This is a genomic window from Ancrocorticia sp. (assembly GCF_052089425.1).
Taxonomy (GTDB): domain Bacteria; phylum Actinomycetota; class Actinomycetes; order Actinomycetales; family Actinomycetaceae; genus Ancrocorticia.
The window spans coordinates 1-57671 of sequence record NZ_JBQCZW010000003.1 but is presented as its reverse complement, the minus strand read 5'-3'; the positions used below and the strand labels follow the sequence as shown (position 1 = coordinate 57671).

52 protein-coding genes and 1 tRNA gene (1 of these 53 running past the window's edge) are annotated in these 57671 nt (G+C 57.5%); 15 read left to right on the top strand and 38 right to left on the bottom strand.

Features of this window, described 5'->3' with window-relative positions; all coding sequences use genetic code 11:
- The 7 genes from ACTHV6_RS02020 to nrdF form a co-directional block, all read right to left on the bottom strand.
- Positions 1 to 337, bottom strand: the beginning of a protein-coding gene (locus ACTHV6_RS02020; protein ID WP_441385589.1) for a VOC family protein. The gene continues 506 nt to the left of window position 1, outside the view; the window shows 337 of its 843 coding nt (coding positions 1-337); the start codon lies at positions 335 to 337; its stop codon lies beyond the left edge, outside the window.
- A gap of 380 nt (positions 338 to 717) precedes the next feature.
- Positions 718 to 1497 (bottom strand): helix-turn-helix transcriptional regulator, encoded by a 780-nt coding sequence (locus ACTHV6_RS02015; protein WP_441385588.1) that lies wholly within the window; start codon positions 1495 to 1497, stop codon positions 718 to 720.
- A gap of 414 nt (positions 1498 to 1911) precedes the next feature.
- Positions 1912 to 2244, bottom strand: a complete 333-nt coding sequence (locus ACTHV6_RS02010; RefSeq protein ID WP_441385587.1) for a helix-turn-helix domain-containing protein — start codon at positions 2242 to 2244, stop codon at positions 1912 to 1914.
- A 68-nt stretch (positions 2245 to 2312) separates the two neighbouring features.
- Positions 2313 to 2606 carry a ribbon-helix-helix protein, CopG family gene (locus tag ACTHV6_RS02005; protein WP_441385586.1) on the bottom strand — a complete coding sequence of 98 codons (294 nt, stop codon included), beginning with the start codon at positions 2604 to 2606 and terminating at the stop codon, positions 2313 to 2315.
- A 742-nt stretch (positions 2607 to 3348) separates the two neighbouring features.
- Positions 3349 to 4263, bottom strand: coding sequence for a nucleotidyl transferase AbiEii/AbiGii toxin family protein (locus tag ACTHV6_RS02000; protein ID WP_441385585.1), 915 nt, complete (start codon positions 4261 to 4263; stop codon positions 3349 to 3351).
- Positions 4247 to 5308 carry a type IV toxin-antitoxin system AbiEi family antitoxin domain-containing protein gene (locus ACTHV6_RS01995; RefSeq protein WP_441385584.1) on the bottom strand — a complete coding sequence of 354 codons (1062 nt, stop codon included), beginning with the start codon at positions 5306 to 5308 and terminating at the stop codon, positions 4247 to 4249. The genes ACTHV6_RS02000 and ACTHV6_RS01995 overlap by 17 nt, the downstream gene beginning before the upstream one ends.
- 186 nt (positions 5309 to 5494) lie before the next feature.
- Positions 5495 to 6472, bottom strand: a complete 978-nt coding sequence (gene nrdF, locus ACTHV6_RS01990) for a class 1b ribonucleoside-diphosphate reductase subunit beta (protein WP_441385683.1) — start codon at positions 6470 to 6472, stop codon at positions 5495 to 5497.
- 274 nt (positions 6473 to 6746) lie between these two features.
- Here nrdF and ACTHV6_RS01985 point away from each other — a divergent pair, with 274 nt between their 5' ends.
- The 3 genes from ACTHV6_RS01985 (at position 6747) to ACTHV6_RS01975 (ending at position 9975) form a co-directional block, all read left to right on the top strand.
- A complete protein-coding gene (locus tag ACTHV6_RS01985) occupies positions 6747 to 7946 on the top strand; it encodes a DUF418 domain-containing protein (protein WP_441385583.1) in 1200 nt (399 codons plus the stop codon).
- A 65-nt stretch (positions 7947 to 8011) separates the two neighbouring features.
- Positions 8012 to 9490, top strand: a complete 1479-nt coding sequence (locus ACTHV6_RS01980; RefSeq protein WP_441385582.1) for an ATP-binding protein — start codon at positions 8012 to 8014, stop codon at positions 9488 to 9490.
- Positions 9487 to 9975 (top strand): response regulator, encoded by a 489-nt coding sequence (locus ACTHV6_RS01975; protein WP_441385581.1) that lies wholly within the window; start codon positions 9487 to 9489, stop codon positions 9973 to 9975. Before ACTHV6_RS01980 ends, ACTHV6_RS01975 begins: the two co-directional genes overlap by 4 nt.
- Before the next feature lie 18 nt (positions 9976 to 9993).
- On the opposite strand, the gene ACTHV6_RS01970 is transcribed toward ACTHV6_RS01975, so the two are convergent.
- The 7 genes from ACTHV6_RS01970 to ACTHV6_RS01940 all read right to left on the bottom strand — a co-directional run bounded on the left by ACTHV6_RS01970 (position 9994) and on the right by ACTHV6_RS01940 (position 17520).
- Positions 9994 to 10380: an RNA-binding S4 domain-containing protein gene (locus tag ACTHV6_RS01970; protein ID WP_441385580.1), complete on the bottom strand. Its 387-nt coding sequence runs from the start codon at positions 10378 to 10380 to the stop codon at positions 9994 to 9996.
- A gap of 93 nt (positions 10381 to 10473) precedes the next feature.
- The gene (locus tag ACTHV6_RS01965) at positions 10474 to 12129 is read right to left on the bottom strand and encodes a hypothetical protein (protein ID WP_441385579.1); all 1656 of its coding nucleotides are present in this window, start codon (positions 12127 to 12129) and stop codon (positions 10474 to 10476) included.
- A 63-nt stretch (positions 12130 to 12192) separates the two neighbouring features.
- A complete protein-coding gene (nrdE, locus tag ACTHV6_RS01960; protein ID WP_441385578.1) occupies positions 12193 to 14346 on the bottom strand; it encodes a class 1b ribonucleoside-diphosphate reductase subunit alpha in 2154 nt (717 codons plus the stop codon).
- Positions 14328 to 14732 (bottom strand): class Ib ribonucleoside-diphosphate reductase assembly flavoprotein NrdI, encoded by a 405-nt coding sequence (nrdI, locus tag ACTHV6_RS01955; protein WP_441385577.1) that lies wholly within the window; start codon positions 14730 to 14732, stop codon positions 14328 to 14330. Before nrdI ends, nrdE begins: the two co-directional genes overlap by 19 nt.
- Before the next feature lie 98 nt (positions 14733 to 14830).
- A complete protein-coding gene (gene nrdH, locus ACTHV6_RS01950; protein WP_441385576.1) occupies positions 14831 to 15079 on the bottom strand; it encodes a glutaredoxin-like protein NrdH in 249 nt (82 codons plus the stop codon).
- A gap of 582 nt (positions 15080 to 15661) precedes the next feature.
- Complete coding sequence (locus ACTHV6_RS01945) at positions 15662 to 17167, bottom strand: L-serine ammonia-lyase (RefSeq protein ID WP_441385575.1); 1506 nt, start codon at positions 17165 to 17167, stop codon at positions 15662 to 15664.
- Between the two features lie 50 nt (positions 17168 to 17217).
- Complete coding sequence (locus ACTHV6_RS01940) at positions 17218 to 17520, bottom strand: MTH1187 family thiamine-binding protein (RefSeq protein WP_441385574.1); 303 nt, start codon at positions 17518 to 17520, stop codon at positions 17218 to 17220.
- 186 nt (positions 17521 to 17706) lie between these two features.
- On the opposite strand from ACTHV6_RS01940, the gene ACTHV6_RS01935 reads away from it, so the two are divergent.
- Positions 17707 to 18126 (top strand): Fur family transcriptional regulator, encoded by a 420-nt coding sequence (locus tag ACTHV6_RS01935; RefSeq protein ID WP_441385573.1) that lies wholly within the window; start codon positions 17707 to 17709, stop codon positions 18124 to 18126.
- A gap of 429 nt (positions 18127 to 18555) precedes the next feature.
- Here ACTHV6_RS01935 and ACTHV6_RS01930 read toward each other — a convergent pair whose 3' ends face one another.
- Positions 18556 to 18687 carry a hypothetical protein gene (locus tag ACTHV6_RS01930; RefSeq protein WP_441385685.1) on the bottom strand — a complete coding sequence of 44 codons (132 nt, stop codon included), beginning with the start codon at positions 18685 to 18687 and terminating at the stop codon, positions 18556 to 18558.
- Between ACTHV6_RS01930 and ACTHV6_RS01925 the strand changes: the two genes are divergently transcribed.
- Together ACTHV6_RS01925 and mtnN are read left to right on the top strand one after the other, a co-directional pair.
- Positions 18663 to 19127 (top strand): S-ribosylhomocysteine lyase, encoded by a 465-nt coding sequence (locus ACTHV6_RS01925; RefSeq protein ID WP_441385572.1) that lies wholly within the window; start codon positions 18663 to 18665, stop codon positions 19125 to 19127. The two genes, ACTHV6_RS01930 and ACTHV6_RS01925, sit on opposite strands and share 25 nt — an antisense overlap.
- Positions 19124 to 20434 carry a 5'-methylthioadenosine/S-adenosylhomocysteine nucleosidase gene (gene mtnN, locus ACTHV6_RS01920; protein WP_441385571.1) on the top strand — a complete coding sequence of 437 codons (1311 nt, stop codon included), beginning with the start codon at positions 19124 to 19126 and terminating at the stop codon, positions 20432 to 20434. Before ACTHV6_RS01925 ends, mtnN begins: the two co-directional genes overlap by 4 nt.
- Before the next feature lie 8 nt (positions 20435 to 20442).
- Here mtnN and ACTHV6_RS01915 read toward each other — a convergent pair whose 3' ends face one another.
- Together ACTHV6_RS01915 and ACTHV6_RS01910 are read right to left on the bottom strand one after the other, a co-directional pair.
- Positions 20443 to 22596 carry a S9 family peptidase gene (locus ACTHV6_RS01915; protein ID WP_441385570.1) on the bottom strand — a complete coding sequence of 718 codons (2154 nt, stop codon included), beginning with the start codon at positions 22594 to 22596 and terminating at the stop codon, positions 20443 to 20445.
- Positions 22597 to 22605: 9 nt separating this feature from the next.
- Complete coding sequence (locus ACTHV6_RS01910) at positions 22606 to 23397, bottom strand: ribonuclease H family protein (protein ID WP_441385569.1); 792 nt, start codon at positions 23395 to 23397, stop codon at positions 22606 to 22608.
- A 176-nt stretch (positions 23398 to 23573) separates the two neighbouring features.
- Between ACTHV6_RS01910 and ACTHV6_RS01905 the strand changes: the two genes are divergently transcribed.
- Positions 23574 to 24494: a macro domain-containing protein gene (locus ACTHV6_RS01905; RefSeq protein ID WP_441385568.1), complete on the top strand. Its 921-nt coding sequence runs from the start codon at positions 23574 to 23576 to the stop codon at positions 24492 to 24494.
- Positions 24495 to 24658: 164 nt separating this feature from the next.
- Here ACTHV6_RS01905 and ACTHV6_RS01900 read toward each other — a convergent pair whose 3' ends face one another.
- The 5 genes from ACTHV6_RS01900 to ACTHV6_RS01880 form a co-directional block, all read right to left on the bottom strand.
- Positions 24659 to 25759 (bottom strand): acyltransferase family protein, encoded by a 1101-nt coding sequence (locus ACTHV6_RS01900; protein WP_441385567.1) that lies wholly within the window; start codon positions 25757 to 25759, stop codon positions 24659 to 24661.
- 208 nt (positions 25760 to 25967) lie between these two features.
- Positions 25968 to 27713, bottom strand: coding sequence for an ABC transporter ATP-binding protein (locus ACTHV6_RS01895; RefSeq protein WP_441385566.1), 1746 nt, complete (start codon positions 27711 to 27713; stop codon positions 25968 to 25970).
- Entirely contained in the window at positions 27710 to 29608 is a 1899-nt protein-coding gene (locus ACTHV6_RS01890; protein WP_441385565.1) for an ABC transporter ATP-binding protein, read from the bottom strand. Before ACTHV6_RS01890 ends, ACTHV6_RS01895 begins: the two co-directional genes overlap by 4 nt.
- 418 nt (positions 29609 to 30026) lie before the next feature.
- Positions 30027 to 30110, bottom strand: a tRNA-Leu gene (locus ACTHV6_RS01885).
- A gap of 255 nt (positions 30111 to 30365) precedes the next feature.
- Positions 30366 to 30968 (bottom strand): hypothetical protein, encoded by a 603-nt coding sequence (locus tag ACTHV6_RS01880; protein WP_441385564.1) that lies wholly within the window; start codon positions 30966 to 30968, stop codon positions 30366 to 30368.
- Between the two features lie 678 nt (positions 30969 to 31646).
- Here ACTHV6_RS01880 and ACTHV6_RS01875 point away from each other — a divergent pair.
- The 6 genes from ACTHV6_RS01875 to pknB are packed head-to-tail and all read left to right on the top strand — an operon-like array spanning position 31647 to position 38908.
- A complete protein-coding gene (locus tag ACTHV6_RS01875) occupies positions 31647 to 32342 on the top strand; it encodes an FhaA domain-containing protein (RefSeq protein ID WP_441385563.1) in 696 nt (231 codons plus the stop codon).
- Positions 32339 to 32824 (top strand): FHA domain-containing protein FhaB/FipA, encoded by a 486-nt coding sequence (locus ACTHV6_RS01870; RefSeq protein ID WP_441385562.1) that lies wholly within the window; start codon positions 32339 to 32341, stop codon positions 32822 to 32824. The genes ACTHV6_RS01875 and ACTHV6_RS01870 overlap by 4 nt, the downstream gene beginning before the upstream one ends.
- Positions 32821 to 34125 (top strand): PP2C family protein-serine/threonine phosphatase, encoded by a 1305-nt coding sequence (locus tag ACTHV6_RS01865; protein WP_441385561.1) that lies wholly within the window; start codon positions 32821 to 32823, stop codon positions 34123 to 34125. Before ACTHV6_RS01870 ends, ACTHV6_RS01865 begins: the two co-directional genes overlap by 4 nt.
- Positions 34122 to 35576 (top strand): FtsW/RodA/SpoVE family cell cycle protein, encoded by a 1455-nt coding sequence (locus tag ACTHV6_RS01860; RefSeq protein WP_441385560.1) that lies wholly within the window; start codon positions 34122 to 34124, stop codon positions 35574 to 35576. The genes ACTHV6_RS01865 and ACTHV6_RS01860 overlap by 4 nt, the downstream gene beginning before the upstream one ends.
- Positions 35573 to 37018: a peptidoglycan D,D-transpeptidase FtsI family protein gene (locus ACTHV6_RS01855; protein ID WP_441385559.1), complete on the top strand. Its 1446-nt coding sequence runs from the start codon at positions 35573 to 35575 to the stop codon at positions 37016 to 37018. The genes ACTHV6_RS01860 and ACTHV6_RS01855 overlap by 4 nt, the downstream gene beginning before the upstream one ends.
- A 57-nt stretch (positions 37019 to 37075) precedes the next feature.
- Entirely contained in the window at positions 37076 to 38908 is a 1833-nt protein-coding gene (gene pknB / locus ACTHV6_RS01850) for a Stk1 family PASTA domain-containing Ser/Thr kinase (RefSeq protein ID WP_441385558.1), read from the top strand.
- A 98-nt stretch (positions 38909 to 39006) separates the two neighbouring features.
- Here pknB and ACTHV6_RS01845 read toward each other — a convergent pair whose 3' ends face one another.
- From ACTHV6_RS01845 to ACTHV6_RS01835, 3 genes are read right to left on the bottom strand one after another with little or no spacing between them, the layout of a single operon-like run.
- Positions 39007 to 39630, bottom strand: coding sequence for an anthranilate synthase component II (locus ACTHV6_RS01845; RefSeq protein WP_441385557.1), 624 nt, complete (start codon positions 39628 to 39630; stop codon positions 39007 to 39009).
- A 5-nt stretch (positions 39631 to 39635) separates the two neighbouring features.
- Positions 39636 to 39791, bottom strand: a complete 156-nt coding sequence (locus tag ACTHV6_RS01840) for a hypothetical protein (protein ID WP_441385556.1) — start codon at positions 39789 to 39791, stop codon at positions 39636 to 39638.
- An 8-nt stretch (positions 39792 to 39799) separates the two neighbouring features.
- A complete protein-coding gene (locus ACTHV6_RS01835) occupies positions 39800 to 40621 on the bottom strand; it encodes a class E sortase (RefSeq protein WP_441385555.1) in 822 nt (273 codons plus the stop codon).
- A 169-nt stretch (positions 40622 to 40790) separates the two neighbouring features.
- Here ACTHV6_RS01835 and ACTHV6_RS01830 point away from each other — a divergent pair, with 169 nt between their 5' ends.
- On the top strand, positions 40791 to 41078 hold the full coding sequence (locus ACTHV6_RS01830; protein WP_441385554.1) for a cell division protein CrgA: 288 nt from the start codon (positions 40791 to 40793) through the stop codon (positions 41076 to 41078).
- Between the two features lie 9 nt (positions 41079 to 41087).
- On the opposite strand, the gene wecB is transcribed toward ACTHV6_RS01830, so the two are convergent.
- The 13 genes from wecB to ACTHV6_RS01765 all read right to left on the bottom strand — a co-directional run bounded on the left by wecB (position 41088) and on the right by ACTHV6_RS01765 (position 56240).
- The gene (gene wecB, locus ACTHV6_RS01825) at positions 41088 to 42218 is read right to left on the bottom strand and encodes a non-hydrolyzing UDP-N-acetylglucosamine 2-epimerase (RefSeq protein ID WP_441385553.1); all 1131 of its coding nucleotides are present in this window, start codon (positions 42216 to 42218) and stop codon (positions 41088 to 41090) included.
- Between the two features lie 24 nt (positions 42219 to 42242).
- A complete protein-coding gene (locus ACTHV6_RS01820) occupies positions 42243 to 43598 on the bottom strand; it encodes a polysaccharide biosynthesis tyrosine autokinase (RefSeq protein WP_441385552.1) in 1356 nt (451 codons plus the stop codon).
- Positions 43599 to 43698: 100 nt separating this feature from the next.
- Complete coding sequence (locus tag ACTHV6_RS01815; protein WP_441385551.1) at positions 43699 to 45111, bottom strand: lipopolysaccharide biosynthesis protein; 1413 nt, start codon at positions 45109 to 45111, stop codon at positions 43699 to 43701.
- Positions 45101 to 46354: an O-antigen ligase family protein gene (locus ACTHV6_RS01810; protein WP_441385550.1), complete on the bottom strand. Its 1254-nt coding sequence runs from the start codon at positions 46352 to 46354 to the stop codon at positions 45101 to 45103. Before ACTHV6_RS01810 ends, ACTHV6_RS01815 begins: the two co-directional genes overlap by 11 nt.
- On the bottom strand, positions 46311 to 47447 hold the full coding sequence (locus ACTHV6_RS01805) for a glycosyltransferase (RefSeq protein WP_441385549.1): 1137 nt from the start codon (positions 47445 to 47447) through the stop codon (positions 46311 to 46313). The genes ACTHV6_RS01810 and ACTHV6_RS01805 overlap by 44 nt, the downstream gene beginning before the upstream one ends.
- Positions 47448 to 47455: 8 nt before the next feature.
- Positions 47456 to 48664 (bottom strand): nucleotide sugar dehydrogenase, encoded by a 1209-nt coding sequence (locus ACTHV6_RS01800; RefSeq protein ID WP_441385548.1) that lies wholly within the window; start codon positions 48662 to 48664, stop codon positions 47456 to 47458.
- Between the two features lie 13 nt (positions 48665 to 48677).
- Positions 48678 to 49874, bottom strand: a complete 1197-nt coding sequence (locus tag ACTHV6_RS01795) for a polysaccharide pyruvyl transferase family protein (RefSeq protein WP_441385682.1) — start codon at positions 49872 to 49874, stop codon at positions 48678 to 48680.
- Positions 49875 to 49921: 47 nt separating this feature from the next.
- Positions 49922 to 50536 carry a glycosyltransferase family 4 protein gene (locus tag ACTHV6_RS01790; protein WP_441385547.1) on the bottom strand — a complete coding sequence of 205 codons (615 nt, stop codon included), beginning with the start codon at positions 50534 to 50536 and terminating at the stop codon, positions 49922 to 49924.
- Between the two features lie 416 nt (positions 50537 to 50952).
- On the bottom strand, positions 50953 to 52383 hold the full coding sequence (locus ACTHV6_RS01785) for a heparinase II/III domain-containing protein (RefSeq protein WP_441385681.1): 1431 nt from the start codon (positions 52381 to 52383) through the stop codon (positions 50953 to 50955).
- A gap of 322 nt (positions 52384 to 52705) precedes the next feature.
- Positions 52706 to 53824: a glycosyltransferase family 4 protein gene (locus ACTHV6_RS01780; RefSeq protein WP_441385680.1), complete on the bottom strand. Its 1119-nt coding sequence runs from the start codon at positions 53822 to 53824 to the stop codon at positions 52706 to 52708.
- 61 nt (positions 53825 to 53885) lie between these two features.
- Complete coding sequence (locus ACTHV6_RS01775; RefSeq protein WP_441385546.1) at positions 53886 to 54593, bottom strand: sugar transferase; 708 nt, start codon at positions 54591 to 54593, stop codon at positions 53886 to 53888.
- A gap of 410 nt (positions 54594 to 55003) precedes the next feature.
- Entirely contained in the window at positions 55004 to 55708 is a 705-nt protein-coding gene (locus ACTHV6_RS01770) for a rhomboid family intramembrane serine protease (protein WP_441385545.1), read from the bottom strand.
- 10 nt (positions 55709 to 55718) lie between these two features.
- On the bottom strand, positions 55719 to 56240 hold the full coding sequence (locus tag ACTHV6_RS01765; protein ID WP_441385544.1) for a peptidylprolyl isomerase: 522 nt from the start codon (positions 56238 to 56240) through the stop codon (positions 55719 to 55721).
- 311 nt (positions 56241 to 56551) lie between these two features.
- On the opposite strand from ACTHV6_RS01765, the gene ACTHV6_RS01760 reads away from it, so the two are divergent.
- Complete coding sequence (locus ACTHV6_RS01760; protein WP_441385543.1) at positions 56552 to 57493, top strand: hypothetical protein; 942 nt, start codon at positions 56552 to 56554, stop codon at positions 57491 to 57493.
- The last annotated feature ends 178 nt before the right edge of the window (positions 57494 to 57671 follow it).

Sequence of the window (57671 nt, the reverse complement as noted above, 5' to 3'; positions counted from 1 at the left end):
TGATTGCCATGAGCCCGGATTCGGGGATTTCCATGGGCTCGGAGTAGACGGTGGCGCCGTGGGCCTTGGCCAGCTCCACGCGCGCGGCGATGTCATCAACGGCCAGAAACACATCCCACCGATCCGTTATCGGGTTCCCATCCGGGCCATTCATGCCAGCCATATCCATGAAGCCGGCGATGATGTTGCCGTCCTTGAGGACCATCTCATAGTGGCCCACTTCCGCGCCCTGATCCACGAAGTTCCACCCGAACAGCTCGTGGTAGAAATCGCGGCTCGCCGCCGCCTTGTTGGTCCCAAGGTCAAGCCATGTTGGCGTTCCTGTTGGTTGGGGCATGATCCGCTCCTTTCCTTGGCCGGTCGCCGGCACCTTTCGTGTAGGGCCTTCGCCGGATGTGCCTTGAATCTATCGCCTAACGTGGGTGTGGACTAGTCCGATTGTGCGGTGTTGGGTCCCTCTTTTTTCGACGACGAAGCCTCCTTCGCCAACATCGCGGAATTATAACTCCGCATGTTGTAGTAGCCGTGCAAATACGGATAGCTACTACAGTATGCGGTTCTGTAGCGGGGCTAAGGGTTCGGCGTGAGATGCTGATGGGGTGCTCACTTCCGCATGTTGTAGTTGCCGTGCGTATACGGGGGTCTTCCACCTTATACGGAGCTATACAGAGCTATGCGGACGCAGCCTCACCCGCCAGCGCCCACGATTCGTTTCGGCTAGCCGCGCAAGCTAGCCAATGCGGACAACAACGGGACTCCGTGCATATCGGCCGGCGTGAACCGGAGGGTGATGCCGGGCGGTAACTCGTGCTTGTGTGGCGTCAGGGTTAGTGGCACCTGATAACCTGCGACCAACGGGCGGCTGGGTGCCAACTGATCAACTGGATCCGCGTCCGCATGCATGGATACCGCTAAGAGCCACGGATTTCCTATGGAAAGTGGCAGGGAGACCGGGCCGTCTCCGCTCAGCAGAACCCCCGCCGCAGGTAAGCCGACGGGGACCGGGCGGGCATACCAGCCAATCCACGTTTGGCGGGGCATCCGCAGGCGCGAATCAGCGTTTGTACCGAAGTCCAGCCGCACCTGAAGGCTTGGCTGGCGCGGGTCACCTACCTCAAACGGAACCACCGGCCGCTCCGCGACACTTTCGGCAAGGCGGCGCAGCTCTGCGGGAGCCGTACCCACTGCGTCGCGGAATCTGCGGGTGAAGGTGGACAGAGAGGAGAAACCGACCTCCGCGCACACGTCCACCACAGGCTCGTCGGAGGTGAGGAGCAGGCGCTTCGCTTCGGCGAAACGCAAGGCCGCCAGATACTCCATGGGAGGCAGGCCTGTGGCGCCAGAGAATAACCGCGAGAAGTGAAAACGGCTGTATCCCACGTGATCTGCGAGGTCTGCAATGGTGAGTGCTGCGCCGAGGTTCTCTCGCATCAATCCCGCCGCGCTCGCGACGAAGTCAGGGGTTTGTCCCTCAACCAGCGTCTCGCGGCGCGCCATGATCTACAACCTCGCAGCCAATCTCTTAGGTGTTAGCTTCTTCAGATTTCCCCGTACTCTAACAGTGCGAGGCAAAGCGTGGACAGAACAGCGAAACTCATCAGGGCTCTCAGCACCCGATCTTTTTGCATCGCGAACACATTGCCGGCGATGCTAGAAGGCAGCAGCGGTCGCGAAAGCTTGGCCCTACGCCGATCTCATTCAAAAATGTGAGGTCTCATCATCACTTTCTTTCTTCAAAACAGGCCCGAAGTTTAGATACACGTCGCCTGTTAAAGAAGGATGAGGAAAGCCCACACTATGGCTTGGCGCGCGAACCGTATGATGTTGCCGTTTACGGCGTGCTGACCTGCATCCATTCGGTCCACGTGTCCTGATCGATAAAACCAGCCTCACGCTCTACTTTCGATGCCATCAGCGTGCCGGGATTGCTTGATCGTCGAGGTACGCATCCAATTCCATGAAGTGCAGTAACTGCTGCCGCATGGGAACCGTGCTTGACCCGTTAGCCGCACGGGCCGCGCACTCCATACGCTCAGCTACTGCGCTGCCCGTAAGCTGTGCAACCGTACAGGCCGTCGCTTCGGCGATGAGGATAATTTCGGGCAGCTTGGCAATTCGCTCGCCGTTCAGGATGCGACTCAACGTTGCCTGAGAAATGCCCGTTGCATCGGCAAGCGCATCTTGGGACAGACCCGCCGCCGACCGTGCGTTCTGAATAGCCGAGATCATTTCATTTTCGGTCATCGCTGGTCAGGGCCTCCCACTGCACTCGATCGAGTCTTACCGCATAACTACATATTGGGTGCTCGTGCTCAAGCTGACGCATCGGCCCATTCCTTGAGTGCCGCGCGAATGGCGTCAGAACGGGTTCGGTGCTCTCGCTCTGCCCGGTCCATCACGGCCGAAAGCTCTGATTCAGTCAACCGAACCGTCACAGCGCGCGTCGGCTCATCCGCACGGGTCGGCCTACCTGGAGATCGGAAAGTTGCACCGGGAAATCCCTCTTCGGCGTTCTTTACAAGGCGTGCGATCACTTCCTCGGTGATTTCTACGCCACCGATCGTTCCATACGAACCGTTGACCGGCCTCACAGTCTCATCACTCATCTCGCCCTCCTCTGCATCTTTAATACCACTGATTTGCGAGCCGGCATCGCGTGAATCACGAGGAACCTAGCGCCGTTTCCGAAGCGCAATGCGGCTAGCTCCCACGGCCTACCGGCATTGTCGAACGTGAGGCGCATGTACCGTGGTGGCTCGTCATCGTCGATGATAGTTTCATCAACACCGCTACTCCACATGTGGATCACTTCATCTACGCTCAACCCGCGCTTCAGCGCCGATTCGTGGACTTGCACGCGCATCAACGAGGACCCCCGATGTATTTATGTACACAATACTACCTAAGTTTCGTGTACTTAATGAGAATTACCCTGAAGCCAGATTCTTACACACACTTTCGCTACCCAGATAAAGATATCCACATTGATTGTCGGGCTAATGCGGACCGGGAAGTGTTGATGTTTCGTGTCCACATGAGGCAGGTGCTATGCGGATATCAACGCCTGACGGCGCATACGGTGCCAGAGCTGCAGAACATTCTCAGACAGAACTCCCAAAGCTGCACTCAAACTGCATATAGCCGGAGCCATATATATTCGGGGCCCGGCTCCATATACAGTGCTGAAACTTCGGGTTAGCTGTGATTGAGCCACGCCGTCGCAGAGCTCGCAAAGGTGAGCAAGCAGCGGTAGGTCGGCATAATCTCATCGACTGGCTGCACATTTTTCAGCCTAATCGCTAGACCACGTTGGCAGCATGGGAACTCAAAGAGGGGCACCCACAACAATCAGTGCCATTGCAGCAGATCCTTCGACCACGTCTTTCCTTCAGATTCATGGTTTAGAGCGGGTTCGATTAGCCGGGCGGCGAGTCCTGCGGCCGCCCCAACAGTTTGATACCCGGAGCAGTGGGGCACTGACCTGCTCAGCTTTTCGTAGCCGGAGCCCCAATTTGTCGGGACCACGAACCGCTCAAAAGGTTCCATCTTGCGGCGATTACGTTCCGTGTTGATTGCAAGATTCAGGGCCGTGCCATCAATATCCTGCGTAACGGCGAAGATAACGATATCGACCAGGTCCTTTTCACGACTGGAGGGACGTCCGTCATACTCAGCCATCGTGGCGCACACCTTGTCGGCTATTTGATCAACCACCGGGTATAGACGGTATGGATTGCTGATGAGTCTAGGAAGGTCGAGAGCCGTCGTGGGAACGGATGTCTGGATCTCATCCGTCACATCTGCGCCGATCACGAGGTCGATCCGCACGGTACTCTTCTTAGTGGCTCCGATATAGGTATCGAAAGAAACTCGATACCCGGCCGTATAGGGTTGGGCATTAGCTGCGCTTGCTGGTTCATGGCTCACATATTCGAAGCGGAAGTGATCACCTAAGTCAATCGAAGCCAGCCGCTTCAGATCCTCTAGCGCCCTGTCGATACCGAAACCTTGACGGTAAAGGTCGATGTCTCGAGTGGAACGTGTGGACGGAATGCGAGCAAGGATGCTCGCGCCTCCTTTAAGCACCCACTCTGAAGACTCTCCTTCTGAGAAGATACGGCTCAGGAAACGATTGAAGTACTCCAACTGAATACGTTTGTTCGTGTCAAGAGAGGAGTCAGCCTTCGCGGCCGACTTTGCAGCTTGCTTGATCGCGTCCTCGACGCCGCGAGCCGTTGGATATGGCTCAGGCTTGATCATCATCGTCCGCCTCACTTGCAATAGGGACCGCGTTGCGTTCGATAGGGACCGCGTCGCGCGCGACTGCGGAGCCAAAAGAATTGGCCAAGGCCTTAGCCCACTGCTGCGAGAGGTTCGTGAGAGCAGGCGTGTTTATTAGTTCTTCAGTAGCTTTACCGAAACTAGGTGCAGCACTGTCAGCCACGATCTTTGAAACAATCTCCCCGAGTTGAGGCAGTAGTGCATCGCGGAATGCCTGCCCACTCAGATCCGATACTTCCGACGTAAGCGACTCGAGACTTGGTATCTGCGATTTCAGGACTGACACGTCAATCTTCGGCATCGCATGCTTCAGATAGCTAGCGAAAACTCTCGAGCCTAGCGCTGGATAACCCGAGATCCTGCGTGCAACGGCATCAAGATCCAGCCCTGCAACTTCAAGGAGTCGGTCCAGTACTGCAATACCGTCATGCCGCCTGAAGCCATGGCGCTCGGCCAGCGGACTAAACAGTTCTCGCAGGCGCTTGAAATCCAGAGACTGCTTCTTCACCGCCGCACCCAGAGCATCGGCGACAAGGCTGAGATCCCCAACATCCTCGAGCAGATCGGCCAGAGTCCGTTCGAGTGTCATCGCCGGGATTCCCTCAACCAGAGTGATATCCCTGTCTTCAAGGCGGCGCAGCCGGTATCGAATCTCAACTCGTTGAGTTTGACGGCGCTTAGCGGAGACAAACTCATGGCGGCTCGCCCACAGGTCTCCGATGCCATGAAGCAGGGCTGCTGACGAACTCGCAACGACAACACCATCCGACAGATTCCTGAGCCGATCTTCCGCCAGAAGCTTCGGTTCGGTGCTGAGCCAGGCGGCTCGAAGGTCTTCAAACTCATCGCCTGGCGCACCCGCATCCCGGTACACACCGTTCGCAAGCCGCTCCAGATGTCCGGATTCACTCAGTCGCGACAGATTCAGGCGGGTGACTCCAAGCGCACTGGCTTGCGCCGTTGTCACCATGCCCCATTGCGAGGCTGTAACATCAGCGAGCTTTCGAAGAGCCTCATCCGATTTCACACTTGAATTGTATCGCTATGGTTGAAACAATCCAAGCTTTATGCGAAATATATCTACCTTGAACACAGGCCACCAAACCGCCCCGGCGCTGCGATCACACCGACGCGGTTACAGCCCGAACCCCAAAACCCCTCCGAGTTCGTCTATGTAAGAACCCCTCCCGCGAGAGAGGCCGCCGCCGTCGTCCTAAAAAGCCCAATCGTCATCGGTGGTGGCCTCGGCCGTGCCGATGACGTACGAGGATCCGGACCCGGAGAAGAAATCGTGATTCTCATCGGCGTTGGGGGAAAGCGCGGCCAGAATCGCCGGGTTCACTGCTGTCTGATCCGGCCCGAACAACGCCTCATAGCCAAGGTTCATCAGAGCCTTGTTGGCGTTGTAACGCAGGAACATCTTGACATCCTCGGTCAGTCCCATGCCGTCGTAGAGCGATTCGGTGTAACCCTCCTCGTTGTCATAGAGGTCCATGAGCAGAGAGTAGGTGTAGTCCTGAAGCTCAGCGCGGCGCTCCGGCGATGCCTTGGCCACGGCAAGCTGGTACTTGTAGCCGATGTAGTAGCCGTGGACGGCCTCGTCGCGGATGATGAGGCGGATGAGATCCGCAGTGTTCGTCAGCTTGGCGTGGGCGGACCAGTACATGGGCGCGTAGAAGCCCGAGTAGAAGAGGAAGGACTCCAGCATAGTGGAGGCAACCTTGCGCTTTTCGGGATCATCGCCACGGTAGTAGTCCAGCACGATCTCCGCCTTGGTCTGAAGGAACTCGTTTTCCTCGGACCAACGGAAGGTCTTATCGATCTCCTCGGTGGAGATCAGCGTGGAGAAGATGGAGGAGTAAGACTTCGCGTGCACTGACTCCATGAACGCGATGTTCGTGTACACGGCTTCCTCGTGCGGCGTCACGGCATCTGGGATGAGCGAGACGGCGCCTACAGTCCCCTGCACGGTGTCCAGCAGTGTGAGCCCGGTGAACACGCGGGTGGTCATCTCCTGCTCGTGCGGCTTCAACGTGTTCCATGACTGGATATCGTTGGAAAGCGGGATCTTCTCAGGAAGCCAGAAGTTGCCGGTCAGCCGGTCCCAGACCTCAAGATCCTTATCATCGTCCAAACGATTCCAGTTGATGGCCTGAACTCGATCAACAAGCTTGAGCTTTGGGGGCGTCATCATTCTCCTTAGTCGCAGGTTCGTCCATTCTCTCACCTCCCGCACGATCCGAGTAGACGCACCACCGTGAAGTCCGCCGCGAATTGAGCCGCGAACTTTGGAACGTGGGAACGCGAGTACCCGAGTACCCGAGTACCCGGGAACAGGCGAACACGACTACTCAGAACCGCGAGTACGCGCGATCCCCCTGACGGCGCGAACACCGGAACGCCCCGCCGCCCACTGACCGATCACGCCTAGCGGCCACCCGCCGCCGTCCTCTACGTTGGCCTCTATGACACAAGGACCGGACAGCCCCACCACACCCCGCTACCGCGGCCGCATCGGAGGCGTGGATATCGCGCGGGCGCTGGCGATCTTCGGGATGTTTTATGCGCACGTGGGCCCAAATCACGATGGCGCACAAGGGATCGAGGGCATCCTTCTGGCGCTCCCGGACGGCCGCTCGTCCATCCTCTTCGCAGTGCTCGCAGGCCTCTCGATATCGATCCTGACGGGCCGAAACGTGCCATATGCAGGCGAGGACATGCGCCGGGCCCGCCTTCGAATCTTCGCGCGCGCAGCGGTCCTTCTGGTGGTCGCGGGCCTTCTTTCCGTCCTCGGCACACCGATCGCGATCATTCTGGGGTTCTACGCGGCATGGTTCGTGGCGGCGCTGCCTTTCGCAAAGCTCGGCGCGAAGCCACTGTTCATCATCGCGGGCGTGTGGGCGATCGTTGGGCCCACGCTGCTGCCGATCATCACCTGGGTCATGGACGGCCTGTACCTGTGGCCCTCGGGCGATGCCAACAGCTTCGTCATCGATACGTTCGTGACCGACACGTACCCGGGGCTGACCTACATGGCCTACGTGATTGCCGGAATGGGCATCGGCCGCCTCGACATCACGGCGCGCCGGGTCCGCACGTGGCTGCTGGGCACCGGCTGCGCACTCGCCCTAGTTGGATACGGCGCCAGCGCGCTCCTCACCACCGCGCTCGTCACTCCCGAGGATGCTGACATGTATTCCGATTACTCAGATTCCTCATCGAGTTCGGTGATTTTTGACGACGACGGCGGCTCATCTTCCATTGAGGACTGGAGCGAACCCGCTCCCTTCCAGTGGGAAGGCTCTAAGGCCCCAGCTGCTGAGGCGTGGGTTGTTGCCGAACCGCATACAAACACGCCGTTCGAGGCAATAGGATCGGGCGGCTTCGCCATTGCCACCCTTGGGCTGTGCTTACTTGGGGGGCGCCTTGCATCCAACGTGCTCTATCCTCTGGCGGCAGTTGGCTCTATCTCCCTGACCGCCTATTCCTTCCACGTCGTGCTCGTTGCTTTCCACCCGGAATGGGTAGGCGGGGACAGCTGGGGACCATTACTTTCGCTGATTCTCCTGACCGTCATCCTTGCCTTCGTATGGAAACACTTCTTTACGCGCGGCCCTCTCGAATGGGTGATGTGGAAGGTTTCGATCAAGGCAGCGGGCGATTAAATCGGCTCAAATGTGCACCTCAGCGTGTGAACCTGAGAGACTAGGTGTCAACACAGGGAGGTGCCGTGGCTACTAATCCACATCTGGGCATTTTTGACACATCCGTCAAAAGCAAGGAAATCGTTCAGCAGATCGTTGCTGGCGTGGACGATTCACTCGGCCCACAGCCACGTCTCACCCTTCCCGCAGGCACCACGCTGACGGTTCGGGGAGAACCCGTGGCTCACGTGACGCTGGTCCTGAAGGGCAGGGTGGCTCTGGTGCAGGAATCAAGCGCTGGCACGGTGGTGATGCATGAGGGATCCACGGGCCGTTTGATCGGCCTCATGTCCATGACGGAGGGTGGCAACGCCCAGAACACCGCCCGCACAACCACCGATATCACCTGCGTACAAATCACGTTCGATCAACTGAAGAAGGTGATCGATGAGCGGCCCACCATTTCCCTGCTCGCCACCACGTTGATCGTCAGATCACTGGACATGCGCCTGCGGCGCGCGGAAGAACTCCACCTCGAGCATGCCCGGCTCTCCGCGGATCTAGCCAAAGAACGCTCGGAACTCGCCACCGCGCTGACCAATCTGGAAGAGGCGCGCACCGAACTTGTTGCCCAGGAACGCCTCGTCTCGCTCGGCTCGCTTGCGGCCGGCATTGCCCACGAACTCAACAACCCTTTGGCGGCAATCGATCGCTTGGCCGAATACCTGTACACGGATGTCATGACGCTGCTCGGTTCTGTACCTGACAAGGACTGGGCGCATCAGGCCACCAGCACCATCGAGAACGCCATTGAGGCAACCTCGCTTTCCACCCGCGAGGAGCGGGCTCTCAGGAAGGAGATGACGGCGGCAATCGGCGATCCCGTTCTCGCTCAGCAGTTGGTGCTTGTAGGAATTCAGGATGTGGATCTTGCGCGCACACTTGTCCGGCGTTCCGGCATTGGCCGGGACGAGGTGGAGAACGCGGCTTCCATCGGCACCCACCTGCGCAACCTGCGCTCGGCCTCCAAGAAGATCACTGGCCTCGTGGCCTCTCTGCGTTCCTATGCGCGGCCCGATGGTGATCCGATTATGGGAGTGAACCTCCACGAAAACATTGATGACGCGGTTCGCCTCCTCTCACATAAACTCCGTGACATCACGGTGACCCGCGATTATGGTGACGTTCCCACGCTTGAGTGCCATTCGGGCCAACTCGCTCAGGTGTGGACCAACGTGTTGTCCAACGCCTGCGATGCGTTAACTGATACCGCCAATCCCGAGATCACGATTCAGACGTCCTCGCCCCACGAGGGGTGGGTCCGTGTCAGGATCATCGACAGTGGCCCCGGTATCCCGCCAGACGTTTTGGAGCACATCTTTGAACCACGCTTCACCACCAAATCCGGTCAAGTACGATTCGGTATGGGAATTGGCATGGGGATTTCTCTCTCGATCGTGGGGAAGCATCACGGGACCATGCGGGTCAGCTCCCAAACGAAAGAAGATACGGGTACCAAAGTCACCATCGATCTTCCTGCCACTCAACCCAAGGAGACACAGTGAAGTTAGCCATCCTAGTTCTCGAGGACGAACCAGAGGTTCGCGATGCCCTCATGCATGACCTGTCCGCCTTCATGCCTACTGCGCGGATCGAACCCGCAGAGGATGTTGAGGATGCGTGGGAGGTTATCCGAGAGATTCAGACCGATGGAGATCGCCTCGCACTTGCGTTGTGTGACCATCGCCTACCTGGCACCACTGGCGTTGACTTCCTCGTGGAGATGGCGCGCATGCCTCACACCACCCTGACACGCAAGGTGCTTGTGACTGGGCAGGCAGATTTAGAGGACACCGTGCGGGCTATCAACAAGGCGCAGCTGGATCGCTACATTGCCAAGCCGTGGAACGCGGATGAGCTGTTGAGCGTGACCCGCACTCAGCTCACCGATTACGTAGAGGCCTGCGGCCTCAACCCAATCGACTACATGAAGATTCTGGACAGTGAGCGAGCACTCGACCTCGTGCAAGGGGCCAGCCACGCGGACTAGGCCTCCACGAAAACCACCTCAGTCCTCGCGATGGCCGAAGTTGGGATCGTAGCCGAGCAGCCGATCCAGTTCGCGCCGCTCCTTCTTGGTGGGGCGCCCAGTTCCCGGCTCTCTGCGCATCACAGGCGGTAGGTTGACGCGCGGGCGCTCGGGCGTCAGATCCTCGTAGCACGTAGCAGCAACCGGTGCCCCCACGCGCTTCTTCAACAGCTTGGTCACGCGAAGAATGCGGTCAAATCCCTGAACCCGGTAGCGGACCTCATCGCCAACCTTCACTGGACTAGCCGGTTTGACGGGTTCGTCATTGATCCGCACATGCCCGGCCTTGCACTCTCCCGTGGCCAATGAACGCGTCTTGCACTGGCGTACGCTCCACAGCCACACGTCAATTCGCACCGAATCCATGTGTCCATCCTAAAGGTGTCAACGCGAACGGGTGAACGCGCAGCCCCGCTTTGACGGGCTAAGCATGCGCCTCGTGGAGCGTCCGCGCCCACCCTACGGAGCGGCCCGGTACACGGCCACGATTCCCGTGGTGTCATCGGTGAACACAAGCAAGCCGTCTTGCCACTGGAATGAGTGCGCCAAGATTTCTGTTCCGCCAAGAAGCTCATCGGAGAGCTCACCCATGCGCGAATCCGGCAGCCGTGAAAGTACGGTGCCATCGCCGCCCATCAGAATTGTGGAGACGACTCGGGGTGTCGAGGCTTCGCCCACCGGCTCCCCCAGCTGTGCAACGGTCACGATGGAATGCTCGTGTGAAAGGTCAATGGCCTGAGGCTCTGCATCTCCGATATTCACGGTCCCGCGCGCCCCCAAGTCTAGAGTGGCTCCGGTCCGATCAATCGTTTCGAGGTGGTCGGAAGCGGGGACAAGATAGCGTGCCACCATCGGGTCCGTGTTTTGTGCGGCGGTGCCGCTAGGATTCGGCGTGCTTTGCGGCTCCGAGGCGCTCCCTTCTGCGGGAAGGAGTTGCTCCTCAAGCTGATCCAAGCTGCCGCTAAACTCACCTGATTCCAGAAACTCTGCACCGTCCAACGAATGTGTCCATTGTTCGCGGCCAACGCTATCAACCGCTGTCAAGGAGTTGGCGGCGCTTTGATCGGTGCAGGCCATGCCATCGGTGGCAAAGATACAGGGAGTGGCGAGTGCATAGTTGGCAAACGCATTCGCATTGGCAACGTAGATGCCCGGATCGGAGCCCGGAATTGAGATGAAGGCGCGGCCACCAGCCATCCACGCGTCAATCGCCGTGACGGCAGTGGGCGCGGGAATTGACGCGCGCAGGTTCTTATCGATCACCGGAACGCCAGTGGAATCAAAGCCTGTCATGTGGACGGCATGCGTGCCATCCCATGTGAGGAAGTAAGCCACCTGATCTGAGGTTCCCACGTAAGAGAAGGTGCCGCTAGCTCCCACGTCAAAGGATTGAAGATTACCCGTGCTGTGATCGAACACAAAGGCATCCGTATCCGTCCACGTGCCGCCGGAGTATTCGGAACTGGTACAGATCACCAGTTCACCCGCGCTGCAATCGAGCCAGCCAGGATCTACTCTGCTCCACTCACGATCCCCATCCAGGACATCATAGGCAGTGACCTGATGGGAGGTACCGTCCTCATCGTTAGCGTAGGCAAGCAGATAATCGCCGGCCAGAACGGCCCCGTCAATGCGACCCTGTTCATGCATCCCCGCGCTGTCTGGAGTGGGTGAATCGCTGGGCTTCTCCGAAGAACTTTCGGTTGGTTGTGATGAATCGGTGGCGTCATCATCAGGACTCTTCGGAGTGGTTGGGCTGCTCGTACCGGCACCGTCCGAATCGGAGGTGTCCGTCTCGGAGCCGCGCGCTCCGTCGTCGTCGTTCCTACCAATCGCACCCGCCGAATCGCCAGAAATTTCGGCGCCCGGCCCCTCGGACTCCGAATATTTCTTGGCAAACACCAAGGTGTAGCCGTCAATCTCCGGTGTGCCCGCGGGGGCAACCACCGGGGTGGCGGGCATGCCCGGTGTTTCTGAAGCGCTTGGGTCTGGGTTCGGATCACTCGTGGGGGTGCACGCCGCGAGTGCCGAGGCGGTCACCACGGCAGCTGCCATGAGGGTGCGCTGAACGGCCATTGGGCGCAACGTCCGCTGGCCGGACACACGATTCACCACGGGTGACCTCCTGTCATGCCCTGATTGTACTGGCGAATCCGCAGATTCGAGCAGTACGCACCATCAGAGCATGCAGGAAACGCAACCCTCAACCTCTGTACCCTGCAGAGCCTGCTGGCGAATCCGCATGTAATACATGGTCTTGATGCCCTTGCGCCACGCGTAGATGTAGTTCTTGTTGACGTCGCGCGTTGTTACCGTATCCGGGTAGAACAGCGTGAGGGACAGGCCCTGATCCACGTGCTGAGTTGCTACCGCGTAGGTGTCGATGATCTTCTCGGGCCCGATTTCATAGGCATCCTCGTAATATTCGAGGTTGTCATTGTCCATGTAGGGCGCCGGGTAGTACACACGCCCGATCTTGCCTTCCTTGCGGATCTCAATCTTGGACACGATCGGGTGGATGGAGGACGTGGAGTTGTTGATATAGCTGATCGAACCAGTTGGCGGGACGGCCTGAAGGTTCTGGTTGTACATGCCGTAGGTGGCAACGTCAGCGCGAAGCTGGCGCCAGTCCTCCTGCGTGGGGATATGAGTGTCCGCGAACAGCTCCCGCACCCGCGCCGTTTCTGGCTCCCACGCCTGATCGATGTACTTATCAAAGAACTCGCCGGTTGCGTACTTGGAATCCTCGAAGCCCTCGAAGCGCTGGCCGCGCTCTTGAGCGATAGTCATGGAGGCCCGGATTGCGTGATAGACAACCGAGTAGAAGTACATGTTGGTGAAGTCCAGCGCCTCGGGCGATCCGTAATGGATGTGCTCGCGGCCCAAGTATCCGTGCAGGTTCATCTGTCCGAGCCCGATGGCATGAGACATGGAGTTGCCGCGTTCGATGGACGGGACGGAGCGGATGTCCGTCAGATCGGATACGGCCGTCAGCGCGCGCACGGCGGTCTCCACTGCCTTGCCCAAGTCATGCGAGTCCATGGACTTCGCAATGTTCATCGAGCCAAGGTTGCAGGAAATATCCTTACCCACATGCTCGTAGCCCAGATCGGGGCCGAGCTCCGAGGCCTCGGACACCTGAAGGATCTCCGAGCACAGGTTGGACATCGTGATTTTGCCCTTGATCGGATTGGCCCGATTCACCGTATCCTCGAACACGATGTAGGGGTATCCGGATTCAAACTGGATCTCTGCGAGAGTCTGGAAGAAGTTGCGGGCGTTGATCTTGGTTTTGCTGATGCGCTTGTCCGCCACCATCTCGTAGTACTTCTCGCTCACGCTGATCTCCGTGAAGGGCACGCCGTACACGCGCTCCACATCGTAGGGAGAGAAGAGGTACATATCCTCATTGTTCTTCGCCAGTTCGAAGGTGATATCGGGAATCACAACGCCAAGAGACAGCGTCTTGATGCGAATCTTTTCATCCGCGTTCTCTCGCTTCGTATCGAGGAAGCGGTAGATATCGGGGTGATGGGCGTGCAGATACACGGCGCCGGCGCCCTGACGCGCACCCAGCTGGTTGGCGTAGGAGAAGGAATCCTCCAGCAGCTTCATCACGGGATTCACTCCGGACGATTGGTTCTCAATCTTCTTGATGGGAGCGCCCTGTTCGCGCAGATTGGAGAGGTTCAGGGCAACGCCGCCGCCACGCTTGGAGAGCTGGAGTGCCGAGTTGATGCCTCGGGCAATGGACTCCATGTTGTCCTCAACGCGGAGCAGGAAGCAGGAGACCAGTTCGCCGCGGGCAGCCTTGCCTGCGTTCAGGAAGGTTGGCGTGGCTGGCTGAAAACGGCCGGTGATGATCTCCTCCACCAGCGAGGACGCTAGTGCTTCATCCCCGCGGGCAAGGTAGAGCGCCACCATGCACACGCGATCCTCGTACCGTTCCAGATACCGGGTGCCATCGAAGGTCTTCAGCGTGTAGGACGTGTAGTACTTGAACGCGCCCAAGAAGGTGGGGAAGCGGAACTTGTGCCCGTAGGCTTGCTTGAACAGCGCCTTGATGAAATCGAAGCTGTACTGCTCGAGGACTGGGCTCTCGTAGTAACCTTCATCGACAAGGTAGCTGAGCTTTTCTTCAAGATCGTGGAAGTACACGGTGTTCTTGTTGACATGCTGCAAGAAGTACTGGCGTGCGGCTTCACGATCAGCGTCAAACTGAATCTTGCCGCTGGCATCGTACAGATTGAGCTGCGCGTTTAGCGAGTGATAATCCAGATTTGGATCCGTGTAGCGTTCCTCGCCCGTATCCGTCAACGTGGTTGCTGCCAAAACTTCTCCAACCCTTCACGTACCCGTTCCGCGTCCTGCGCAGTGCCGAGCAACTCGAACCTATACATATGGGGCACATGGCACTTTGCAGAGACGATGTCCCCCGCAAGGCAGTATGCCTCTCCAAAGTTTGTGTTCCCTCCCGATATCACTCCGCGGATCAATGAGCGGTTGTGTTCATCGTTGAGGAACTTAATGACTTGCTTGGGGACGGCACCCTGCTGATTTCCGCCCCCGTATGTGGGAACAATCAGGACGTATTCTTCATCCACGTGTAGCGGCGGTTCTTTTGGACGCAGCGGGATGCGCTGCGCCGGAAACCCCAACTTATCCACAAAACGCTTTGTGTTGTTTGTGGCTGATGAGAAGTAGACGATCTGCGCCATCCAACCCTCGATTACGTAACGAAAAAGATCCTGCCGGTATCTCGTAGGTACAACGTGATCAGGTATGCCCTGGCAGTTGTACCTACGAGCCAAAACCCTCAGGCAGAGACTGCAGCACTCTGTGAAACGCTCAGTGCCTTGATCTTGTCCGGCCGGAAGCCGGACCAATGGTCACCATCTGCGAAAACAACAGGAGCCTGCTGATAGCCGAGAGCCTTAACCGTCTCGAGCGCATCCGCGTCCACTGTGAGGTCAACTTCCTCCCACTGCAACCCGGCCTTCGCGAGTGCTCGCTTGGTCGCATTGCACTGAACGCAGGAGGGCTTGGTGTAAACAGTGATACTCATGAAGAGCTCTCCCTTCTGGTGTTTCTTCCGGCGGGTCCTAAAGGTCCCCTACAGGAGATAACACGCCGATCTCAGAAACATTCCGTGCTATTCACCGCTATCAAGCGGCACGGCATAGACACTACACCTAGTGGTAACCCTAGTGAATGACCACAAGAGATTGTGTTCCGGCGTTTCGCGGTGACAAGTAACACGGTTGTGATTTACCGCTTGTGGAACCTCCCTGCTTCTTCGTGGAGAACGTTGTGCACGCCGCCCCATATTCACCCCCTGCTATGCACTCACACATCCACATGAGGAGGCACACGCCCCGGGCAACCAACCGCTGATTCGGTGGCTACTTCCATCCTCCCCCACCCCTCCCACACATTTTCGCGAGGCAATCTACGAAGGTTATACACACCTGTGGATGAAACTTGTGCACAGATGTGTATTCGGTCCCCACATTTATCCACAAGTGTGGATAGAGGAAGGAGAGGGTGGATTCGACTCCCCCTGAAGCTGCCTGAAGTGAGCGGCGTGTTTTCGTTTGGGCGTGTCGCCTACGCGCTGCCTTGCTGCCTTGCTGCCTTGCTGCCTACGTCAGCATTCCACCACGTTAACGGCTAGCCCACCCTGGGAAGTTTCCTTGTACTTGGACAGCATGTCCTTGCCCGTTTGCCGCATGGTCTCAATGACGGTATCGAAAGAAACGGCATGGCGCCCATCTCCCCACAGGGCCATACGTGCCGCGTTAATGGCCTTGACCGCCGCGATGGCATTCCGCTCAATGCACGGGATCTGTACGAGTCCAGCTACGGGATCACACGTGAGCCCGAGCGAGTGCTCCATCGCAATCTCGGCCGCGTTCTCCACCTGCAGCACGCTGCCGCCCATGGCTTCGGCAAGACCCGCGGCAGCCATGGCGCTGGCGGCGCCCACCTCACCTTGGCAACCTACTTCCGCGCCAGCAATCGACGCATTATTTCTGATGAGCCCTCCGATGGCCGCAGCCGCTAGGAGGAATTGCCGCTGACCCTCAACGCCAGCATCCGGCACAAAACGCAGATAGTAGGCCAGCACAGCGGGAACCACGCCTGCCGCACCATTGGTGGGCGCCGTGACAACGCGGTGGCCAGCGGCGTTCTCTTCGTTCACCGCGAGCGCATACAAGTTCACCCAGTCCATGCCTGCCAGAGGGTCATCCCCGCGCGTCCGTGTCAGGTGCGCGTTCAATTCACCCGCGCGCCGCTTGACGCGCAGGATACCCGGGAGGGTGCCCGATGCCTGACATCCCTCCTTGATGCACTCATCCATCGTTTGCCAGATCGTATCCATGTAGGATTCCACGGCATCCGCTGGAAGAGCGGCAGTTTCATTCGCCATGACCAGTTCGGATAGGCGAAGCCCGTTGCGCTCACAAAGCTTCAACAGTTCCTTCGCCGTTGTATAGGGGTAGGGTGCAGGCCCGGCTGCCTCCGGCTCGGAACTATCCAATTGACGGACGCGACACTCGCCTTCCGGCTCCCCTATCTCCTCGGAAACGAACCCACCACCTGTCGAGTAGTACGTTCCGGCAGCGATGGCGTTTCCATCTTCACCAAACGCGGTGATGGTGAGCGCGTTGACGTGAAACGGCAAGATCTTTCCTGGAAGGAACATGACGTCCCGCTCCAGATTGATGGGAACGGCGCCCACCCCTTGGATCGATAGCTCCCGAGCCTCGGCCACCTTCTCCATGTATGTATCCACAACAGCAACAGGTACTGATTCCGGCAGGAAACCACCCAAACCGAGCAGGACGGCACGATCAGTGGAGTGCCCTTTCCCTGTGGCCCCTAGGGAACCCATGAGCTCGATCGTTACGCGGGAAGGCACACGCCCAACACAGGCCAGTTTGCGGGCGAAATGATTCCCGGCCCGCATCGGCCCGACGGTGTGCGAAGAGGATGGCCCAATTCCTACGCGAAACATATCGCGCACGGAAAGAGGCCGCCCATTCAGGGTCCGTCCCAGCTCATCGGAATGACTGTCACCAGTGGACACGCTTTCAGGTCCCTGAGCCCCGACGGGCGTAGGTTCTGAGTCTCCCGCCGCGGCGGGCTCCATGGGCTGACCATATTCCGGCTGTAGCTGACCCGGCGAGACAATCATCCCAGCTACTTCTCTAGGATCGCGTTAACCCGATCCACCTTTGCAGTCATCTGCTCGGTGTAGCCGGGCCGGATATCCGCCTTCATGACAAGGGAGACGCGAGACGAATATGCTTCAACGGCATCCACACACTTCTTGATGACAGCCATGATCTCATCCCACTCACCTTCTAACGTGGTGAACATCGAGGTGGTCTCGTAGGACAGTCCCGATTCGCGAACCACCTTGATGGCGGCGGACACGGCTTCGGCAACCGAGCCTTCGGGATCGTTTGTTGTTTGCGGTGCAATTGAAAAGGCTAAGAGCATGTACCCAGCCTAGTCCGCTTGTATCGCCGTTCCCAGACATTGAGGAACTTCACCACACCGCTATCGGGGACTTTCGTCGCTAACATCAAGTCCCTCCGCTCTCTCAAGCCCAAAATGGAACACCAATCGGCCATCGAACACCGGATATAACTTGATCGGTGCCGCAATAAGGCATGGGATTACTATATGGCCGCATCATTCGCTTACCAGCTCCGCGAAGCCGGGCTGAAGGTTACGCGTACTCGGCTCGCAACGCTGCGGGTCGTTTCGCGATACGGGCATGTCAGCGTGGATGAGATCCACGAGAAAGTAGTCAAGAAGCTTGGCAAGGTTTCCACGCAGGCCATTTACGATACCGTCCATGCACTGACGGAAAAGGGAATCCTGCGGGAGACTCAGCCTGCGGGATACGCCGCGCTGTACGAACTCAGCCACAACCCCAATCACCATCACCTGATCTGCCGCAATTGCGGGCATATCGAGGATGTGGATTGCGCAGCGGGGTACGCCCCCTGCTTGGAGCCTAGCGATGATCACGGGTTCGATATCGATGAGGCGGAAGTGCACTATTGGGGCGTGTGCCCTCGTTGTGCAGTGGAACGCTAGCGTCACGCCTACGTGCTGACCGCGAGCGCAGACTTATTTTGTCGACGACGACGCCAAATTCCTCCGCCACAACACACTCAATGCCCTCCAGAACATAAGCTGGGCGGCAATCCACCCATTGCCGCCCAGCTGCTCCTTGACCGCAAGTTCAGCTCCGGGAAGGGACCGTTGCTGATGCGCCAGACTGTTGGCGATTGGTCAGAGGGGTTATTCCATTGTGTGGGGATCTGTTGAGCACCACCAAGGCTCCAGATCCCCTTGCCAAGTAAACGGCCACCGATTTCCCACATACAGGAGTTCCACACACAGGAGTTTGAGAAACATTATTCAGTGGCTTGTTTGCCTGACACAGATTATGTAACCAAGCCAAGCTCAATTTGAACGGGAGAAAAGCTGGGAATTTCTGGTGAACCGGTATGGCTTAGGACTCTATAGCACGCTGCGATCCTGAGAAAGATGTGCCATAATGAAGAAGATTTCTTGGTTATCGAGTACCGCGAGTATTCCGAGCTCGCCGGTAACCAGAGGAGGACCATATGCCACCAATGAACGTTGAGTCATTTAATCTCGATCATCGCGCAGTCATAGCACCTTATGTGCGAGTAGCTGATGTCAAGGTCCTGCCTCACGGCGATACGCTCACGAAATACGATATCCGCTTCTGCCAGCCCAACAGTGAACACCTTGACATGCCCGCCGTGCATTCGATCGAGCACACCTTCGCCGAATGCGCACGCAACCATAGCGATGAGGTTGTGGATTTCTCACCAATGGGCTGCCAAACGGGCTTCTACCTTCTCATGGCAGCCACCCCGGACGTGCCAGCAACCATCGAACTGGTGGCCCGGACCTTTGAGGACATCCTCAATGCCACGGCCGTCCCAGCCGCCAATGAAGTCCAATGTGGCTGGGGAGCCAACCACAGTCTCGAAGCCGCCCAATCCGCTGTAGCCGCTATGCTTTCGAAGAAAGATACCTGGGAAGAGGTGATGGCACAATGACACGCATTCGAGCGATTGTGATTGCCGCACAAGACGAGGAGATCCAGCCCGTCTTGGAACAACTAGCGGCTCTGGCCACGAAGCCGGCAAAGCTGGCCTGCCCCATTGCCAACGCATGGGTTGCCGCCTCCACAAGCGGCAACATCTTGGTGATGCGAACAGGAATCGGTCTGGTTGCCACGGCAAACGCACTGGGGTGGGCCATGGCCCGCTTCACGCCCAAACTTGTCATCTCAACCGGCTCCGCAGGTGGCCTGGCGAAGGACGTAGCGGTGGGGGACGTCGTCGTCGGCACTACCTACACCTATGGAACCGCGGACGCGACGGCATTCAACTACGCTCGCGGGCAAATCCCCGGCCAACCAGAATTCTTTACGGGAGCAACATCCCTCATCGATAACTGCCCGCCGGAACTGCGCCGGGGGCTCATGCTGTCCTCGGATTCGTTCGTCACGGCGGCGAACGTGGGCAAGATGCGCGAGGAGTTCCCCGGCGCTCTCACCACGGATATGGAATCTACGGCAGCCGCTCAGGTTTGCCACACGTGGAACATGCCGTTTGTTTCGATCCGGTGCGTTTCGGATCTGTGCGGGCCAGAGGCCGATCAGGATTACCACATCGGCTTGGACTACGCTTCGGAAACCTCCGCGAAGGCCGCGATCAATCTGCTGTCCTTCTTGGCCGAACCCGGCCCGTCCGGGCCCAGCCAGCGGTTCTCCGAAGATTCGCTCATGGCTGCCCTGCTGTTACTGTTCGCCTCGGTCAACAAGCTTGACCATGCCGATGCCGGCGATCTACCGGATCACCTCCGCGAGGCCGTTATCGACCAATACGCGGACAAGCACGCCGATCTCATTCCGGCCAGCCTCGGGTTGATCGCCGCGGGCCGCGCGGCAGTTGACGCCGATCCCACCCTGACCTTGACGGCCAAGCAGTACGATTCCGAACGCGCCCGCCTAGCGCGCGAGCTTGGCCTGACAACCGGACGTGGCCGACTGGCGTGGCCCCCCACTTCTCAGACCATCATCAAACGCTTCAACGGGTACTGGAACGATGCCCTGTCCAAAGTGGGCATGCGCGTGCAGTCCGGCCGCAAGCGCGGCGGGCTCAAATTCTCCGATCAGGATTACATCAGCGCGCTGCGCACCTTCGCCACGTGGTCCGCGAAGAACGGGATTTCGCCCAGCTACAAGGCCTACCAGCAGTGGATCAAGGACACGGAGCGCCGTGGGATCGTGCCATCTGGCGCGGCTATTCGCCAACGCTTCGGCTCCTGGCGGTCAGCGGCCCACGAGGCGCAGATCTAGGGGCGGCCCTAACCAATCAGTTCCGTGGCTCCGATCTGATCAAGGAGCCACGCCAAGATGAAAGCTTGGGACTGCCAGCGTGCCTCGCGCCCGCTCTTGCCGGCGTGCCCAGCCACCATCTCGATCTTTTCGAGGATCGGGCGGGCGGTTGGATCATTCGTGGCCTTTTCACGCAGGATCTGCACCCATTTGGTGGGCTCCACGTAGAACACCCGGATATCGTTGAGCGACGTGGTAGCCAAGATGGCCGGGTACTGGGTGCGGCGAACGTTCTCCACTGGCGAATACGATTTGATGTACTCGTATACCGCTTCCGATTCGATCGGATTGCCCCATTCCTCCCATTCACCGGCCGTCAGCGGCAGCTCGGGATTGAGAATGGTGGTGAGCGTATCCACAAACGGCACGCCGGCGTGGACGGCGCGGAAAAGATCTGGGGCTTGATTGATGGCCGCTCCGATAAGCAACCCGCCGGCCGATCTGCCTTCGCCTGCTAGGCGATCGCTGGCAACCCAACCGTTATCGATGAGCCATTGCCCGCACGCCACAAAATCGGAGAAGGTGTTCTTCTTCGTGAGGAGCTTACCTTCATCGTACCAAGCCCTTCCCATTTCTCCGCCGCCGCGAACATGGGTCCAGCCAATCACTAGTCCGCGCCGCAGCATCGCGATGTGGCGCGGGGAAAAGTACGGATCGTTCGCCACCTCGTAGGACCCGTAGCCATAGAGCCATCCGGGGTGCGTCCCGTCGGGGCGGGCACCTGCCTTGTAGGCGATCGTCATGGGAATCTGCGTGCCATCCGCCGCGGTCACCCACACTCCCTCCTCCACGAACTCATGTGCATCGTAGCCAACAGCTTCCTGCACTTTGAGTGTTCGTTCCTCACCCGTTGCCACGTTGTAGGAACGCTGCGTTGGAGGGGTGAGGAGAGATTCCGTGGTGTACACGATGTCCGCGGAGTCCCAGTACGGGCACGGATACAGCTCCGTGGTAGAAAGCTCTTGCGCCGGCACGCGAACCGGTTCGCCCCACACCTTCCGCTCGTGCGGTTCAGCGTAGGAGGTGCCCGCGGCGGGCTTGGCCGCTTCCACGTCCCGGGGTAGGACCCGGAGTTCGGTTTCTCCGTTTGATCGAAGGGCGACGACGGCGAAGGTGCCGAACGCATCCACCTCACCGATCCGTTCACGAGGGCCTGGCGCAAGAAGCGTCACCCACTCCTCCGGACGCGATGTGCGGATCGGAGCGGCAGCTAACTCGAAGTCAGGTACGTTGACGTTGTGAATGATCAGGAGATGATCGCCTGCGGGCTCCACCGTGTATTCCACGCCCGCAGTGCGGTGGGCCACCACGATCGGTTCAGATTCGGGCTGTGCCGTGGAGATCAGGCGCACCTCGGTGGTAGTACGGGACGCGGAAGTCACCACGATCCACCGCCCATCACGCGAGGGGGCGTGCCATAGATCAAAGCGATCGTCATCTTCCTGACAGAGCAGAACATCCTCGGAGCTGGGCGTTCCCAGCCGATGCAGCCAGATTTGCCACGAACGCCACGCATCGTCAACCCGCGAGTACACCACGGCGGAGGAATCGGCCGTCCACGCGATTCCATATCCGATTCCAGCCACCACATCGTCAATGATGGAGCGCTGCTGAATATCGAAGATTCTCAGGGTGAAGTGTTCATCGCCGGAGAAATCAAGGCCCAGTGCCCCGAGCCTCCCGTTGGGAGAAGGAGCGAATCCCGAGGTGGAGAAGAACTCCTTGCCTGCGCTGAGCTTATTGCCATCCCATACCAGTTCCTCGGAGGGGACCACGGACAGGGCGGCCACGTCCGGGCGAGTGTTATTCACGTCCCGCAGGCGATACACGGCAGGATATTCCTTACCCTCCCATGTGCGCCGGTAGTACCACCAATCTCCTTCGCGAACCGGAACGCTGACGTCCGTGAGCTTGGTCAGCTCCGAAAACTCCCTGGCGATCTGGTCCCGGAGGGGATCAAGGTGTCTGGTCCGCTCGCGAGTCCACGCATTCTCTGCTTCAAGGTGCTCGATCAGCTCCGGGTTTGCCTTGTCCCGAAACCATTCGTAGTTATCGATGTAAACATCACCGTGAGTGCTTCGTTCGGTGGGAACTTTTTCTGCAACCGGAGCATGTTCAATCATGAGTGAATGTTAACCCTTCCTACCGGCAAACTTTCGTGACTGCGCTACCGCGAGCGAATCACATAGCTCATTGGCGGCGTCCCCCGCGTGACCCTTGACCCACTCCACTTCTGTGGTGCCGGTGCGGGCCTCATAGGCTGTGAGCAGCTCTTCGACCAACTCGCGATTCTTCACTGGTTTGCCGTCCGCCTTTTTCCAGCCCTTACGGCGCCAGTTCGGCGCCCATTTTGTGACCGTGTTGATGACGTACTGGGAATCGCAGCGGATCAGCAGGGAACACTCAGGGCCCACGTATTCGAGCGCCTGAACCAAGGCCGTGAGTTCCATAACGTTATTGGTGGTACGGGTAGCACCTCCGCTATCGCGAGCGCCGGTTGTTTGTTCCACCCACGCCCATCCCCCCGGGCCGGGATTCCCTGAGCAGGCCCCGTCCGTGGCGATCACCCTGTCAAAACCTCCCCTAGGCCGGCCCACTGGCTTTTCCGGCATATCGTCCGCCTCAACGCCCGATTCCGCCTCTAAAAAGTCCGATTCATCGAACAGTGCGCTCGTGACAAAGCGTTGTGGTTGGCCAGCCAGCTCCAGTCCGGTGCCCTGCAGCAATTCCACCACGTCCGGGTGCCACAGTGTTTCGAGCGAACCTGTATCCCCAGCACCCTGGGACGCCAGCTCGTGGCGTTCGGCGAGGGCCGATGGCTGGGACCCCTCCGCCAGCCTCAGCCGTTCAAGCCCGGCCAGCACACCATAAGGATCGGTTCCGAAAAGCGAGCCGAGTTCGATTGTTGAGAGCCATTGCGTCATGCCCACCAGCCTACATGTGCCCTCCCACACCACCATTTGCCGGCCGCAATCTGTGGGGCGGTGCCAGATTCACCGCATGCTTCGATATCATGGGAGGCGGCCTTGGTGACCAGCGTCAATGCGCGCGTGCCCAAGTCCTTGTACATTTGATACGAACCGTACGAAGGAGATGTGCCATGCTGCCATTGTCCGCATATCGCGAGGCAATTCACCTAGACGAACCGTTTGATCGGCCCAAGCCGGATCCGCGTTCCGATCACGCACTATTTAATGCCGTGCTCGCGGGACTACCGGAAGGTCACCTTTCCAACGGGTCAGCCCAGGTGAGTTCGATTGAAGAGCTCTATGACATGTCCGATATTCAGGACACGTTACGGCTGACCCTCATGGGCCTGTCTGCCGATGAGATCTCCGAGGATGCGCTCGATGCCATCAACGTGCTGCTGTACCGTAATTCGGCCGCTCTGGGCCGAACAACGGGCAACAACCTCATGCGCATCTCCGAAATGATGCCAACCTCCGATTATGGATCGGCCCGTAACGTGGCAATGTGGCGCGGGGACGTGCGCGAACTCGTTGCCGATGCCGTTGTGAATGCCGCACTGCCCAGCCTGCAGGGTTGCACGGATCCCGATCATCCCTGCATTGATAACTTCATCCACGCACAGGCCGGCCCATGGCTGCGCGACGATTGCAAGGTCATCCGCGAAAAGCAAGGACGTGACGATCAAGTAGGCGGGGCAAAGCTCACGCGCGCCTACCGTATGCCGGCGAATTACGTGCTGCACACCGTCAGCCCACGGCTCGAAGGTGCAGCGGTAACTGACGCAGATCGTGCCGCACTTGCTTCCTGCTACACCTCCTGCTTGGATCTCGCACTGGAAAAGGGCGATATCCATACGGTGTCCTTCTGCGCACTGTCCACAGGAGAAAACGGATTCCCGTTCGAAGAAGCAACGAAGATCGCACTGTCCACGGTCAACAACTGGCTACACTCCCATGGCTCAGACCAGATCAATCTGGTGATCTTCAATATCTTTGAGGATCCGGACGCTCGGCGCTACATCGATGTGCTCCAACACTGGATTGAGGACTAGGGACCTACGCCGGAGGGTGCTGCGCTCTCTACGATGGTGAGGCGAAGGGTCATTCACGGATGGCCAATCCTCCTCCCATTCGCTCACACCGTACCGGAAGGGTCAGAACAACGAAGTTCTGGCCCCTCCCCGTCCCTGATCACCGATGTGCACCTGTTTGTGCCTCAGGATTTCCCAGCTAACACCCTCGTGACAAACCGCCGCATTCGTGGCCTGACGGGCCGTTCAACCCACCGCTCAATCGCGTAGGCGATGGCGATACTGAACGCGATCGCCGCAACAAGCGTGGCCCACGTCCCGAGCACCGGATCAAGGCTCCTGATGGCCCACCATCCCCAATACTGATGGGTCAGATACAACGGATAGGTGAGTGCTCCTGCACGAACCATCCATGCGTATCCCTTGTGCTTGAGCGGCGTCAGCGTCAGGACAATCATGAGAAGAATAATGAGGCTCACCACGATCGCCACCCCGGTATCGGTAACGAAGCGCCCGTCTTCGGGGTTCGACGGCACGGTGAATTCCAGCGTATTGCGGATTCCAACCGCCACATTCCCGGCCAGCAGTAGCCACAACGTCACCTGTGAACCGCGCTTGTGAATGAGGTACAGGCACATACCCACCGCGAAGAAAGCGCTGTACTTCGCGCCCGTCACATCGATGAGATGCTGGTTCTCCGACTGCGTAACAAGGAGCATCAACGCTGGCCAGAGGAAGAGAAATACCTTGTATCCCCGGTCCTTCACGCCCAATGCCATAAGAACGGCGATGAGAACATAGAACACGAGCTCCACCCAGAGCGTCCAGTACACGGCATCCACGTGTGGAACCCCAGCCGGTACCTGAAACATCGTCAGGTTGATGAGGACCTGAGAGAACGATGGGCCTTGGCCCAGTTCCGGCGCAAGCCACGTTCGAAGGCAGGCCGTACCCAGCACAGCCAACCAGTAGGCGGGAAAGATCCTCGCAACACGAGAGGCGATGAAGCTGGAGACGGTCTTGCCTTCAGTGGACATGAAGATGACGAACCCGCTGACGATGAAGAACAGCTGCACGCCCAGATAGCCGTATGACGATATCAGGGACAGATCGGGGAACATCTGGCGTGTGGATTCGGGCCACTGGCCCGTGTCTCGTAACGTGTAGTGATACATCACAACAGAGAAGGCAGCGACGAATCGGGCAAAGTCCAACAGCAGGAACCTCGGCGAAGCGGCCGGTTCCCGGTACTGCGTGTGACGTTGTGACAGACCGCGTTCAGACATCACCGGCCAGCCTACGCCCGGTTTGACCGTACAGGCTGGTGATCAGCCGCTAGCGAGCAGCCACTACCAGCCAGATGTAAGGAAGCGTCCGGCTTATCCCCAGAAATGCCCCATGCCTATTCAGGGTTTTCGACGACGACGGAACCCCGCGTACGTACGGAAGTACCCGTCGTCGTCGCCCCATGTCCGAACGAACGCCGCGAGCGCGTCAGTCTTGCTGCCAACGTTCCCACAGCTTGGCGTATTCGCCGCCTCTGGCAACCAGCTCATCGTGGCTTCCCAGCTCCACGACATCACCATCGATCATGACTGCTACACGATCAGCATCGTGGGCGGTGTAGAGCCGATGCGCGATCGATATGACCGTGCGGCCCTCCAGAACGTGGGCTAGAGCTAGCTCGAGTGACCGGGCCGCCGTGGGATCAAGCAAGGATGTTGCCTCATCTAGCACGAGCATTCCGGGATCCAGAAGGACGATGCGTGCCAGCGCTATCTGCTGGGCCTCGGCCGGGCTCAACTGCTTGCCGCCCGATCCCACCTTGGTATCTACTCCCTCGGGCAGATCGAACACCCAGCTAGCCTCTACGGCCAGCAGGGCCTCGCGGATCTCCTCTGCGCTTGCATCTTCCCGCGCAAAGCGCAGGTTATCCGCAACGGTTCCCACGAACACGTGGTGCTCCTGGGTCACGAGTGATACCGCATGGTGGCGTTCCTTCTCGGGAATCCGGGTTACCTCCGCGCCACCGATCGCTAGCGATCCCGATCCGGGAGCATTGATGCCGGCAACTAGGCGTCCCAGCGTGGACTTGCCCGCCCCAGATGGACCCACGATCGCCAGCGTTTCTCCTGGCCGAACGTCCAGGTCCACTGCATGCAGCACCTCCATGCCATCGCGGTAGGAGAAGCTTGCCTCCTCAACCACTAGCTCCTTGCCGTCGGGATGTTCGGGCGGACCAGCGGGCTCATCGTCCGCCAGATCCTCACGCAGCATCTCCACACCAAAGATGCGGGAGAAGGAGGCGGAGGCGAACTGGATCTCATCAATCCACCAGCCCAGTTCGTTCAGAGGCCCGCGCAGCTGTTGAGCGTACAGAGCCACCGCAGTCACAGCACCGATCGTGGTGAGCCCATGCCCCATAAGGAAGCCTCCCCACAGCACCGAGATGAGAATAGGCGAGTACACGGCGATCACCATCATGATCATGAAGAGCGCTCGAATCCACGCCGTGTAGCGCTCGTTTCGCCACATCTCCCGCATGAGGGTATCCAGCCGGCCCAGCCGGTTGCGCCCAAGGTTCATGGAATCGACTGTTCGCAGCTGCTCCACCGTCTCGGACACAACGCCGGACAACCCGGCGTACAGAGCCGAACCAGCGAGGTAGGCGGGAACGGCACACCGCACCATCCACCGCACGATGAAGTAGATGGGGACAACTGGCACTAACACCACGAAGCCCACCCGCGGATCCACGAAGAAGGCCGCCAACATGGTCACGGTGATCGTCATGATAATGATGATGATGCGCGAGATTCCACGTTGGACGAACCCTGCGATCCGATCAACATCGTGGGTGGTGCGCCCCAGCAGATCGCCTGTACCCGCCGCTTCCACGACGGACAGAGGCAGGTGGGTCACCCCATACACAACCCTGTTGCGCAGCGTGGTGAACACGTATTCGCCCAGTTTCATCGCCTGAAACTCGCCAAAATACGCCATGATTCCTTGAATCGCTACAACGGCGAAAAGGACGATCACCAGGTTGCGGATGTGTTCTGCCGTGGTTCCGGCCGCCACGGCATCAATCGATTGGCCGATCACCCAAGGAGTGACGATACCCAGCAGTGCCACGCTCAGCTGGAGGAAGATCACCACGGCGAAGCGCCCCTTGAACTGGCGCATGATGCCCATCAGTTTACGGACAATTGTGGGCCCGTCCGCTGTTGGAAGCGTCATTTGCTTTCCTCCCCTACGCCTCGGTGGACCACGTTGTAGTAGTCCGGGTTGTCCAGAAGCTCACTGTGGCTTCCGCGGGCTGCCTCGCGGCCGCCCTCTACCAGCACAATCTCATCGCACCGGTCCAACACCAGTGGCGATGCCGTGACAATCACGGTTGTTTTGCCGCGGCGCACACGCGCCAGATGATTGGCGATCCGTGATTCCGTGTGGGAATCTACGGCACTTGTTGGCTCGATCAGCACTGCGATATCGGGATCCTGAGTCAGGACCCTCGCAAGAGCGACGCGCTGGCGCTGACCTCCGGAAAGTGAGCGGCCACGTTCGGCGATCTGACCGTCCAAGCCACCCTCCACCGATGTCAGCACATCTGCCGCATCGGAAGCGGCCAACGAATCGATCAGGCGCTGATCTTCTGCGCTGATCCCCTCCACCACTTCCTTCTCGAACAGTGCGCGGCCCTCGCCACCCGGCTGCTGGATATCCTTGACCTGCTCATAGATGCTCCGTGGAGCAACCTCGGGAGCGTCCGGCCCCAAGAGGCCCGAACGCAGGCTTCCCGTGAACAGCTCGGCCACCGATCCAGACAACACGATGTGCTTGCGGACCTCGCGGATCGGGTATGCCCGGAGATCCACATCGTCAGCCAGCGTGGTGTTGGCATCATCCACGCGGGCAAGCCGCGCGCCGATGCCCGATGTTTCCAGCGGGGAACCGGCAACCAACGCAGTGATCTTGCCGGGTTCGATGCGCACGCCGCTTTGCGCGTCCGTCAACGCGGTACGGGCCCAGTCACGCGGGGCATGGTCCGGGACCACACCGTCGTCGTTAACCAACGGCTCCGCGGCAATCACGCGACCAATCTTCTTCGCGCCTACCCACGCGCGCGTGCCCATTTGGATCGTTTGCGAAATGGCGCCGATCGGCATGGACAGGAACACGGTGTAACCGTAGAAGGAGAACAGCTGGCCGGGGCTCATGGAACCGTTGAACGTCAGGTACAGGCCCCCACCCACAACGATCGCAGTGAAGAACGCCGGCCCAGCCGTCTGGATGGCGTTGAGCAGGGCGCGGTACTTTGCCGCCCGGATTCCGGCCTCCTGAACAACGGTGGATTGCTCGATGTACTTCTCGTTATACACATCTTCGCCGCCAACGCCGCGGAGCACGCGCAGGCCAACAACGGCGTCCGAGGCGAGGCTGGTCAGGTTTCCCTGCTCCTCACGCTGGATCGCAATCTTTTCCTGAAGCGGCTTGATGATCCGCGAAATGCCGAACAGTAAAAGCGGCATTCCGATCAGCACGAACAGGCCAAGCGGAACCGATACGTTGAGCATGAGCACGGCCACCACCACGAATGCGATGGCCGATCCAACGGCGTCAGGAACGAAGGCAGCGATAGCGCCCAGCTTGTCGCCGTCCGTGGTGACCGAAGCAACGATGTCCCCCGATGCCATCTTCTGAGAAACGTCCGTGCGCCGGCGCGACACCTTGCGCAGTAGCCACCGCACAGGCTCCCACGTGCCGTGAAGCCACAATCCAATGGCCACCGGTTCGTTGAAGCTCCCAATCGCCGCCACCGCGATGATCCCGATGGTGACGAACACCCACGGGAGGATTCCCGTGTGCAGGCCGGTTTCGATACCCGAATCCAGAAGGTGCCCGATTGCCCACGGCAGCATCGCCATTGCCACGAAATGCAGTGCCGCAAGCGAAATGGACAACACCAAGATCTTCCAGTTGGCCCGGAAAATGTACTTCAGCAGCGCCTTCGGCTTACTGGGCACCTCCGCCGGTTCACCGTCCAGCTCACTCAGGAACTTTGGCCAACGCTTCGGCTGCGGCCCAACACGCACAGGGCGCTGAATGCTCTCTCGCACGCGCTTTTTACTCATGTGGCCCTCCTGAGGATTCGGGTGCTCGTTGCCTAGTGGCTACTACCTGATCAGTTGGCGCCCCAGGGCGCACAAGCTTCGCCGGGTGTGGGCGGGCGCGCCCTTGCCGGGGAGTTGAGTATCCTTCAACGGATACAAAAAGGGAGAGTTCTTGGGAACTTAGGGAAAACAATCTTTTCTCTTTCAAAGGAACAGCGTTGGCTGGCAGAAAGTGCGGGGACTCCGCCCACATTGCCGAGTTAACTTCGATTGGCCTCAGGGCAGACTTCGCCCTATGCGACCTTTAGCTGGATGCTTTGTGCGGATGCGCGACTAGCCTGAAGTTGCCACCGAATCGATTCGACATGGTCAACCTCCTTCTCGGCCTAGCCGTCTCCTTCGAGAAGACGATCATCAATCTACATGAACGAAAACTTAGTGCTCAAGGGGGGAGTTGAACCCCCACGCCCTTTCGGGCACACGGACCTGAACCGTGCGCGTCTGCCTATTCCGCCACTTGAGCAAGTGGTGCATCAACCGTTAAACGGTCAGCGCATAAAGAGCTTATCGGTGCATGGGCCAGTTTTCCAAGCCAAAGCGGTGTGCACCACGTCTCTAAACGCGAGCAGCCTCTGACTGGACCCTCATTGCCACCGGCGATCCGGGAGCGGGTGCAAAACGCGACGGTCCGCCACCCCATCAGGGCCGCGGACCGTCAATCGTTCAGCTCAGAACCTGCGTGCGGCATACAGCCGCAACAGTCCCAATCGAACCGGGACTACTCCTTGGAGGAACCGGATTCGGCGGCAACAGCAGCTGCCTTGCCTTCGGTCTTCTTTGCGCGGAGCGGGCCAAAGCCAACACCAGCGAGGATCACGCCAACAACGATGGCTCCAATACCAACCCAGAGGGCGATGGTGCCTACTAGCCACCAGCCGTAGGCGTTGAGCAGCATGCCGCGGAGGGTGTCACCCATGAAGAGGGAATCGCGCAGGCCATCAAGCGCCTGGAACTCTTCATTGGTTGCCTTCTCCTCATCGGAGAGCTCAGCAGCCATGGCGTTGAATTCGCCAGAAACTTCCTGGTAACCCTTACCATCCGAGGAGGCCATCATGTGCTGCCAGATGTAGTTGTTCGCGAAGGCTTCGGCCTGATTACCGGTTGTCATCGGCTCATCGATGTAGGGGCGAAGCTTGTCCTGAGATTCCTGATCTTCAAGGGCGTTCACACCCTCTTCGCTCGGCATGGTCAGGTTTTCTTGCTCCAGCTGCTCGGTGACGTAGCTATGAGCGAAGTTGCTACCAAAAATTGCTGCGGCACCCACAAGGATGAGCACAACGGAGAATACTCGGGAGAGCACTCCATAAACGGTCTTTGTCATTTCTTCTCCACGTTTTAAGAAGGAGCCCCACTCTCACGCGGAGCCCGATGATGGTCAGAGGCAATCGGCAGCTCACCGCGTGCCCCCTGAGGTGGTTTAACACGGGTTTGTTAAGCGCCCCCGAGCCGCAAGTTTCCCACATTTTCGGATTCTGTGGTTCACTTTTCAACCTTCCTCGAAGAGCCTAAAACAAAACGCAAGCGAATGATGCCCTGATCGGCAAACAAATCTTGAATCGTTCAACTTTGCATATCTTGTCAATTCCGCTCTCATCTGAGACCAAATACCTAAGTCAGGAGTTGCTCACCTTACATATTGGTGTGATGATCAAGCGCTCTCGTGGGGGTTACACGGCACCCTTGCCCCGCCACCCTACCGGGACCTAATGGCTAGGCGCATCCGTGTCCAGCGCAACCGCAATCCCTGAACGGCGGTCGCGGCGCGCACGCGTGCAAGGCGAGCCGCCACCGTCCCCCGGCATCCTCCGGCATCCCACCCCATCCGGCCACCAGAGTGTGATCGGCCACGGGCACGGCGCCACGGCCCCACAGCCATCAACAATCCTGCGGAACTGGCCACGTTCGGATACCACAATAGGCCCGAACATCGTAAGGTAATTGGGTAGGCTCGACACGCAATTGCCTACGTTTGTGCGAGGCAGAAGATGAAAGAGGTGTCATGGGCGCGTTCGACAAGCTGGAGAAGGGCATGGGCAACGCTGTTGCCAACGCTTTCTCGCGGTTCCGCTCGGAACTCAAGCCGATTGAGATAGCTTCGGCGCTCAAGAAGGCTCTGGATGAGCACGCCGCCACGATGAGCCGCGAACGCACGGTGAGCCCAAATTACTTCAAGATCTCCCTCAGCCCAGCGGACCACGAGAGCGTCGTGGAGTGGGGTGAAGATGCCTTGATCGAGGAATTCACGCAAACTGTGACGGATTACGCAACGGAGCAGGATTACGCGTTCCTCGGCCCGATTCGCATGAAGTTCACCAAGAACCCCGAACTTAAGGTAGGGACGGTTAAAGTGGAGGCTTCAACCAGACGCGGCGCCGTTGCGCCCGCAACGTCAAACGCAGCATCGGCTGAACACCCGATCATTGAGATCGGCATCAAACGCTATCTCCTCACGGGGGCAGTGACAGTGATTGGCCGCGGCTCGGACTGTGACATCACCGTGGATGATACGGGTGCCTCGCGCCATCATCTGGAACTTCGCGTGACCGCGCAGGGTGTGATTGCTACGGATCTTGGATCCACCAACGGCACGTTCGTGGAAGGCCACAAGATCAACGCTGCAACGCTCGTGGACGGCAACACCCTAACCATCGGACGCACACACATCATGTTCTGGAACACCCCGGAGAGCGCATGACTACCCTCGCGATTACCCTCCTCCGCTTCGCGTTCCTCATTCTTCTGTGGCTGTTCATCGCGGCCCTTGTTCTCACACTCCGCAAGGACGTGTACGGCACCACGATTCGCGAGCGCAAGCCCGCCAGAAAGCCCGCTCGCGAGCCGAATCATGCTCCGAACCCGGCACCTCCCCCGCAGGCAGCTCCCCGGCGCACACCCATATTGGCGGTCACAGCTGGGCCGCTTGCCGGAACAACGATTCCACTCAGTGGCGCGCCTTTAGTGATTGGGCGATCGCCCGATAGCGCTCTCGTCTTGGATGATTCCTATAGTTCGTCACGGCATGCCCGCCTGTATCTCGATGGAGGCCAGTGGTGGGTTGAGGATTTGGATTCCACCAACGGCACGTACGTGGCCGGGCGCCGGATTTCAGCTCCGCTACAGCTTCGCGAGGGGGTCCCGATCGTGGTGGGCAAGACAACCATGGAGCTTCGTTCATGAGCACTCAGCTGCATTTCGCGGCCATTTCCGATGTGGGGTTGATCCGTTCGTCCAACCAGGACAGCGGTTACGCTTCCCCCAACCTTTTGGTCCTAGCGGACGGCATGGGTGGTGCCGCGGCCGGGGATGTTGCCTCCAGTGTGACCGTGGGCCATTTAGCTTCGATCGACGACGACGTTCACGGTGCAGACGATCTTCTTCCAGTACTGCGCTCGGCTATCGAGGACGCCCATGACGATCTCATGGACCGTTCTGAAGCTGACCCTGAGTTGGCCGGCTTGGGCACAACCTGCATCGCCATCTTGCGTTCGGGAAACAAGCTGGCGATGGTGCATATTGGCGATTCGCGCGCCTACCTGTTGCGTGGCGGCAAACTCACACAGGTCACCCACGATCACACATTGGTTCAGTACCTTGTAGATCACGGGCAAATCACCCCAGAACAAGCCCAGAATCATCCCAAGCGCAATGTCATCATGAAGGCGCTGGGGGATACCCCAAATGATGTAGAGCTGGACGAATCCGTCCGGGAAGCCGTTTCTGGCGATCGGTGGCTTTTGTGCTCTGACGGCCTGTTTGGCGTGGTGTCCAAAGAGACGATCGAGCGCACGTTAGAGGAATACCACGATCTTTCCGCATGTGGTGAGCACCTGATTGAACTGGCGCTTGCCGCAGGGGCTCCCGATAACGTGACGGCGGTTCTGGCCGATGTGGTCAGTGATGCCGATTCTGGCGAAATTCCGATGAGCCAACAGCCCATCGTGGTTGGTGCCGCCGCTCAGGGCAAGCCGCGCCCCACGCGCGGAGGCAGCTCAGCCGCGGCCGCGGCCGCCTCGCTTTCATCGCCTGCCTCCGCCAACACGGATACGCCGGATGAGGCGGATGACGAGGAGGAGAAGCCGCCCAGACGATTGGTGGCACGCATCTTCGCCGTTTTCGCCGTCCTCATCCTTCTGGGTGGCGGCGTTTTTCTGGGCTACGGATGGAGCCAGACGCAGTATTACGTGTACACATCGGATGGCCATGTGGCCATCTATCAGGGCATCCCACAATCCATTGGGCCGGTGAACCTGTCACACGTTGCCGAACTTACTAACATCGAGGTCAAGGACCTTCAGCCGGTTGCTCAAGACCGTTTGAACACTCCGATTACTCGCGGGAGTTTGGAACAGGCGCAATCCGTCGTCGGCAATCTTGAACTCCTCCCGGACACACCCGAGCCCTCTCCTACTCCGTCCACTCCCTCCGAATCTCCCTCGGAACCGGACAACTCACCTAGCCCGAGCGAAGGAGGGGAATGAGCGTAGTTGCCTCCGCCCCCGCTCGTAAGGGGCGCATCCCAGAACTGCTTCTGCTGATTCTGGCGCTTGGTATCGGACTTTTCGCCTACTACCTCGTGCACATCGGTACGGGAGGCTCCGGCCTGCCTGACAATTTCGTTACCGTTGCCGCCGCTGCCGCCGCGCTGGTGTTCGGCTCACATCTGGTCATTCGGTGGGTCGCGCCCTACGCCGATCCTCTGCTTTTCCCCGCAGCACTGTTGCTGAACGGGCTGGGCCTAGCGATGATCCATCGCATCGATGTGGCTGACGAAAGCGCCGCTGTGAAGAGCCAGCTGCAACTGACTGTGCTCAGCATTGTTCTCATGACGCTCACCGTTGTTGCGCTGCGCAATCACCGGATCCTGCGCGGCTACATGTGGATGTCTCTTGGTGCTGGCATCGTTCTTCTGCTGTTGCCCCTCATTCCCGGACTGGGCAGGGCCGCGTATGGTGCTCGGATTTGGATCAACCTCGCCGGGTTCTCGTTCCAGCCGGCCGAGTTGGCGAAAATCTTCTTTGCCATCTTCTTCGCAGCCTATCTTGCTCAAGAACGCGACAATCTTTCGCTAGCTGGCCCCAAATTCCTCGGGTTGCGGTTCCCGAAATTGCGCCACGTTCTTCCTATCTTGCTTGCGTGGGGCCTTTCCATGGGTGTGTTGGCCTTTGAAAAGGACTTCGGAACCGCCCTCCTGTTCTTCGGCATGTTCGTGGCGTTGCTGTACGTGGCAACGGAACGGGTCTCGTGGCTAGTGATCGGCGGCGGCCTTGCCGCGGCGGGAATCTTCGCCATTGTCCAGATGGTCCCGCATATTCAGGCACGATTCGTCGTGTGGCTACACGCGTTGGATCCTGACGTATATGACGCTCAGTACGGCTCCTACCAGCTGGTCCAGGGGATGTTCGGAATGGCCTCCGGTGGCCTGTTCGGCACCGGCTTCGGTGACGGATACCCCACCAATTCCTTCGCCGCCAACTCGGATTTCATCGTGGCCTCCTTTGGCGAGGAAATCGGGCTGACGGGGCTACTTGCCCTCCTAGGCATCTACCTCATCATCGTGATTCGGGGCATCCGCACCGCTATCCATTTGCGTGATGGCTTCGGCAAGCTATTGGCCGCCGGATTGTCCTTCACCATTGCCCTCCAGTGCTTCGTTGTGGTGGGCGGCGTGACGCGCCTGATCCCGCTTACCGGCTTGGCGATGCCCTTCTTGGCTCAAGGTGGTTCCGCTCTGCTCACCAACTGGATCATCATTGGCCTCTTGCTGCGGATGTCGGACGCCTCGCGGCGCCCTGCCAGCGCGGACCCGCTGCCGCCCAAGGAAATCCTGGACACCATCGAAGAAGCTGATGAGGATCCCGAGGCGGCGGATGAAACAGACGATCCCAGTGGGTCAAATTCCCAGCTCACAGAGGTGGTGAAGATTCGATGAATCGCCCCGTCCGCAGGCTGTCCCTGCTTGTCACGCTCATGTTCGTTGCCCTCATGGCTGCGGCTACATCCATTCAGTTCTTCCAGGCCTCTAGCCTGAATGCCGATTCGCGCAACGTCCGCACGCTCTACCGCGAATTCGGCACCGATCGTGGGCCCATCATCGTCAGTGGCGATTCCATCGCTACCTCGGAGCCGGCGGATGGCCCGTACAAGTATCAGCGCACGTACCGTTCCGATGGTGCCTACTCGAATGTCACCGGCTTCTTCTCCACATCATTTAATTCGATGACGGGCATAGAGAAAGCCGAAAATGGCGTGCTGGGTGGGTCTGATTCCTCCTTGGCTGGCCAGCGCCTCCAAGAGCTTGTCACCGGTAGGCAGCCTCAGGGCGGCGGCGTGGAGCTCACCCTTGATAACGATGTCCAAGAGGCGGCCATTAACGCCATGGGCGGGCGGCGCGGCGCTGTGGTGGCCCTTGAGCCGTCAACAGGGAAGGTCCTCGCACAGGTTTCCCTCCCCACCTATGATGCGAACTCCATCGCCACTCAGGATTCTGAGGCTGCCAATTCTGCGTGGACGGCTCTCAACGAAGATCCGGAGAAGCCGCTCGTGGATCGCACATCGGGCGGCGATCAGTACGCGCCGGGTTCAACATTCAAGATGCTGACGGCCGTTGCCATGCTGGAAAACTCCGATATGACACCGGATACGCTGATCGACGCGCCCACTAGCTGGAGTCCGCCGGGCACCAGTCACGAAATCTTCAACCCCGGCCAGATCGCCTGTGGTGATGGTTCGGGCGAAGCCACGCTGCGTCAAACCTTCACCCAGTCGTGCAACACTGCCTACGCTATTGGCGGCGTTGACGTTGGCTCGGATGCGATGATCGAGCAGGCGGAGAAGTTCGGCTTCGGCGAATCGTTTGACACCCCGTTGCCCGTATCGGCCTCCCGGTTCCCTGAACCGGAAAATGATGCACAGCTCGCGATGGATTCGTTTGGCCAGCAGGACATTCGCGTCACGCCGATGCAGATGGCGATGATCACCTCCGCCATCGCCAACGATGGCGAACTGATGACTCCCTACATCGTTAATCGCACGCTCACGGCCGATCTTGAAGAGGTTTCTACAACGAAACCCAGCAAGTATTCGGATCCCATGAGCAAACAAACCGCGGCTTACATGCAGGACATGATGGTTGCGGATGTGGAATCTGGCACGGGGCACCGCGCCGCCATCGACGGCGTTGAGGTAGCAGGGAAAACAGGCACTGCGGAAATCAATGCTGATACGCTCCCCCACGCATGGTTCGCGGCCTTCGCACCGGCCGATGATCCGGAGATCGCCGTGGTGGTGCTGCTGGAGAACGATCCTGGCGATGGCGGTACTTCTGCAGCACCCGTTGCACGCGAGATTATTGAAGCAAAGCTTGAGCCGTAACAACACATATGGAAAATGCGGCAGAATGAGCATACTAAGGATGAAAGGTGAGGCGACGTGAGTGATACCCCCCGCGTTTTAGGCCATCGATATGAGGTCGGTGACCTCATTGGTCGTGGCGGAATGGCTCAGGTACATCTGGGTTATGACACCCGGCTCTCCCGCACGGTAGCTATCAAGATCTTGCGCACGGACCTCGCACAGGATCCCATGTTCCTCGCGCGCTTCAGGCGCGAGGCACAATCCGCCGCCGCGCTCAACCATCCCTCCATCGTCTCCGTTTACGATACGGGCGAGGAACAGATCACCACCGCCATGGGCAAGGAAATCCCCCTGCCCTACATCGTCATGGAATTCGTCAAGGGGCGCACCGTAGCCTCCCTGTTGACTGATGGCGATCCGGTGCCGATCTCTGAGGCCGTGCAGATCATCGTTGGTGTGCTCTCTGCTCTTGAGTACTCACACCAAGAAGGCATCATTCACAGGGACATCAAGCCCGGCAACGTGATGCTTACTCCCGATGGCAAGGTCAAGGTGATGGACTTCGGAATCGCGCGAGCCATCGCTGATTCTGCTGCCACCATGACCCAAACCAATTCGGTTGTGGGCACCGCACAGTACCTCTCTCCCGAGCAAGCCCGCGGCGAAGTCGTGGATGCACGCTCGGATCTGTATTCAGCTGGCTGCCTGTTCTACGAACTGCTGACAGGCAAGCCCCCCTTCACCGGCGATTCCGCCGTTGCCGTGGCCTACCAGCACGTCTCAGAAACTCCACGCCCAGCCTCCCTCATCGCACCTGACATCCCCGATTCAATTGATCGCGTTGTCATGAAATCGTTGGCCAAGAGCCGCGAGAATCGCTACCAGAGCGCCGCAGAGTTCCGCGAGGATGTGCTTTCAGCTGCTCGCGGTGAGGGTGTTGACGCTCCTTCCGTGACTTCGTGGAACATTCGCCCTGTGCCCGTTGTTGCCCCCACTCAGATGGCCACAGCGGTTGAAGGTAACCCCACCACGGGAACCATGCAGGCTCTATCGGAGGAAAGCCCAGAGGATACCGGCGTTCAGCCGGCCGTTGATGAGAAGGCCAAGCGCCGCAACAAGATCATGATCTGGGCGGGCGTCATCATTCTTATTCTCGCTATCGCTGGCATCTGGTACGCCATCGCGAGTAGCGGAGGTGATGAGCCGGATCCGGGCCCGAGTACCACGGCCGTCCAAATGGTTGACGTACCTGACCTCGATGGTCTGGACCGAGACCACATCGAGGCAGCACTCGATGATGCCGGCCTCGATTACAAATCCGGGATCCCCCAGCCCAGCGACTCTGTGGAAGAAGGGCTATTCATCAGCTCTTCCCCCGCGCCCGGCGATCGCGTGGAGATCGGCAGCGAGGTAGAGGTTGTCCTGTCCACAGGGCCGGACAAGGTGGCCGTTCCCAACATCGTTGGCATGTCCATGTCCGAAGCATCCGAGGCTCTCAGCGAAGTTGACTTGCGGATCGGCTCCAGCACGTCAGTTGATAGCGCCGAGTATGCAAAGGATGAAGTTGCCTCCCAATCGCCGGGTGCTAACGAATCCGTTGAAAAAGACACCGCGATCGATATCGAAGTTGCGTCTGGTATGAGTGTGGTGCCGGATACCGTTGGGATGACGTCAAATGAGGCTGCGGAGGCCATCGCGAATGCAGGATTCACTGCACGGATTTCCGAGCAAGATTCTGATCAGACGCCCGATACTGTGTTGGGAATGAACATCGATCCCGGTGCCCGGCTAGAGCTTGGCAGCAATGTCACTCTCTACGTGGCGCGCGAACCGGTCAATGAGAACCCTGACCCAACGCCTTCTGAGGAGCCCGATCCCTCGGAGTCTCCCAGCGATGACGAGAGCTAGCTAGGGAGCCCTCCCGGCTCTCGTCCTCCGCAAACTCCCCGGCAAACTCTGCTAGCTGTCTCTCTGGCAGAAATCTGCTAGCTCCTCCACAAACTCCGCTAGCTGCGCCGCACGAGTGGAGCCTTGCCCTTGGCCACTTCGAGGGCATCGGCATCGCCACATAGTGCGAGCCAGTTGGCGAACATGCGATGCCCGGAGGTGGTCAGTACCGATTCGGGATGGAACTGAACACCCCATAAGGGAAGCTCCCTGTGTTCAAGGCCCATGATCACCCCGGACTCAGTTGTGGCCGTAACGCGTAGATCATCGCTGATGGTCTTGGGATCGGCGGCAAGCGAGTGATATCGCGTCACCTTGAGCGGGCTCTCGATGCCTTCGAACACGTGATCCCCAGTGTGGGTGATGACGGAGGTTTTGCCGTGCATTAGCTCTGGAGCATGGCCCACGGTAGCCCCGTAATACTCCGCGAGCGCCTGATGTCCTAGGCATACGCCAAGCATCGGCACGTGATCGCGAGCGCATTCGCCGATGATATCCATGGAGCATCCCGCTCCTGCGGGAGCGCCCGGGCCAGGCGAAACCAGTACGCCATCAAAGCTCGACGCCGCCGGCACCTCCTCATCATTCCTCATGACTGTTGTTTTGGCGCCGAGGAGCCTGAGGTAGTCCACGATTGTGTAGACGAAGCTGTCGTAGTTATCAATAACAAGAATACGAGTCATAGAGTTCACCCCACCGTGTTGTCGAAGGCCGGAATGTTAGCCGCCACCCATGGAAAAACGAACTCAAAGAGCACGCCCACAATAACCGTTATGAGCACAAGCGCCTCGATGAACTTCAACCACTTGGGTCCGGGCAGGGCCCGCCAGATCGCTCCGTACATATCTCCCCCTACTCCACAAGCTCTTCAGGCATGCCATCGGCCGGATCAACCCAATGATCAAATTCGGCATGCACAATCCACCGGTCATTCGAAACGAAAGGCGGATGGCAGGTTGTAATCGTCAATAGGCGTTCCGTTGGCTCCACACCGGGCTCACGCGGCACCGGCAAAACTACATCGGATTCGGACGGGTGAACGATGTAGGACTCTGTCAGCTTGTACACCAAGTAGGCATCCTCAGTCTCCACAATGATCGAATCGCCTGCTTGGAGGTCTGCCACGTCCCTCATCGGAGCCCCGTAGGTTTGCCGATGAGCAGCGGTGGCGAAGTTGCCGATTTCTCCGGGGAATGCCGTGTCCGGGTAGTGTCCGAAAGCGCCAGTGTCTAGCACTTGCGTGAGGTCCGTCCCCTCCTCGATTGAGTAGGCGTAATCCAAGCCGAATCGCGGTATCCGCATCACTCCAAGAAAAGCGCCAACCTCGCTTGTGTGAGTGAAGGCGGGAGGATCGTCATAGCGTGGCTCGCCAATCTTTTGAGATCGGTCCCAGTCCTGAGTCTGGACCTGAATGGTTTCAGCTTGGGCGCGATTAGCGCCAATATCTGTCCACCACACCTGCCACACAACGAAGAGGCCAAGAATCAGGCCTGCCGTAATCATCAGCTCGCCGATCAGTCCCATGAACCGCGAAAACAACGATGGCTTGCGCTTGTACACCGGAGGTGCCTGCACGGGTACCTGAGCTGGAGTCCCATAGGCCGAATCGTCAGGCATTTCTGTGAAGAATGAATCGTCGATCGGCTCCGTATGCTTGGAGTGACGTCCTGCCATTGCACCTCCTTTGTCAACGCTGTCGATTCTAGCCTGAACCCCACAGGTCGGGTTATCTCAATCCACGGCAAGCGATCTGCTTTTCTGTCCCATCTTCTCCACCGGCACGAATCGCCAGATTGCTGGGAAATAGATAGTCTTAAGCCAGTGAACATGGGGAAGGACCAACATGGCTGAATCAGAGAAGAACAAGGGCGCCAAGGGCACCAAACGCGGTATCGAGGAACAGAAGAGTACACGTGACGCTCCTCGTCCCAAGAAGAGTACGGACAAGAAGGTCTCACCGCGTTGGTGGGCACCCCTCATGGTGACCCTGATGGTCATCGGACTGATCATCGTTGTGGTGGCCTATCTCTTCGGCGGTAACGCTCCTATCCCCGGACTTGGCAACGGCAACCTGTTCCTCGGATTCGGCGTGATGCTGGTTGGTTTCCTCATGACGATGGGCTGGCACTAAGGAACATCGTCACGCGAATTGCCCGTGCGCGCCTTTGTGTTGCTCGCCGGGCATCAATGCATCCACAATTCGTGCGGCGGCATGTCCATCTCCAAAAGGATTGGATGCGTTCGCCATTGCCTCGTAGCGTTGTGGCGAATCAAGAAGCTCAGTGAACTGGTTGTATATCACGTCTTCATCCGTGCCCACCAACTCACACGTGCCCGCTGCAATCCCTTCGGGCCGTTCGGTCGTCTCTCGCATAACCAGCACCGGTTTGCCCAGCGAAGGTGCCTCCTCTTGAATACCACCAGAATCAGTGAGGATCAGGTGGCTTGCGGCCATGAAGTTATGGAAGTCCACCACATCCAAAGGTTCAATCATCCTAAAGCGGTCCAGACCGTCAAGCTCCTGATGAGCAATGCGTCGAACTTCGGGATTCAGGTGGATCGGATAGATCGCTTTGACGTTCGGGTGCTCCTCAAGAACCCGCCGAATAGCTCTGAACATCCGATGCATCGGTGCTCCCTGATTCTCACGACGGTGCGCAGTGATCAAGATAAGTCGAGAATCTTCCGCCCAGCGCAAGTTCGTATTTGAATATTCAGCGCGGGTCGTTTGCAACAGGGCATCGATAGCGGTGTTACCTGTCACAAGGATGGCGGAGGCAGGTTTTCCCTCAGCAAGGAGGTTGTCACGAGCCTGATTAGTCGGAGCGAAGTACATATCCGAGTGAAGATCTATGGCACACCGATTGAACTCCTCGGGCCACGGAGAATGCATGTTAGAGGTACGAAGCCCCGCCTCCACATGGCCAACAGGGATCTGCCGATAGAAGGCAGCCAGCGCAGCTGCGAAACTTGTGGTGGTGTCCCCGTGAACCAGCACAACGTCCGGCTTCTCCTTCGCCAGCACATCGTCCACCCCGATCAATACTCGGGATGTCATCTCAGCAAGCGTCTGCTGCTCCGCCATGATCGCAAGATCGTACTCTGGGGTAATAGAGAATGCGCTTAGAACTTGATCGAGCATCTGACGGTGCTGACCCGTGACACACACAACTGTATGAAAGGCCTCGGCACGCGAGCGGAGTTCCCGAACAACCGGAGCCATTTTGATGGCTTCTGGTCTAGTTCCAAAGACCACCAGAACAGTTTTCATCCCTACACCTCACAACCCGTGGCCTCAGGCGTAGTGGTAGCTTCCATACGCGTACGAACCAGGACCCTTCTTCGGCACCATTGTTGCGACAACACCCAGCACTCGACTACCTGCGCCCTCTAGTGAATCGATAGCTTCACTAAGTTCTTCCTTCTTGACATGCCCAGTGCTAGCCAGAACGATTGTGCCTCCCGTTTGTCTGCCAACCACCGCGGCGTCCGTGACGGCCAGAACAGGTGGTACATCCACAATCACGACGTCAAAGTGGGTGGACAGCGTGTCCAATAGGCGCGACATTCTCGACGAGCCGAGCAATTCGCTTGGATTGGGTGGCACCCTTCCCGCCGGAAGAACAAACAGTGGGTAGACGCCCCATTCTTGAAGGACATCTTCCAGCCTGACCCTACCCGCTAGTAGCTCAGAAAGCCCGACCGCTCCCTCAATGCCCAACAGCTTAGCAATCGAGGGACGCCGCAAGTCCGCGTCTAGCAGCGCTACACGAGCCCCCGTGGAAGCCAATGCGAGCGCAAGATTGACAGAAGCTGTGGTCTTTCCTTCGGCTGGTCCGGCAGAGGTAACGACAAAGCTTCTCTTCGAGTCTTCAACGTTGAAATACGTCAGGTTTGTCCGCAATGCACGGTAACGTTCAGCTTCAACACTGTGGGAATCATCCAGCACGACGAGCGGATGCTTCTGCACATCTGCACTGGCCAAAATGCTTCCGAGGATGGGCTTGCCTGTCACTCTATCGATATCTTCACGCGTACGAATCTTGGTATCAAAGGCATCCCGCGCCACAGCCAAACCGATGCCTACGAGGAGCCCCACCACCAAGCTCAGCGCCAAGTTCCGAGCCGGCTGTGGGCTCACTGGATCCGCGTTCGGAACCGCTGGTTGGACAACGTCGATCCGAATACGTGATGGCGAATTGCCATCCGGTTCTTCCAGTTGATTCATCACTACCTCGGCAAAGTTCTCCGATGTCGAGTTTGCAATATCTGCTGCACGATCAGCGTCAGTGTCCGAAGCGGAGATGTTGATAAGAACGGAATCTTCTGGCGATTCGGCTGATACGTTCTCCCTCAGCTCGTCAACGGTCATATCAAGATCGAGATCACTAATGACTTGATCCAACACGATTGATGTTGTGACTACGTCAGTGAAGGACGTAACCGCCTGCCGCGCGTATGTGCTGCCTTGCGAAAGCTCAGATGCGGATTCGTCCGTGGTACGTACAGAAACGTACAACCTGCTCTGTGCCTCGTACTCTGGTGTTCGAGTGAAGGACCACGCTGCGGTCACCCCCACGCATAGGGCGACCGTTAGAAAGAGGATCACCCAGTTCTTCCGAAGAATGTTCAAGTACGCACGAAGTTCCACAGTTCGTATCCTTTATCAAGAGCTCCAGCAGTGAGGTGATGGCACCAACATACCGGATAATCACAACTGATTATGACGTCAGTAGGTCCTTTACACGCCACTACCCCTTCCTCGACGGCACCATGCGCCCAATGACCCACGCACTCTCACGTCGGTTCAGCAAAAGGAAAACGCAGAGGGCACCCGCAGTGGTCGCCAATGCCAACCCCATCGAAAAGTTGATTGCGGAGGCAACAAAAGTCACCGACACTATGATGCCGCTCATGACCAACCTGCGGTTGGAGGATTGATAAACCCGATGTAGGTATGATTCCGCGAGCACATACCGCAAAACAACACCCACAACAGCAAACACCACTGTAGCCACAACACTTCGAAACACAAGCACACCACAAGCAATTCCAGCTATTGACGCTGCAAGTGCTGCAGCATTGAGACCAAGCAGGTGACCCGGTTCATTCCGCACCTTCAGAAACGTTGAGGTACAGACGTTCGTCTGAGCTTCGAAAACACAGATTGGCATGAGGTATACGAAATAAACCAGACTCTCTGCATAATTCGGGAGCCATACACTGACGAACAGAGCCAGTGGGAAGTAAGCGAGGTATGCCAGAGGCATGACCACCCCAAGCAGGTTGCGGAGTTCTCGGAAAATCTTGCTGAGCCTCCTGCTGTCAACTTGGCGTAACTCCGGGAACAGAACCATCGCCACCTGAGAAATGAACGCCATGGCAAAGTTGACGATTGAAAGAGCAAGCGAAAGCTGTCCAAATGTCTCGATTCCCCACACATGGTCAACCACAATGCGCATGACGCCAATCGTCAGCATTCCGCTGATGTTTGCGAACGTGAGCACGATACCAATTCTCATGCTCCGAGCTGTTTCGGACAGCGCCAGCCGGACGCCAACGCTGTCCGCCGCTAAGAAGTCACGTGCGCCCCATACAACATAGATCAACGCGAGCAGGCGGGAACCTATCGTGAAAATAACATATACTCGAAAATCCTCTACCCCCAGCACCACGCATGCCACGAGAGGTAACAGGAAGCTTCCCCTGTCCAATATGGTGGAGAAGGAATACTTGCGGGTCTCGTTCATCGCCTGGAAAACATACCCGAAAAAGTATGTGGCGTTAGAGATAACCAGATAAATCGCGCAGGCATAAAGCACGAATGAGCGTTCGGAGCTGACACCTGAGAGTACGACAACAACGGCAATTGCTACAGCGATGACCGACTGAAACAGTAGCCCAACACCCAGCTGCGCCTTGATCACAGACTTGTCGATAGCCTGCCGTCGTTGACCGCCGAAGCGGAGATAGACACCATCATTGAGGCCAAGCTGAAAGAAGCTCACATAGCTTGAGTAGAAGACGAACAGTTGCCAAAACCCAAACTCTTCGATGCTCAACAGTTTCGGCACCACCAGCGTAATGAGGACGCTGCATAGAAAGGCTGTGCCCTGAGCCCCGAACGCCCATACAACGTTGCCGAATAGTCTTCTATTCTGCATGTCGCATCCGTGGAGCGCGGTGTCCAAACGCCCTATATCCGGCGGCGAGCATCAGAATGACCCAGAATGGCTTGAAGGCCAGCGCAGATAAGGTCATAAAGAAGACGCAGAAGCCTGCTAGAGACGCGACCGAGATCCACGCGCCACCGCGCCACAACCTCCTCAGTCCGATGCCAAGAAGCGCGAGGAAACATGTAAGCCCGAGCAATCCTGTTGAGTAAAGCAATTCGATGAACAGGTTATGTGCAACCAGCCCATTGAAAGTCACGTCCGTCGTCGCCCCAAAACCATGCCCCACGAGCAGCTGGACAAGCGAAGAATCGTTCCAGTACGCCCCGAGGACATCGCTCCACGCCCTTGTCCGTTGCCCTGCCGTTCCCGAAGCGGAGAAATCCTGAAATCGCCCAGCAACTCCGTCGGGGAGCACTTCGAGCAACCGGTTAAATCCAAGAATCATGAGGCTACCGAGGCCCACAGCCGCGAGCGAGTACCCCCACCGGCGCTCAGAAGCGCGAACAGCAACCACAATGGAAACGACAATTGTGACAAGTAATGCCAGAAGTCCGCCGCGTGAACCTGTCAATAGCGCCGCATAGAGCATAACCCCAAGCGGAATAAGCGAGAGAACACTGGCATGAGCGAGAAGACGGTAGGTGAAGAACGCCGTTGCAACGATAAGGTATCCACAGAATTCGTTCGGGTCTTGTTGCGATCCCGCAATACCCACGACAATTCGCTCCGGGCCCACGTCCGCCACGGGTACCGGGGAAACAAACATCAGGCCAGTAAGGACTAGTCCGCCGGACACCATCGCCAGCTGCCAGCGGCGCCGGTCAGCCTGAGTGCAGGGAAACAGACAGACTAGTCCAACAATCAATAGATTGAGGATAAGTGACAGATACGATGTCAACCCTTCCGAGTGCCCTGGATTCACCGCCACGGTGAGCGTAGAGACAATGGCAAGCAGATAGATCGTAGCGACCAACGGATCGATGTCCAGTGATGCCTCACGCAAGCTCAGTATCGCAACGAAGATCAGCAGAAGTGCCGCAAGACGTCCAACTGATATACCCGGAACTACCTCAACAAAATCAAAGCTCGTCATGAAAGCATAGAGCATGACCATCCCAGCAAACAGCGGAGTCCTTGGCATCGCGGCACGATGCTTCCCTCGTGCCTGCTTGCTGATCGCGTTGCCGTCAGTTCGCATGAGGTTGTCCAACCACGGCGTATAGCTGCTCATACTTTCGTGCGATATGTGCCGCATCGAACCGTTGTACGAGCTCGCGGGAACGGCGGGCCATGGTGGCGCGGCGCTCGTCATCTCTGAGAAGATCCTTCATTGCACCCGCCAGAGCATCCTTATCCGCCCTATCAACCAAGATGCCATTTCCCTGGACAAGGTCCTCCAAGCCACCAACCCGGGTAGCAATCACTGGAAGGCCCGCAGCCATCGCCTCAAGGACAGATAGTGGCAGACCTTCCGTATCTGAGGATAAGACAAACACGTCCGATTCATGGAGAAGTTCAGCAATGTCATCGCGCACCCCAAGCAAGCAGACGGATTCGGCAAGCCCAAGTTCGTCGATTCTTTCACGCAGAGAACCTTCGAGTGGTCCTCCACCTACAATCGCCAAACGGGCTTGAGGGTAATCATTAACTACCTCCGAGAACGCCGTGAGCAGAAGGTTTTGGTTCTTTGCTTCAGATAGCCGTGCAACGTTGATAAAGGTAAAACGGTCAGAAGTGCCGGATGTACTGCCCTTTCGCCGCGATAACCCGGCGAAGGCCTCCACATTCACCGGGTTCTCAATCATCTGCACACGGCTAGTAGCCAATCCGTAGAAATGGGCGACAAAGCCGGCATTAGTCCCGCTTATGGCTACCGGTACCCCTTGACGACTTCTGTACAGCAGCCGCATCACGTCCTGCCGCAGGCGCGATCCCGCCTCCCGTTCAGGAACGTTGTGAATGGTATGAAGCAGCTTCGGGCGATGGGTCAATATCCAGGGAACACAGTACAAACATGCGCCCAAATGACTGTGCACCACGTCTGGGCGAAATGCGCTGAGCTCTCGATAGAGCTTGGCGACAGCCTTCAAAGAGAACCCAAGGCCTTTCCTAAGGAAGACAATCGGGACTCCCGCATCTCGGACTCTCTGTTCTAGCGGATTGTGTTGGGGTTTGCCGTAGATGCAGTACACGCGAAGATCGAACCGCTCCAGATCGATTGCAGCACACAATACGGATACCATCTGCTCCGCTCCCCCATATCCGAAATAGGGAAGCACCATGGCAATCCGGGTGCGCCGAAATCTTCTCTCTGAGCTGTTCACTGGCCTCCTCACAAATGAACCACGTGTGGACCAGAGCCACACACCGCACGAGTGTCAAGCACTAGCTTGGTGCCAAGCAGATCAAGATTCTCGCGGATCTCATCATGAGCCACCATAATGACAACCATATCCACATTCTCAAGAAACTCAGGCAAGTTGGCCGCTTGGTGCGGAGCGACCGTGTGCTTCACATGTGGATCATACGTGGATACCAGCCGGCTTTCGTCGCCGAGCGCAGCGAGGAGCTGGAGCGTGGGACTCTCCCGGGTGTCATCAACATTCTCCTTGTATGCCAGACCGTAGAATCCCACGCGCGAAAAGCCACTAATGCGATGAGCTGCCATAAGTTCGCGCACCCGCTCAAGCACCCATGACGGCTGTGAATCGTTGACATCGCGGGCCGCGCTGACTACGTGAACCGTATCGGGGAAATCTCCGACAAGGAACCACGGGTCAACGGGGATGCAGTGGCCCCCAACCCCTGGACCCGGTTGGAGGATATTAACCCGCGGGTGCATATTGGCCATGCGGATCAGTTCATATACGTCCAATCCAGCGGCATGGCAGATTCTCGTGAGCTCGTTGGCGTAAGCAATGTTGATGTCCCTGTAGGTGTTCTCGGCTACCTTGGCCAGCTCGGCTGTCGGTATGTCCGTGGTTGCTATATCTCCTTCGCAAAAGGAGGCGTACAGAGCCTTCACATCCTGCGCCGTTTCCTCTGTATCTGCCCCCACAATGCGTGAGTTATGTACCAATTCGTAGATCATGCGTCCAGGGATGATTCTCTCGGGTGCATGGGCAACTCGAATATCTCGCGACCCGATCAAAGGACGCACGAACTGATCGATTGTTCCCGGTGCCACGGTCGATTCGATGATCACAGTTGCCGGTTCGGGGCACACCTCCATCACCGAACGGACAGCCTGTACAACATAGGACGTGTCTACTCGCTTTGTCTCCTTGTCGTACGGTGTCGGGACAGCGATGATGTAGAGATCGGCCGGAACGTAGTGCGAACTGAACTCCACACCAGAGGAAACAGCTTGGCCAAAGAGGCCTGCCAATCCGTCCTCTTCGAACGTCACCTGCCCACTCGCGAGCCTCGCAACCACCTCGGGCTGTGAGTCAGTTCCAACAACTCGATGCCCCGCGGCCGCAAGCATCAGTGCTGTCGGTAACCCGATGTAGCCCAGACCAACCACATTGATCAACGTCATCTTCTCTTCCTCATCATGACCTATACCCTATTGGTGCGGACGTAATCTCACGCAGATCAGTCACGAGCCGATCACGTTCTGCGTCGATTGTCTCAAGACTGCGTTTGGGAGAAAAGGAATCCAGAGCTCTGTCAAATCTTGCAGGTAGTTCCTCCGGGATATGCGTATATTCGAGTTCATAGTCGTCCATTATCCCGCTGTTCTTGAGTCCCCAAGATTCATCGAATAGTCCGACGACGGGTATGCCGGCTACTGTAGCCAGAATTCCCGCATGTAGTCTCATGGTCACAAGTGCTTTTGCGTCACTGTAGAGACTAAGAAGAGCAACAGGGTCGTGTTCTTCAACCCACACCGCATCCGCCACTTCAGCCACAGCATGGAAGAACTCCCGCGAGAGCTCAACGTCCTTCTCTGTTTGAACAACAATCGCATATCTATAGTTCGAACGAACTCTTACGAACGTTCGGAGCCCTTCGATGAACGAGTTAACACGCGCTTCACCGAGTGAACCGATATCCCCAATACCTGAGCCCCGTATCACAATGGCAACCCTTCCTGAAATGCTGCTGGTTGCCTCAGCTGAATTCAGTCCATGCCGTTCCATCTGTGTCTTTTCATCAAGCTTTCTTGTAGCGATAAGGTTCTTGTCAATAAAGAACGCCAGATCAGTAGACGGACGAATATCGATACCGGGATAATGTAGTGAGAGTGCGTTATGCGATCGCGATTCGCGCGAGTACACGACGTCGCAATTCGAAAGCTTGTTAGCCAATATGATTTGACCAGCACGGCTGGAATCTGCAGTTGATTGTGGCAAACAGACCGTCTGCTTGCCCTTACTCTTCGCCAAGGCGATTGGGTGAAAAAGTGCAATTAGCCGTGCGACATCTGTCATATTCTGGCAACGTAGCAGATTCCCACCGTTGAACAGCACTAGATCAGCTTCTTCTATCAAACCCTTGAGTCGCCGTCTGGAGCTCGGCGAGAACAGAGTAAGTAACCCGCGTGTATGTGCGATCAGTCGACTGAAGGGGCCCTTTTGGCGGTCCAACGAAAACGGCCCTGAAAAGACGGTGACCTCAGGATAGTACCGTCGGAGGTAATCAACACTGTCTCTATACTCGTGATCTTGACGCGCATACCTCGACACAAAGACGGTCTCGAAACCTGCTTGTTTAAGGAGGTTAACGGCCCCGATGCAGAGGGCCATATCGCCTGCGTTTCGCTGAGAATACAGATAGAAAACAAGAGCCCTCTTCACAATGCCCACCCAACCTCGATCAGTGCCTGCCGGTAATCGCCGACTACTCGCGTCGCCTCAAAACGTGGAGCGTCAGCTAGATTTCTGGCAGACGCCTGCTTCATAAAGTCAGGATTCTCTGCCATTTGGCGCATTGCTCTAGCTAATTCCGTGGCCTTTCCAGCGCCGTAGACGATTCCGTTCACGCCATCAATTACGATTTCTCGGTTGCTTGCCGCGTCGCTTGCAATTACGGGCAAACCGGCAGCGAACGCTTCAACTAGAACGGCAGGAAAACCTTCCGTATCGAACTCACTTGGAAAGATGAAACATTGATATCGGTTCAGCAGCTCGACCACCTTGTCATGGTTAACCTGACCTCGATAGTTGATACGCGATTCCGAGGCATACTTCTCGAATAACTCTTCGTCGAAATCGGGTCTCACAGGTCCATATATGTCTAGCGAGGCATCGAGCCCTTCTGCACACGCAATTCGAAATGCCTCAAGCATCGTCCCTACCCCTTTTCCTTGACGAATCGAGGAAAGGTAGACAAATTTTGTAACCGCAGATCCAAAGGAGCTGTCTCTCATATCAGTTTCACCTACAGTGCGGCCGATTCTCTCCACCATATTTGGAAAGTGATATGTGGTAGTGACTCCCAGTCGCCCGAGGTCCTCTGCTATCTTCTGAGTCTCAACACACGTCAGACTTGCCCGATTCATAATGCGGAGGAATCTAGATTGCCGTTGAGTTTCCCCAGCGATTGATCCGCCAATACAAATGAGCGAGTACCGTAAACTCGAATTTGCACGCGCCTTCCAATAAACAAGTGGCCACAAAAGACTTCGTCCGCGGGAGGAGACGGCGATAATGATCTGGGGATCCCGTGAGACAAAAAGCCTCCACATACACGCGAGCCGATTCCGTAAACGTTGATCAGCCGTATTCACGATAGTGACGTCACCTGCCGGGAACAAGTGATCGACCGTGAGACCATTCTTAATACTCGGCCCCCCAAGGCGGTGCAGCGGCCCCACAAATAGCGTCATTGCGACCCCTTCGAACGCGCAATTTGGTATCGATAGGTCCCGTTCTGCGAGCTGAAGCAAAACCTCACCATGTGATTGTGCTCCAGTACCCCAAAGAACCTTGAGTAGTTCGCATCAACAAGCTCACTCCTGCTCTCCGACGGACTATCCATCTCATCCACCATAGACGCTATGACAACCTCGTCATCACTACCTTCTCGCACAGCAATGAATGATCCATCTCCTTCCGGGCAGGCTTGCCATTGAGGTGCCAGATGTATCAGCGTTAAAGCGTCAAATTGGCCATTATTTCCGGTAGCGTCCGCTAAGGTGTCTGACACGGTAAGGACACCATCACGCAGCACGATGGTCCGCTGATGCTTCTCCCCATATTGAGAGATGAGCTCGGCCGTTAAGCGATCCTTGCAGAACTCCAGAACGCGTACGCTCTTTAGCTGGCGACCAACACGGTGAGCAGCCCAATGTTCCATCTGCTCGTGTCCAGAAAACATCGCAGTATTGTGCGCTTCTGTACTTCTGAACCAGGAACGTAGCTGGCTCTGGTAGCGATAGGTTCCCGAATTGACGATAACTGGGTCCTCTGAAATAGAGAGCTCGTAGGACAGAGTGTCACTGTGGGCGTGACCCAGCAAGTATGAAGGGCCTGGGTATCCGGCATCTACCATGACCGCAACTTCGCCGTCGTACAGCTTGTAGTACCCTGCTTGCGGAAACGAGTTTCTTAGCCGCGGACGTAGACCTAGGTGCCATTGACAGGCCTCCATTAAGGTCTCGGTGCTTCGAGCCGTTCCCTCGGCAGAATCGTTGAAGAAGGGCATCTTGCCCATTCCGTGATCGAGTGAGGCGGCGGCATCGAGAGCGATTTGGATCTTCTCTGTGAGGATTGCTGGGACGCGGCCGTCACTTTGTTTAAGGATCAGGGCTACTCGGATCATGCCTTCGATCACTAGATTCTGGTACATGAGGCTGCGTTCTACGTGAACGCCATCAGACAGGATCTGCTCACACAGTTGCTTCTCGAATGATCGCCAGACTCGGTCAAACACCTGCTCTTCGCGGAACAATCTACTAAAGATCAGGAGTGTCTTCAGATTCTCAAAGTAGTGATTTCCAAGAAGCCGCTTCTCTTGGTTCACAAGGAGATGACGATATTGCAGATACATCGACTCCTGCATCAAGCTATCGAACTCTCGGTCCAAGGCTAAACGATCCGAAAAGAGCTCACGAGCGATCTGCCAGTTGACCAGCCGAAGAGATGTAGTGTATGGGTGCCACGCGGCGCCATGCGGATATTCACACGCCGAGATCCAACTACTCACATGCGTCCTGAATGTCTGCCACCACTGACTGTCTGAGATGGCGACCGTGCTGTCATCGCCGATACCACCTATTGCAGGATCAATCCTCTGTGGTCCCACACTCTCCATGTGAGCCGCCGCGAGCGCGATCATGTACTCCGAGTAATGAAGATTGAAGTTCCACAATGGTGTCGCCTCAGGGCATGTCCACGTACCGTCCAGATCATGGATCTCGCCGACAAACTCTGCACGCCCGTTTCTTAGCGCTTCAATATCGAAACGCTGGAGATACTGGCGATCTAGGTCCAACTCAGGTACACAAAGCTGCAGATCGGCCCTCATCTGTGGCGAACGTGTACGGTTTCCTTCTCTGACCTTCCGCTGGGGTAGAAGTGTGTGGAGAATCTGCACAGGCTTGAGGTGTCTGATCGTGCGGCTATACAGGAGCGCCTTATGGAACACGTACGCCCCAACGATCCTCGATCGTCTCCGCTAGTCTTTTTGCAGGTTCCTGCCGTGAATGGCGGGTTCGGATGAACTCCGCCGCGGCCGAACGCTCAGTGGTGGTCCACCTTCTTGCGACCATTCTGTTGAATGCTTCAAGGATCCTTTCCGAATCCTCCGGAGGCACCGCGATTCCTAGGCCAGATTCCTGAACAATGGTTGCCGCATCACCTTCGGCACATAGGAGAACGGGACAGCCACAACCTAGAGCCTCAAAGATTTTGGTTGGGACTGAGTCTTGTAGTTGAGAGCTGATGAGAGGTATGTAGCTCAACGTTGCATGCTTCAACAGCGTAAAGACATCGCTCGCCCCAAGGGTCCCCAAGAATTTCACGTTACTCAGGCTCTCTTGGCGAACTCTTGCTTCCAGCCGTGCCTTCTCTGCACCATCGCCACACAGCAGAAACTGAACGTCACGGCGCTCGTTCGCGATGTCCAACAGTGTTCCAAGTCCCTGTGCCAGTCCAATGTTTCCTGCATAGACACATGTTGGTTGCAGATCAATGTTGTGCCTTCTGACAAGCTCGGGATTCTCGCTCTGCTCTAAGAAGGCTAAATCTAGACCGTTCGGTATGAGTTCCACCTTCGAAGCAAGCCCTAACCTGCTTCGAAGGTACTCTGCTTTGCTCGGGGACACAGTCGTCACCAACTCCGCCTGCCGGTAGGCGCAGCGCGCTATCAGACTAAAGACTCTCCCGTACACGCTCCTCTTCGAAAAGGAACCCATCTGGAACCCGATCTCTGGCCAGATGTCGCGAACATCCAATACAAGCGGTGCCCCCATCCGCCGCGCGATGCGCATCGCAGCAGGGACCAAAAGGAGTGGAGGACTAGTGCAGAGTACAAGATCAGCAGGAGGGAAGCGCTTAGCCATCGCTACGGAGGCTCTGTAGGAACCCAGTGCATTGCGAACGCGGTGTGCAAGTGACTTATCACCAAGGGGCGAGGTGTGAAAGTAGAGTACCTTCTCGTCTGCCTCCGTCGTTCCCTCCCGAAGGGATTCGTCAGAGGCTAAGACAGTTACCGTATGCCCGCGCTGCCGCAATGCCTGCACCACGACGTTCATTCTCACCGCACAAGCGGCGCGACTAGGGACGTAGTTGTCACTGAAGACCAGTATCTTCATCTCAGCGTGCTCCGGCGTGCGTGAACACGACGACAAGGGTTGAAGCAAGAATCTTCAGATCCAATCGGACACTTCGCTTGCGGATGTATTCCGCGTCAAGGAGGATTTTTTCCTCTGGAGACAAGTCGTACCCACCACTGATCTGGGCAAGGCCGGACATTCCCGGAGTGACAAGCAAACGCTGATCAAAGCCCGGGATGGTCGCTTCAAACTGCTGATAAAAGATACCGCGTTCTGGACGCGGCCCTACAAGACTCATATCGCCCATGAGGACATTCAGGAATTGTGGCACTTCGTCAATGCGCGCCATTCGCAAGAAGCGCCCTACCCTAGTCACCCGTGGATCGTCGATCTCAGCCCATTGAGGGCCGCCAGATTCTGCATCGGTCTGCATTGACCGAAACTTGATCACTCGGAACGGGCGTCCACCCTTCCCTAATCGCTCTTGGCAATAGAAAACGGGGCCGGGAGAATCTACCTTGATGGCCACAGCTACGATGGCTAAAGGAATGATCGAAACGATGATCGCAACAATGGACACCACAATATCCATCGTTCTTTTCCAGAATTGAAATACCTGAGCGGAACCAATCCCAGCTAAAGCTGTCGGTACCTCATTCTGAGTTTGTCCACCCGAACTGACCTCAGTGCTCACAACCTGCTCCATCTTCCTAAAGAGCCAAACACGATCCGCCAGACACTTAGTCATCAAGCGAGGATACTCATCGTTGAGAAAACACAATGAGCACAAAAATGCTATCACACGTAGCTATTTCTGGGGCTTCAATCCCTTTCATCAGCACCGCCCGCGACTACATGCTGCCCATCCACATGTTGTGAACAGGGCGTCCACATAGAGATCCGTCCACATGTGTGGGTATGTCTGTGGATAATGACAGCCGTGTAATTAGTGGCCATCCCCGGCAGTTAGGGCAATTCTCCCCTTGATGACACGGGACCGCCCGTAACACAGCCGGGACATTCGCTGCATTTATCCACTGATCAAACTGTTTGGTGATGAGGTTTATCCACAGATGCCTTGGGTGTCCTAACGGTGGCCCACGATCCAAGAGGTAGCTCCGAGAGGTAGGTCCAAGATCTAGGCGATAGCCCCAAAATCTAGCGGTAGCCCCAAAAATACAGCCCTACCAGCACACCGGCCGCCACGACGTACACAACGATGTCTCGTATGCGGCGGCGGATAGGAGTCAGGGATTCTCGGCCAATCATCATCAGGGCCATGAGCAGACCTCCTACAACGAGACCACCAACATGGGATTGCCATGAGATGTTCATACCAGGGACGAATCCCAGCAAGAGGTTCACCACGATCACGACGATGAGGCTCGTAGTGTTAGTTCCAAACTGGCGCACCAAAATGAAGAGAGCGCCAAACACCCCAAATACAGCGCCCGAGGTGCCAACGGTAGCGGTAATCCAACTCTGCCCCGAAGGGTCTGCCGTCAGAAGAACGGCGATGTTCCCACCAACCGCGGAAAGAATATAGATTCCAAGGAAACGTAGATGTCCAATGGCCGGCTCAAGTACCGAGCCAACGAGCCACAGGGCATACATGTTAAAAACGAGGTGCCAGAAACCGGAGTGAAGGAAAGCGGACCCTAGGAATCTATAGGGCTGATCCTCCCCGAGGACTGGAGCGTAGAGGAGCGCTGCACCAATACGCTGGCTGAATAGCTCAGCAACGGCAACGGCAACACAGATCCCCAGAAGGGTCAGTGTGACAGGTGCATGCGCGTCCCCTATACCCAGAAACCGGCGCAGCTTCGCCCCATATCCTTCAGGAGGCGTGCTGGCTTCGCTCATCGGCGTTCTCTTATTCGGTCACCGAAACGGATTCGATCACGATATCGTCCACGGGACGGTCTGCGCGGCCGGTGGGTGCAACACCGATCTCATCCACAACTGCCTTGGACTTTGCGTCCGTCACCTTGCCGAAGATCGTGTGCTTGCCCTGCAGCCACGGGGTGGCGGCCACGGTAATGAAGAACTGCGAGCCATTGGTTCCGCGGCCGAAACGCTTGCCAGCGTTCGCCATAGCGAGAACATATGGATCGTTGAAGTTGAGTTCTGGGCTGATCTCATCATCGAACTGGTAGCCGGGGCCACCGGTACCTGTTCCGAGCGGGTCCCCGCCCTGAATCATGAAGTTCGTGATGCAACGATGGAAAATCGTTCCGTTGTACAGCGGATCGGTTGTCTTTTCGCCAGTCTGAGGGTCGGTCCATTCACGCTTGCCCGTTGCCAGCTCCGTGAAGTTTGCAACCGTCTTGGGCGCCTGATGTGGGTACAGCTCCACGGTAATATCGCCGTGGTTAGTATGCAGAGTTGCTTCCATGGGGTCCATCCTTGCACAGGATCTCGCGCCGTGCCTCATTCATGCCATGATCTCACCCCGTTGGATAAGCCACGGATACCGATTGACCAATCGATATCCGATCGCTAGATGGAACAACCGAGCAGAACCCACCAACTTAGAGGCACACCGCCCCGACAGATTGGCTGAGCGCGTAAAGATTAAGTAACTTTGGGTATTAGGCTGACAATGTGCCGATATCTAGGCAAGATAGTGATCAACAAGACCCCTCACTTGGCCTACCAGCGATCAACCGATTGCGATGTGAGGAGTTGGACCAAGGAGGTCATCCGATGTTCTGCAGAAAGAAGAGGGCCGAAAAGAAGAGGAAAAAGGCTCAAAAGAAGGCTGTTGCGCAGGCAACTGACCAACTACACGCTATTTCTGAGAACCTCAAGGCCGGTGCAGACGCCACGTCCAAGCAAGCGTCCGTACTTGCAAATCAGGCTCAGGACCTCGCCGCACAGGGCGTGGAGTGGGCTACCCCGAAAGCCGAGGAAGCCATCAACAAGGCAAAGCCCGTGTTCGATGATGCGGTAAAGAAGGCCAACAACTATGCCGGTCAGGCCCAAGAATGGGCGGCCCCCAAAGTTGAAGAAGCGACAGATAAGCTCAAGCCCGTTGTAGATGAGGCCGTCAAATCGGCCTCTCATCTTGCCGATCAGGCCTCGGCGCTCACTAAGCAGAGTATCGAGTGGGCCACGCCCCGAGTTGAGGACGCACTCGATAAGGCCAACGAGGCCAAAGAAAAAGTTGTGACCGATTACGTCCCACGCGCGAAGGCGGCGGCAAAGGCCGCAGCCGAAGCTGCTCGTGAGACTGACGGCGGCCTGAAAACCAAGGCCACAGCCGTTCAAGAATCCACAACTAAGGAGCTCACCAAGCCGAAGAAGAAGGGCCGCAAGCGGAAGTTTCTCGGAATCTCCGCGGTTCTTGCTGGAATCGGCGGCGCGTTCTACTACCTGTGGAAGCGCAGCCAGCCGGTTGAGGATCCTTGGGCCGAAGCCTACTGGGAGGATGTCAAGGACACAGCTACTACCGCTGCCCCGGCTGTCCAGCCCGATGTAGCGCCCACGCCCGATGTAGCTACCGAGGTAGTTGCAGAGGAAGTGAAGGCGGCCGAAGAGGATCTAGCAGCAGCATCCGAAGATGTCGCCGCTACCTCCGATGAAGAGGAGCCCACAGGCGAGGAGCCCGCTGAGGAAGCCTCAGAAGAAGAGCCTCCTACCAAGTAGTCCGGCTCTAGCCAGAGCGAAGTGCCCCGTTCTCATGCGGGGCACTTTTGCGTCACCAACCACCGCGCCATACGGACAGGACAGCGTTGCTTACCCGTTGCCCCCTTAGTGGAGTACATATGTCCAACATGGAGTAGGTATACCGTGTCCAACCCGCACATAAGTACTCCAAGAGTGG

Excerpts from the sequence above, each read along its gene's own strand:
- ACTHV6_RS02015 (WP_441385588.1), bottom strand. The coding sequence starts at position 1,497 with ATGGCGCGCCGCGAGACGCTGGTTGAGGGACAAACCCCTGACTTCGTC.
- ACTHV6_RS02010 (WP_441385587.1), bottom strand. The coding sequence starts at position 2,244 with ATGACCGAAAATGAAATGATCTCGGCTATTCAGAACGCACGGTCGGCG.
- ACTHV6_RS02005 (WP_441385586.1), bottom strand. The coding sequence starts at position 2,606 with ATGAGTGATGAGACTGTGAGGCCGGTCAACGGTTCGTATGGAACGATC.
- ACTHV6_RS02000 (WP_441385585.1), bottom strand. The coding sequence starts at position 4,263 with ATGATGATCAAGCCTGAGCCATATCCAACGGCTCGCGGCGTCGAGGAC.
- nrdF (WP_441385683.1), bottom strand. The coding sequence starts at position 6,472 with ATGACGCCCCCAAAGCTCAAGCTTGTTGATCGAGTTCAGGCCATCAAC.
- ACTHV6_RS01985 (WP_441385583.1), top strand. The coding sequence starts at position 6,747 with ATGACACAAGGACCGGACAGCCCCACCACACCCCGCTACCGCGGCCGC.
- ACTHV6_RS01970 (WP_441385580.1), bottom strand. The coding sequence starts at position 10,380 with ATGGATTCGGTGCGAATTGACGTGTGGCTGTGGAGCGTACGCCAGTGC.
- nrdI (WP_441385577.1), bottom strand. The coding sequence starts at position 14,732 with ATGGCGCAGATCGTCTACTTCTCATCAGCCACAAACAACACAAAGCGT.
- nrdH (WP_441385576.1), bottom strand. The coding sequence starts at position 15,079 with ATGAGTATCACTGTTTACACCAAGCCCTCCTGCGTTCAGTGCAATGCG.
- ACTHV6_RS01945 (WP_441385575.1), bottom strand. The coding sequence starts at position 17,167 with ATGGAGCCCGCCGCGGCGGGAGACTCAGAACCTACGCCCGTCGGGGCT.
- ACTHV6_RS01940 (WP_441385574.1), bottom strand. The coding sequence starts at position 17,520 with ATGCTCTTAGCCTTTTCAATTGCACCGCAAACAACAAACGATCCCGAA.
- ACTHV6_RS01935 (WP_441385573.1), top strand. The coding sequence starts at position 17,707 with ATGGCCGCATCATTCGCTTACCAGCTCCGCGAAGCCGGGCTGAAGGTT.
- ACTHV6_RS01925 (WP_441385572.1), top strand. The coding sequence starts at position 18,663 with ATGCCACCAATGAACGTTGAGTCATTTAATCTCGATCATCGCGCAGTC.
- ACTHV6_RS01930 (WP_441385685.1), bottom strand. The coding sequence starts at position 18,687 with ATGACTCAACGTTCATTGGTGGCATATGGTCCTCCTCTGGTTACCGGC.
- mtnN (WP_441385571.1), top strand. The coding sequence starts at position 19,124 with ATGACACGCATTCGAGCGATTGTGATTGCCGCACAAGACGAGGAGATC.
- ACTHV6_RS01915 (WP_441385570.1), bottom strand. The coding sequence starts at position 22,596 with ATGATTGAACATGCTCCGGTTGCAGAAAAAGTTCCCACCGAACGAAGC.
- ACTHV6_RS01910 (WP_441385569.1), bottom strand. The coding sequence starts at position 23,397 with ATGACGCAATGGCTCTCAACAATCGAACTCGGCTCGCTTTTCGGAACC.
- ACTHV6_RS01905 (WP_441385568.1), top strand. The coding sequence starts at position 23,574 with ATGCTGCCATTGTCCGCATATCGCGAGGCAATTCACCTAGACGAACCG.
- ACTHV6_RS01900 (WP_441385567.1), bottom strand. The coding sequence starts at position 25,759 with ATGTCTGAACGCGGTCTGTCACAACGTCACACGCAGTACCGGGAACCG.
- ACTHV6_RS01895 (WP_441385566.1), bottom strand. The coding sequence starts at position 27,713 with ATGACGCTTCCAACAGCGGACGGGCCCACAATTGTCCGTAAACTGATG.
- ACTHV6_RS01890 (WP_441385565.1), bottom strand. The coding sequence starts at position 29,608 with ATGAGTAAAAAGCGCGTGCGAGAGAGCATTCAGCGCCCTGTGCGTGTT.
- ACTHV6_RS01880 (WP_441385564.1), bottom strand. The coding sequence starts at position 30,968 with ATGACAAAGACCGTTTATGGAGTGCTCTCCCGAGTATTCTCCGTTGTG.
- ACTHV6_RS01875 (WP_441385563.1), top strand. The coding sequence starts at position 31,647 with ATGGGCGCGTTCGACAAGCTGGAGAAGGGCATGGGCAACGCTGTTGCC.
- ACTHV6_RS01870 (WP_441385562.1), top strand. The coding sequence starts at position 32,339 with ATGACTACCCTCGCGATTACCCTCCTCCGCTTCGCGTTCCTCATTCTT.
- ACTHV6_RS01865 (WP_441385561.1), top strand. The coding sequence starts at position 32,821 with ATGAGCACTCAGCTGCATTTCGCGGCCATTTCCGATGTGGGGTTGATC.
- ACTHV6_RS01860 (WP_441385560.1), top strand. The coding sequence starts at position 34,122 with ATGAGCGTAGTTGCCTCCGCCCCCGCTCGTAAGGGGCGCATCCCAGAA.
- ACTHV6_RS01855 (WP_441385559.1), top strand. The coding sequence starts at position 35,573 with ATGAATCGCCCCGTCCGCAGGCTGTCCCTGCTTGTCACGCTCATGTTC.
- ACTHV6_RS01845 (WP_441385557.1), bottom strand. The coding sequence starts at position 39,630 with ATGACTCGTATTCTTGTTATTGATAACTACGACAGCTTCGTCTACACA.
- ACTHV6_RS01840 (WP_441385556.1), bottom strand. The coding sequence starts at position 39,791 with ATGTACGGAGCGATCTGGCGGGCCCTGCCCGGACCCAAGTGGTTGAAG.
- ACTHV6_RS01835 (WP_441385555.1), bottom strand. The coding sequence starts at position 40,621 with ATGGCAGGACGTCACTCCAAGCATACGGAGCCGATCGACGATTCATTC.
- ACTHV6_RS01830 (WP_441385554.1), top strand. The coding sequence starts at position 40,791 with ATGGCTGAATCAGAGAAGAACAAGGGCGCCAAGGGCACCAAACGCGGT.
- wecB (WP_441385553.1), bottom strand. The coding sequence starts at position 42,218 with ATGAAAACTGTTCTGGTGGTCTTTGGAACTAGACCAGAAGCCATCAAA.
- ACTHV6_RS01815 (WP_441385551.1), bottom strand. The coding sequence starts at position 45,111 with ATGCAGAATAGAAGACTATTCGGCAACGTTGTATGGGCGTTCGGGGCT.
- ACTHV6_RS01810 (WP_441385550.1), bottom strand. The coding sequence starts at position 46,354 with ATGAGCAGCTATACGCCGTGGTTGGACAACCTCATGCGAACTGACGGC.
- ACTHV6_RS01800 (WP_441385548.1), bottom strand. The coding sequence starts at position 48,664 with ATGACGTTGATCAATGTGGTTGGTCTGGGCTACATCGGGTTACCGACA.
- ACTHV6_RS01795 (WP_441385682.1), bottom strand. The coding sequence starts at position 49,874 with ATGGCCCTCTGCATCGGGGCCGTTAACCTCCTTAAACAAGCAGGTTTC.
- ACTHV6_RS01790 (WP_441385547.1), bottom strand. The coding sequence starts at position 50,536 with ATGGTGGAGAGAATCGGCCGCACTGTAGGTGAAACTGATATGAGAGAC.
- ACTHV6_RS01785 (WP_441385681.1), bottom strand. The coding sequence starts at position 52,383 with ATGGAGAGTGTGGGACCACAGAGGATTGATCCTGCAATAGGTGGTATC.
- ACTHV6_RS01780 (WP_441385680.1), bottom strand. The coding sequence starts at position 53,824 with ATGAACGTCGTGGTGCAGGCATTGCGGCAGCGCGGGCATACGGTAACT.
- ACTHV6_RS01775 (WP_441385546.1), bottom strand. The coding sequence starts at position 54,593 with ATGACTAAGTGTCTGGCGGATCGTGTTTGGCTCTTTAGGAAGATGGAG.
- ACTHV6_RS01770 (WP_441385545.1), bottom strand. The coding sequence starts at position 55,708 with ATGAGCGAAGCCAGCACGCCTCCTGAAGGATATGGGGCGAAGCTGCGC.
- ACTHV6_RS01765 (WP_441385544.1), bottom strand. The coding sequence starts at position 56,240 with ATGGAAGCAACTCTGCATACTAACCACGGCGATATTACCGTGGAGCTG.
- ACTHV6_RS01760 (WP_441385543.1), top strand. The coding sequence starts at position 56,552 with ATGTTCTGCAGAAAGAAGAGGGCCGAAAAGAAGAGGAAAAAGGCTCAA.